This is a genomic window from Bartonella queenslandensis (assembly GCF_018155095.1).
GTDB classification, from domain to species: domain Bacteria; phylum Pseudomonadota; class Alphaproteobacteria; order Rhizobiales; family Rhizobiaceae; genus Bartonella; species Bartonella queenslandensis_B.
In genome coordinates this window covers 1-57,671 of record NZ_NAAI01000007.1, presented here as the reverse complement: position 1 = coordinate 57,671, position 57,671 = coordinate 1, and the positions used below count along the sequence as shown (strand labels likewise).

General features: G+C 35.9%; 53 protein-coding genes, 2 tRNA genes and 1 pseudogene. 30 read left to right on the top strand and 26 right to left on the bottom strand.

What is annotated here, in order from left to right; genetic code table 11:
- Window positions 1-76: 76 nt before the first annotated feature.
- Window positions 77-1,303 (bottom strand): UbiH/UbiF family hydroxylase, encoded by a 1,227-nt coding sequence (locus B5V81_RS06075; RefSeq protein WP_212112672.1) that lies wholly within the window; start codon window positions 1,301-1,303, stop codon window positions 77-79.
- A gap of 179 nt (window positions 1,304-1,482) precedes the next feature.
- On the opposite strand from B5V81_RS06075, the gene pcsA reads away from it, so the two are divergent.
- The 3 genes from pcsA to B5V81_RS06060 are packed head-to-tail and all read left to right on the top strand — an operon-like array spanning window position 1,483 to window position 3,777.
- On the top strand, window positions 1,483-2,298 hold the full coding sequence (gene pcsA / locus B5V81_RS06070) for a phosphatidylcholine synthase (RefSeq protein WP_212112671.1): 816 nt from the start codon (window positions 1,483-1,485) through the stop codon (window positions 2,296-2,298).
- A 22-nt stretch (window positions 2,299-2,320) separates the two neighbouring features.
- The gene (locus B5V81_RS06065) at window positions 2,321-3,367 is read left to right on the top strand and encodes an enoyl-CoA hydratase/isomerase family protein (protein WP_212112670.1); all 1,047 of its coding nucleotides are present in this window, start codon (window positions 2,321-2,323) and stop codon (window positions 3,365-3,367) included.
- Complete coding sequence (locus B5V81_RS06060; RefSeq protein ID WP_212112669.1) at window positions 3,364-3,777, top strand: DUF6163 family protein; 414 nt, start codon at window positions 3,364-3,366, stop codon at window positions 3,775-3,777. Before B5V81_RS06065 ends, B5V81_RS06060 begins: the two co-directional genes overlap by 4 nt.
- Window positions 3,778-4,129: 352 nt before the next feature.
- Here B5V81_RS06060 and B5V81_RS06055 read toward each other — a convergent pair whose 3' ends face one another.
- From B5V81_RS06055 to B5V81_RS06020, 8 genes are all read right to left on the bottom strand, one after another.
- Window positions 4,130-4,489: a hypothetical protein gene (locus B5V81_RS06055; protein ID WP_212112668.1), complete on the bottom strand. Its 360-nt coding sequence runs from the start codon at window positions 4,487-4,489 to the stop codon at window positions 4,130-4,132.
- Between the two features lie 114 nt (window positions 4,490-4,603).
- The gene (locus tag B5V81_RS06050) at window positions 4,604-5,413 is read right to left on the bottom strand and encodes an MBL fold metallo-hydrolase (protein WP_212112667.1); all 810 of its coding nucleotides are present in this window, start codon (window positions 5,411-5,413) and stop codon (window positions 4,604-4,606) included.
- A 10-nt stretch (window positions 5,414-5,423) separates the two neighbouring features.
- Window positions 5,424-6,197 (bottom strand): TatD family hydrolase, encoded by a 774-nt coding sequence (locus B5V81_RS06045; RefSeq protein WP_212112666.1) that lies wholly within the window; start codon window positions 6,195-6,197, stop codon window positions 5,424-5,426.
- Window positions 6,187-7,746 carry a methionine--tRNA ligase gene (gene metG, locus B5V81_RS06040; RefSeq protein WP_212112665.1) on the bottom strand — a complete coding sequence of 520 codons (1,560 nt, stop codon included), beginning with the start codon at window positions 7,744-7,746 and terminating at the stop codon, window positions 6,187-6,189. Before metG ends, B5V81_RS06045 begins: the two co-directional genes overlap by 11 nt.
- Before the next feature lie 76 nt (window positions 7,747-7,822).
- Window positions 7,823-8,866, bottom strand: coding sequence for a DNA polymerase III subunit delta' (locus B5V81_RS06035; protein WP_212112664.1), 1,044 nt, complete (start codon window positions 8,864-8,866; stop codon window positions 7,823-7,825).
- A complete protein-coding gene (gene tmk, locus B5V81_RS06030; protein ID WP_212112663.1) occupies window positions 8,863-9,507 on the bottom strand; it encodes a dTMP kinase in 645 nt (214 codons plus the stop codon). Before tmk ends, B5V81_RS06035 begins: the two co-directional genes overlap by 4 nt.
- Window positions 9,508-9,536: 29 nt before the next feature.
- Window positions 9,537-10,700 (bottom strand): D-alanyl-D-alanine carboxypeptidase family protein, encoded by a 1,164-nt coding sequence (locus B5V81_RS06025; protein ID WP_212112662.1) that lies wholly within the window; start codon window positions 10,698-10,700, stop codon window positions 9,537-9,539.
- A gap of 982 nt (window positions 10,701-11,682) precedes the next feature.
- Entirely contained in the window at window positions 11,683-12,579 is an 897-nt protein-coding gene (locus tag B5V81_RS06020; protein WP_212112661.1) for a septal ring lytic transglycosylase RlpA family protein, read from the bottom strand.
- Between the two features lie 289 nt (window positions 12,580-12,868).
- On the opposite strand from B5V81_RS06020, the pseudogene B5V81_RS08895 reads away from it, so the two are divergent.
- Window positions 12,869-13,065: pseudogene (locus tag B5V81_RS08895) on the top strand (tyrosine-type recombinase/integrase); the annotation flags it as partial.
- A gap of 75 nt (window positions 13,066-13,140) precedes the next feature.
- Here the strand turns inward: B5V81_RS08895 and B5V81_RS06015 are convergent.
- Window positions 13,141-13,216 (bottom strand) — tRNA-Lys (locus B5V81_RS06015).
- Between the two features lie 1,299 nt (window positions 13,217-14,515).
- Here B5V81_RS06015 and lexA point away from each other — a divergent pair.
- Both lexA and rimO read left to right on the top strand, forming a co-directional pair.
- On the top strand, window positions 14,516-15,229 hold the full coding sequence (gene lexA / locus B5V81_RS06010; RefSeq protein WP_212112660.1) for a transcriptional repressor LexA: 714 nt from the start codon (window positions 14,516-14,518) through the stop codon (window positions 15,227-15,229).
- A 435-nt stretch (window positions 15,230-15,664) separates the two neighbouring features.
- Window positions 15,665-16,978: a 30S ribosomal protein S12 methylthiotransferase RimO gene (rimO, locus tag B5V81_RS06005; protein ID WP_212112659.1), complete on the top strand. Its 1,314-nt coding sequence runs from the start codon at window positions 15,665-15,667 to the stop codon at window positions 16,976-16,978.
- Between the two features lie 424 nt (window positions 16,979-17,402).
- On the opposite strand, the gene ttcA is transcribed toward rimO, so the two are convergent.
- The 4 genes from ttcA to B5V81_RS05985 form a co-directional block, all read right to left on the bottom strand.
- Complete coding sequence (ttcA, locus tag B5V81_RS06000) at window positions 17,403-18,278, bottom strand: tRNA 2-thiocytidine(32) synthetase TtcA (protein ID WP_212112658.1); 876 nt, start codon at window positions 18,276-18,278, stop codon at window positions 17,403-17,405.
- Window positions 18,279-18,540: 262 nt separating this feature from the next.
- Window positions 18,541-19,158, bottom strand: coding sequence for a 30S ribosomal protein S4 (gene rpsD, locus B5V81_RS05995; protein WP_212112657.1), 618 nt, complete (start codon window positions 19,156-19,158; stop codon window positions 18,541-18,543).
- Between the two features lie 180 nt (window positions 19,159-19,338).
- Window positions 19,339-20,157, bottom strand: coding sequence for a glutamate racemase (gene murI / locus B5V81_RS05990; RefSeq protein ID WP_212112656.1), 819 nt, complete (start codon window positions 20,155-20,157; stop codon window positions 19,339-19,341).
- A complete protein-coding gene (locus B5V81_RS05985) occupies window positions 20,157-20,987 on the bottom strand; it encodes an RNA methyltransferase (protein WP_212112655.1) in 831 nt (276 codons plus the stop codon). Before B5V81_RS05985 ends, murI begins: the two co-directional genes overlap by 1 nt.
- Before the next feature lie 301 nt (window positions 20,988-21,288).
- Between B5V81_RS05985 and sfsA the strand changes: the two genes are divergently transcribed.
- From sfsA to radC, 3 genes are read left to right on the top strand one after another with little or no spacing between them, the layout of a single operon-like run.
- Window positions 21,289-22,005 carry a DNA/RNA nuclease SfsA gene (gene sfsA / locus B5V81_RS05980; RefSeq protein ID WP_212112654.1) on the top strand — a complete coding sequence of 239 codons (717 nt, stop codon included), beginning with the start codon at window positions 21,289-21,291 and terminating at the stop codon, window positions 22,003-22,005.
- Window positions 21,998-22,828, top strand: a complete 831-nt coding sequence (map, locus tag B5V81_RS05975; protein WP_212112653.1) for a type I methionyl aminopeptidase — start codon at window positions 21,998-22,000, stop codon at window positions 22,826-22,828. Before sfsA ends, map begins: the two co-directional genes overlap by 8 nt.
- Window positions 22,829-22,845: 17 nt before the next feature.
- Entirely contained in the window at window positions 22,846-23,640 is a 795-nt protein-coding gene (radC, locus tag B5V81_RS05970; protein ID WP_212112652.1) for a RadC family protein, read from the top strand.
- A gap of 43 nt (window positions 23,641-23,683) precedes the next feature.
- Here the strand turns inward: radC and B5V81_RS05965 are convergent, their stop codons facing one another.
- The 4 genes from B5V81_RS05965 to B5V81_RS05950 form a co-directional block, all read right to left on the bottom strand.
- Window positions 23,684-23,896 (bottom strand): DUF3126 family protein, encoded by a 213-nt coding sequence (locus tag B5V81_RS05965; RefSeq protein ID WP_212112651.1) that lies wholly within the window; start codon window positions 23,894-23,896, stop codon window positions 23,684-23,686.
- 609 nt (window positions 23,897-24,505) lie between these two features.
- Window positions 24,506-25,279 (bottom strand): alpha/beta fold hydrolase, encoded by a 774-nt coding sequence (locus tag B5V81_RS05960; protein WP_212112650.1) that lies wholly within the window; start codon window positions 25,277-25,279, stop codon window positions 24,506-24,508.
- The gene (locus tag B5V81_RS05955; protein WP_212112649.1) at window positions 25,276-25,785 is read right to left on the bottom strand and encodes a DUF192 domain-containing protein; all 510 of its coding nucleotides are present in this window, start codon (window positions 25,783-25,785) and stop codon (window positions 25,276-25,278) included. The genes B5V81_RS05960 and B5V81_RS05955 overlap by 4 nt, the downstream gene beginning before the upstream one ends.
- 272 nt (window positions 25,786-26,057) lie before the next feature.
- Complete coding sequence (locus B5V81_RS05950) at window positions 26,058-26,633, bottom strand: cold-shock protein (protein WP_012231724.1); 576 nt, start codon at window positions 26,631-26,633, stop codon at window positions 26,058-26,060.
- Between the two features lie 326 nt (window positions 26,634-26,959).
- Between B5V81_RS05950 and B5V81_RS05945 the strand changes: the two genes are divergently transcribed.
- From B5V81_RS05945 to B5V81_RS05925, 5 genes are all read left to right on the top strand, one after another.
- The gene (locus B5V81_RS05945) at window positions 26,960-28,093 is read left to right on the top strand and encodes an ABC transporter substrate-binding protein (protein WP_212112648.1); all 1,134 of its coding nucleotides are present in this window, start codon (window positions 26,960-26,962) and stop codon (window positions 28,091-28,093) included.
- Window positions 28,094-28,210: 117 nt separating this feature from the next.
- Complete coding sequence (locus tag B5V81_RS05940; RefSeq protein WP_212112647.1) at window positions 28,211-29,287, top strand: branched-chain amino acid ABC transporter permease; 1,077 nt, start codon at window positions 28,211-28,213, stop codon at window positions 29,285-29,287.
- Window positions 29,287-30,345, top strand: a complete 1,059-nt coding sequence (locus B5V81_RS05935) for a branched-chain amino acid ABC transporter permease (RefSeq protein WP_212112646.1) — start codon at window positions 29,287-29,289, stop codon at window positions 30,343-30,345. The genes B5V81_RS05940 and B5V81_RS05935 overlap by 1 nt, the downstream gene beginning before the upstream one ends.
- The gene (locus B5V81_RS05930) at window positions 30,342-31,124 is read left to right on the top strand and encodes an ABC transporter ATP-binding protein (protein WP_212112645.1); all 783 of its coding nucleotides are present in this window, start codon (window positions 30,342-30,344) and stop codon (window positions 31,122-31,124) included. Before B5V81_RS05935 ends, B5V81_RS05930 begins: the two co-directional genes overlap by 4 nt.
- Window positions 31,111-31,821 carry an ABC transporter ATP-binding protein gene (locus tag B5V81_RS05925; protein ID WP_212112644.1) on the top strand — a complete coding sequence of 237 codons (711 nt, stop codon included), beginning with the start codon at window positions 31,111-31,113 and terminating at the stop codon, window positions 31,819-31,821. Before B5V81_RS05930 ends, B5V81_RS05925 begins: the two co-directional genes overlap by 14 nt.
- 94 nt (window positions 31,822-31,915) lie before the next feature.
- Here the strand turns inward: B5V81_RS05925 and gatA are convergent, their stop codons facing one another.
- Entirely contained in the window at window positions 31,916-33,400 is a 1,485-nt protein-coding gene (gatA, locus tag B5V81_RS05920) for an Asp-tRNA(Asn)/Glu-tRNA(Gln) amidotransferase subunit GatA (RefSeq protein ID WP_212112643.1), read from the bottom strand.
- Between the two features lie 31 nt (window positions 33,401-33,431).
- Window positions 33,432-33,719, bottom strand: a complete 288-nt coding sequence (gene gatC, locus B5V81_RS05915; protein WP_212112642.1) for an Asp-tRNA(Asn)/Glu-tRNA(Gln) amidotransferase subunit GatC — start codon at window positions 33,717-33,719, stop codon at window positions 33,432-33,434.
- A 148-nt stretch (window positions 33,720-33,867) separates the two neighbouring features.
- Between gatC and ruvX the strand changes: the two genes are divergently transcribed.
- Window positions 33,868-34,347, top strand: a complete 480-nt coding sequence (gene ruvX, locus B5V81_RS05910) for a Holliday junction resolvase RuvX (protein WP_212112641.1) — start codon at window positions 33,868-33,870, stop codon at window positions 34,345-34,347.
- On the opposite strand, the gene B5V81_RS05905 is transcribed toward ruvX, so the two are convergent.
- A complete protein-coding gene (locus tag B5V81_RS05905) occupies window positions 34,332-35,951 on the bottom strand; it encodes an acyl-CoA dehydrogenase family protein (RefSeq protein WP_212112640.1) in 1,620 nt (539 codons plus the stop codon). The genes ruvX and B5V81_RS05905 overlap by 16 nt on opposite strands.
- 125 nt (window positions 35,952-36,076) lie before the next feature.
- On the opposite strand from B5V81_RS05905, the gene B5V81_RS05900 reads away from it, so the two are divergent.
- The 4 genes from B5V81_RS05900 to dprA are packed head-to-tail and all read left to right on the top strand — an operon-like array spanning window position 36,077 to window position 40,173.
- Complete coding sequence (locus B5V81_RS05900; protein WP_212112639.1) at window positions 36,077-37,042, top strand: aspartate carbamoyltransferase catalytic subunit; 966 nt, start codon at window positions 36,077-36,079, stop codon at window positions 37,040-37,042.
- Entirely contained in the window at window positions 37,039-38,340 is a 1,302-nt protein-coding gene (locus tag B5V81_RS05895; protein WP_212112638.1) for a dihydroorotase, read from the top strand. Before B5V81_RS05900 ends, B5V81_RS05895 begins: the two co-directional genes overlap by 4 nt.
- An 11-nt stretch (window positions 38,341-38,351) precedes the next feature.
- Window positions 38,352-38,984 carry a glycerol-3-phosphate 1-O-acyltransferase PlsY gene (gene plsY, locus B5V81_RS05890; RefSeq protein WP_212112637.1) on the top strand — a complete coding sequence of 211 codons (633 nt, stop codon included), beginning with the start codon at window positions 38,352-38,354 and terminating at the stop codon, window positions 38,982-38,984.
- Window positions 38,941-40,173: a DNA-processing protein DprA gene (gene dprA / locus B5V81_RS05885; protein ID WP_212112635.1), complete on the top strand. Its 1,233-nt coding sequence runs from the start codon at window positions 38,941-38,943 to the stop codon at window positions 40,171-40,173. The genes plsY and dprA overlap by 44 nt, the downstream gene beginning before the upstream one ends.
- Here the strand turns inward: dprA and B5V81_RS08890 are convergent.
- Complete coding sequence (locus B5V81_RS08890; protein WP_244979417.1) at window positions 40,103-40,309, bottom strand: hypothetical protein; 207 nt, start codon at window positions 40,307-40,309, stop codon at window positions 40,103-40,105. The two genes, dprA and B5V81_RS08890, sit on opposite strands and share 71 nt — an antisense overlap.
- 266 nt (window positions 40,310-40,575) lie before the next feature.
- On the opposite strand from B5V81_RS08890, the gene topA reads away from it, so the two are divergent.
- The 7 genes from topA (at window position 40,576) to B5V81_RS05850 (ending at window position 49,203) form a co-directional block, all read left to right on the top strand.
- On the top strand, window positions 40,576-43,149 hold the full coding sequence (gene topA / locus B5V81_RS05880) for a type I DNA topoisomerase (RefSeq protein ID WP_212112633.1): 2,574 nt from the start codon (window positions 40,576-40,578) through the stop codon (window positions 43,147-43,149).
- A 3-nt stretch (window positions 43,150-43,152) separates the two neighbouring features.
- Window positions 43,153-45,420 (top strand): ribonuclease R, encoded by a 2,268-nt coding sequence (gene rnr, locus B5V81_RS05875; RefSeq protein ID WP_212112631.1) that lies wholly within the window; start codon window positions 43,153-43,155, stop codon window positions 45,418-45,420.
- A 270-nt stretch (window positions 45,421-45,690) separates the two neighbouring features.
- Window positions 45,691-46,860, top strand: a complete 1,170-nt coding sequence (locus B5V81_RS05870; RefSeq protein ID WP_212112629.1) for an MFS transporter — start codon at window positions 45,691-45,693, stop codon at window positions 46,858-46,860.
- A gap of 103 nt (window positions 46,861-46,963) precedes the next feature.
- Window positions 46,964-47,131: a 50S ribosomal protein L33 gene (gene rpmG / locus B5V81_RS05865; protein WP_212112626.1), complete on the top strand. Its 168-nt coding sequence runs from the start codon at window positions 46,964-46,966 to the stop codon at window positions 47,129-47,131.
- A gap of 340 nt (window positions 47,132-47,471) precedes the next feature.
- Entirely contained in the window at window positions 47,472-48,032 is a 561-nt protein-coding gene (locus B5V81_RS05860; protein WP_212112624.1) for a thermonuclease family protein, read from the top strand.
- Between the two features lie 28 nt (window positions 48,033-48,060).
- A complete protein-coding gene (locus B5V81_RS05855) occupies window positions 48,061-48,690 on the top strand; it encodes a uracil-DNA glycosylase family protein (protein WP_212112621.1) in 630 nt (209 codons plus the stop codon).
- 21 nt (window positions 48,691-48,711) lie between these two features.
- A complete protein-coding gene (locus tag B5V81_RS05850) occupies window positions 48,712-49,203 on the top strand; it encodes an Lrp/AsnC family transcriptional regulator (RefSeq protein WP_039759218.1) in 492 nt (163 codons plus the stop codon).
- Between the two features lie 29 nt (window positions 49,204-49,232).
- Here B5V81_RS05850 and cobT read toward each other — a convergent pair whose 3' ends face one another.
- From cobT to glpD, 3 genes are all read right to left on the bottom strand, one after another.
- Window positions 49,233-50,240 (bottom strand): nicotinate-nucleotide--dimethylbenzimidazole phosphoribosyltransferase, encoded by a 1,008-nt coding sequence (cobT, locus tag B5V81_RS05845; protein ID WP_212112618.1) that lies wholly within the window; start codon window positions 50,238-50,240, stop codon window positions 49,233-49,235.
- Between the two features lie 359 nt (window positions 50,241-50,599).
- Window positions 50,600-51,583 (bottom strand): tRNA dihydrouridine(20/20a) synthase DusA, encoded by a 984-nt coding sequence (gene dusA, locus B5V81_RS05840; protein ID WP_212112616.1) that lies wholly within the window; start codon window positions 51,581-51,583, stop codon window positions 50,600-50,602.
- 714 nt (window positions 51,584-52,297) lie between these two features.
- Window positions 52,298-53,827 carry a glycerol-3-phosphate dehydrogenase gene (glpD, locus tag B5V81_RS05835; protein ID WP_212112614.1) on the bottom strand — a complete coding sequence of 510 codons (1,530 nt, stop codon included), beginning with the start codon at window positions 53,825-53,827 and terminating at the stop codon, window positions 52,298-52,300.
- Between the two features lie 339 nt (window positions 53,828-54,166).
- On the opposite strand from glpD, the gene B5V81_RS05830 reads away from it, so the two are divergent.
- From B5V81_RS05830 to B5V81_RS05815, 4 genes are all read left to right on the top strand, one after another.
- On the top strand, window positions 54,167-55,039 hold the full coding sequence (locus B5V81_RS05830) for a DsbA family protein (RefSeq protein ID WP_212112611.1): 873 nt from the start codon (window positions 54,167-54,169) through the stop codon (window positions 55,037-55,039).
- Between the two features lie 254 nt (window positions 55,040-55,293).
- Window positions 55,294-55,794, top strand: a complete 501-nt coding sequence (accB, locus tag B5V81_RS05825; protein WP_212112609.1) for an acetyl-CoA carboxylase biotin carboxyl carrier protein — start codon at window positions 55,294-55,296, stop codon at window positions 55,792-55,794.
- Between the two features lie 14 nt (window positions 55,795-55,808).
- On the top strand, window positions 55,809-57,167 hold the full coding sequence (accC, locus tag B5V81_RS05820) for an acetyl-CoA carboxylase biotin carboxylase subunit (protein WP_212112607.1): 1,359 nt from the start codon (window positions 55,809-55,811) through the stop codon (window positions 57,165-57,167).
- 195 nt (window positions 57,168-57,362) lie between these two features.
- A tRNA-Thr gene (locus B5V81_RS05815) sits at window positions 57,363-57,438 on the top strand.
- Between the two features lie 99 nt (window positions 57,439-57,537).
- Here B5V81_RS05815 and B5V81_RS05810 read toward each other — a convergent pair.
- A partial coding sequence (locus B5V81_RS05810; protein ID WP_244979421.1) for a helix-turn-helix transcriptional regulator occupies window positions 57,538-57,671 on the bottom strand: 134 nt, incomplete at its 5' end.

The following is a 57,671-nucleotide window of genomic DNA, read 5'->3' as shown; positions in this document are numbered from 1 at the left end:
ATTACTATTTTTTTATTTTTGATAAGTAAGTTAGATACAAAATTAGCATTTATTTTGTATTATTATCCATTATTTCTCAATAGAGTTTTTGAGGCGATTTTGTTGGAAATATTTGCATCATTTCTTTAAATCCGTAACCGGGATACATTCCTTCACGCATCAATAAATTACGTAATGGCGAGCAATTATGTAATAAACCAAGCCCAATACTGCGCATGATATGAACAGGCAACATATGAGAAAGCAAAGCAGAGTTGAGAGTATGAACAGCTAGACTTCGGGTTAATATATCTGGTTTGCGGTATTGGTTATATTGTCTAACAACCATTTTAGAGTTAGAATCAGATATTTGATTGGGTAAAATATCAATCAAAGTTTGAACATCACGGAATCCTAAATTTAACCCCTGTGCTCCAATAGGGGGAAAAACATGAGCAGCTTCCCCGACTAAAATCGTTCGATTGGCAGCAAAATGATGAGCAAGAAGTCCTGAAAGCGGCCATGCTTGAATTGATGTTTCTAGGGTTAGCGTTCCAAGCATTGATTGCATTTGGTTTTCGATTATTTTTGCAATCGCGTTTGTTTCTATACTCAATAATTCCTCAGCACGGGAAGGATGAACGACCCATACAAGACTGGATCTTCGTCCTAGTAGCGGAACCTGTGTAAATGGACCATGTTCTGTATGAAATTCAGTTGATGTATTTTGATGAGAAAACTCATGAGAAAAGTTGAGAACAAGTGCTTTTTGTGGATAGTTCCACTGTTTAATACTTATTCCTGCGGCTACACGTGTAAGAGAGTGACGTCCATCAGCAGCAATAACAAGTGGTGCTTGAATGGTCTTACCATCAGCAAGAGTAATACATACATGGCTTTTTGTATGATAGAAAGATTTGGCTTCAGAAACAAATCTTTTAATGTTGGGCATATGTGTAACGGCATCGACTAAAGCATTGTTTAATTCAATATTGGGTATATTATAGGCAAAAGCTTTTTCACCAATTTCAGCAGAAGAAAAATGCACCGTAGGAGCGCGCACAATCCTAGAAGTTATATCTATAATTCTCATGGAAGATAAAACAGCAGCATGTTTTTGAAGACTCTCCCAAATATTAAGTTTTTGAAGTGTGCGTATTGCAGGCATCATAAGAGCTGTTGTTCGTAACTCATCGGTATGAGCAGGGGGACCAACAAGAAAAATAGAAAATCCTTTATGTGCAAGCCTTAACGCTGCTAACATCCCGACAGGACCAGCACCAATAACAGTAATAGCTTTATATTCTTTCTTTTCAAGTATCACAACGCGTTGAGCCTTTCCTCATTGAGCAAATATTTTAACATTTCTAAATGATTGCTCTCTTTTTATTGTATGAAGCTCTTCTATTATATTATGTAATAAATAATGCGATATAAAAAAGTAACCTTTTTATGATTTTTTTTACGCTGAGTCATATCATAGGTAAAATGGCGTATTGGTAGATGGATGAAGACTTTAAAAACGAGGATAAGAAAACCTTGAAACGTAAACTAACAAAAAAAATCAAAACAAATGCTAAATTATTACGCCATAAAAAAGTAACAATGCCCCAAGCAAAAGCTTTTTCTGTTCATTTACTAACAGCTTCGGGATCATTTTTAGCATTTCTTTCTCTTATATCGGCTTCTCAAAAAGAATGGACAGCTATGTTCTGTTGGCTTGGTCTTGCACTGCTCGTTGATGGTATAGATGGACCAATTGCACGCAAACTTGATGTTAAATACGTACTTCCAACATGGTCTGGAGAGTTGTTAGATAATATCATTGATTATGTAACTTATGTTTTAATTCCTGCTTTTGCTCTCTATCAAAGTGGTTTTATGGGGGTAGGGCTATCGTTTGCATTGAGTGCAATCATTGTTATTTCATCGGCTATTTATTATGCCGACACTGGTATGAAAACCAAAGAAAACTTTTTTAAAGGATTTCCTGTTGTTTGGAATATGATGGTTTTTTCACTTTTTGTTGTACGACCAGAGGAGTGGATTACCTTTATCATCATTGTTGTATCAGCAATTATATCTTTTTTGCCAATTTATTTCATCCATCCTGTAAGAGTCCTTCGTTTACGGAGAATTAATTTTCCAATTTTTCTCTTATGGTGTTTCTTTGGTGTTGTAGCCTTCTTTTATCAATTAGAGGCTCCATATTGGGTTAAATTAGGGATTTCAATAACGGGAATTTATATATATTGTATTGGCGCGATCATGCAAATATTTCCTCAACTGGGGGCAAAAAATAAAAAAACAATAAATTAGTTGTTTTTAAAAAGGGTGTTAAATGCAAATTGATTTTGGAGCGGGGAATGATATTTCTTTTACGAAAGAAGGGCGTGCTGGTATTATAAAATTCTCACGCCCTTTAGCATTAAATGCTCTTAATCAACGAATGGTTTCTGCTTTAAAAAAAGCTCTCAAGATTTGGGAAATAGATTATGATATTTCTTGTGTCTTAATTGAAGGGGAGGGGCGTGCTTTTTGTGCTGGTGGAGATGTTGTAGAAATCTATCGTATGGGAAAAAGTGCCTCTGCTTATCAATATTTTAGGGATGAATATAGTTTAAATGCTTATATCAAGCGTTTTTCTAAGCCTTACATTTCTTTCTTAAACGGTATTTGGATGGGAGGAGGGGTAGGCATTTCTCTGTATGGTTCACATCGAATTGTTACAGAAAATACCATTTTTGCTATGCCAGAAGCTGCAATTGGTTTTTTTCCAGATGTTGGTGCAAGTTTTTTCTTACCATCTCTTCCCAATCATTTTGGCATTTATCTTGCATTGACTGGTGCACATATAAAATGGGGAGATTGTTTAAATTTAGGATTAGCAACACATGCCGTTCCTGAAATTGAATTTGATAAAATTAGAAAAGCTATTATTGAGAAAGGAAATCCTACTTTAGCTTTAGAGGAGTGCGCAATTACAAAAGACTATGAAACAAGTCATGAAATACGTTGTATCATTAACTCTTGTTTTAGTGCTCAGACATTAGAAGAATGTCTTGAATTGCTTAATAAAAAAAGTAATGAAGGTATTTTATTTGCTAAAGAATGTTATGATATTTTGCAGTCACGTTCTCCGATAAGTTTAAAAGTTATCTGGAAACAAATGAAACAAAATACACCTAAAACTTTAGAAGATTGTATAAAAATTGAAAACCGCATTGCACATCATATGATTAATGCACATGATTTTCATGAAGGGATACGTGCTATGTTAATCGATAAGGATAAAACTCCTCAATGGCAGCCCGATAAACTTTCAAATGTAACAGATGAAATGGTCAATTCTTACTTCAAACCTATTGAACAAGAGCTATTATTGTGAAAAATAATGCACACAAACGGATTTCAAAAATCGATTTAATTTATAACTGTTATTTACGGTTTTTGGCGTTTATTTGCTTAAGTTTGAGTATTTTTTATTGGATACGCCTTGTTGGTGTTTTTCCGGGTATTCTATGGCGTTTTGACCTTATGCCTTGGCAGTGGCAATTTGCATCAGCGATATTGGCCATTCTCTATCCTGTTGCCTTGATTGGACTTTGGATGTATTCCTTATGGGGCATTATTTTATGGTGTAGTGCAGCATTGATTGAAACAATCACAATCTATTATTCCAATTTTATTTCTCAGCCATTTGTACCATTATTTCATGGAATATTATTTTTAACTTTTGTGATCCTACAAATTATGATGATTTTTTTTAAAAGAGTAAAAAATAAAAAACGATTATGATTAAAGATTTTGAAGCAGAATAAAACAAGATCAGACTCCAATTGCCAAATAACTCAATAACTCATATGTTTTCATATGGTTTGTGGAAAATATTCATAGGAATGGTTATTCATTTTTTAAAGTTGCTATAAAATGTACTTTTCAAAAAAAGTTCCATAATATATATTATGCGATAATGTGATGTAAAGAATTAAATTGCTCTCCTAACTAGAGACAAAACGAACTCTACTTTGAAATATGCATCAAATTAATGATTAAAATTAGAGCACATGCTTCTTTTTGGTCTTTAAAGTACATTCTCCTTAAAGACCAAAATATTTATCATGAAATGATGTAGTATAAATAAGAAAAATTATTGTGCTATTTTACAACGCTTCATATGCGCAAGATCACTCAAAACAGCATTACGATTATTTAAAGCTGAGATTTCATTACTTTCGCTTGATTTTGCATCTATAAAAAACAAAGCAGGTACAAATACAACACTTGCTGCTGCTAAAGCCACGTTTTTATTTCTTGCTTTAGAACGCTCTACAATTGTATCGTTAATCTGACGTTTATTAGCAAAAAACTCCCGTTGAATATCGGCGCAACTCATTGCTCCATCATGTAATGTTGTCGTTGCAATATTTTTTTCTAAACGTCCCCCACATGCTGTCAAGGAAACTGCTAAAGCCACAATACATACACCCCGCTTAAAATTCTTATACATAAAATCCTCATTTTTGACATAAAAAAGTACTCATTACGACAAAAATAAAACATAATAAAGGATAATTTTAAAAAAGTGTTTTTATTGAATGTGAAATATGACGTTATAATAAGCTTATGCATCTGTTTCAAAAATGAGTCCTTGATATGCCGGCTGAACATTTGGTGGAACATAATTGACAACCTCATTGTAATCTAGCGATTTATCCATATGTGTGAGGATGGCTTGTTTTGGCTTCAAATATTCTATCCATTGTAATGCTTGATCAACAGAAAAATGGCTCGGGTGAGATTTAAATTGAAGGGCTTCAATGATAAGAATATCCAAATTCATTAATTTGGATAATGTTTTTTCAGGAAATTCACTAACATCTGTACAATAGGCAACATTCCCAATACGAAAACCTAAGGAATGAATGTTTCCGTGGTATTGTAAATGGGTATTAATGCTTATTGCTCCACCCTGCCCTTGAATCATAAATTGGCTGTCTTCATCGATAAGATGCTCTTTTAAGATAGGTGAATAAGATGAATCTTTTGGTGTTTGAAAACAATATCCGAAAGCATTTTTGAGATGTTTTAATGTAAACTTGTCTGCATAGATATCAATTAAACATTTTTGTGCAAGTGCATAGCTGCGTAAATCATCAATGCCGTGGATATGATCTGCATGAAAATGCGTATAAAGAGCAGCATCAAGATGGCCTACACGCGTATCGATCATTTGTGAGCGAAAATCTGGCCCCGTATCAATAACAACCGTTGTTTTTTTTCCTGATGGTTTAATGCGTTCAACCAATAAAGAACTTCTGTAGCGTTTGTTTTTAGGATTATTCGGATCACATGCTCCCCAATCACCATTCGGTCGTGGAACTCCTGGAGAGGAACCACAGCCTAATATTGTAAATCGGTACTGATCACACATCGCTTTTACCTTATTTCATTTTGCTAAATAAACGAAAAGCATTCCGTGTTGTTATTTGAGCTGTTTCTTCAATGCTTAAGCCAATTGTTTCAGCCAAAACAGCTGCTGTATAGCGTACAAACGATGGTTCATTGGTTTTTCCTCGATGAGGACTAGGAGCTAAAAATGGTGCATCTGTCTCCACCAGTAAATATTCACGAGGCACAATTTTTGCTATTTCACGAATTTCAGATGCATTTTTAAAAGTAAGAATACCTGAAAAAGAAATATAACCACCAAGTTCAATACCAGCCCGAGCAAGCTGCATTCCAGACGAATAACAATGAAGAATAAAAGGGAAAGAACCTTCTTTTATCTGTTCGCGTAAGATTTTTTCCATATCGATATCTGCATTGCGTGAATGTATAACAAGCGGAATCTGGGTTTCTCGAGAAGCAATGATATGTTCTTGAAAAACTTTCTTTTGCTCTTCTGGTGTAGAATAATCATAATGATAATCAAGCCCCCCTTCCCCAAATGCAACAATTTTAGGATGCTTCGAGAGCTGTATAAGCTCTTTGGCTGTAATATTTTGTTCTTCATGCGCATGATTGGGATGTGTTCCAACGGAACAAAAGACTTGATCATAGCTTTGCGCAATGGCTAACAACTTATCTAACTTATGAACATGGGTTGAAATTGTTATCATACGTTTAACATCAGCATCTAAAGCCCGTTGGATAACATTATCCAAATCTTGTGAGAAATCTTCAAAATCAAGATGACAATGTGTATCAATGAGCATGATGAGAATCTTCTTTCTTCAAAACATAACGAGGAAAAATCGGTTCTGGTGGTGGAAGATCAAGTCCTTCTTGAATTTTTACATGACTTATATGATACAGCAACCGATCATCTTCAGCAACCGCGAGACTATCAAGAAGTTTTGCAGCTGATTGAGGGATGAAAGGCAAAAGCATAATTCCTATTCGTCGCAAGATTTCTACAGTTATATAAAGAACTGTAGAAAATCGATCTCGATCATTTTTTCGTAAACTCCAAGGTTGTTCGTTGGCAAAATAGCGATTGGCATCTGCTACAATTGAAAAAATAGCTGAAAGGGCCAAGTGCATACTATGAGAAGACATCGCTTGGTTTACAGTTTCAAGTACTTGAAGAGATTGTTCTAAAAGCTGCTCATCTTGAATTAAAAATGCGGCGGGTTTAGGAACCTTTGCATCACAATTTTTGGCAATCATAGATAAAGAACGCTGTGCTAAATTACCAAGATCATTAGCAAGATCGGCATTAATACGGTTCACAAGGCTTTCATGGTTATAACTACCATCTTGTCCAAAGGGTACTTCACGGAGAAGAAAATAACGAACCTGATCAAGACCATAATGATCAATCATTTCAAAAGGATCAACGACATTTCCAACAGATTTTGACATTTTGGCACCACGATTAAGTAAAAAACCATGGGCAAAAATATTTTTAGGCAGTTCAATTCCTGCCGACATTAAAAATGCTGGCCAATAGACGGCATGAAAACGAATAATATCTTTACCAATAATATGTGTATTTGCGGGCCAAAAATCACGTTTTTTTGAATTTTCATTAAAAAAATCAATTGCTGATAGATAATTTGTAAGCGCATCAACCCAGACATACATCACGTGTTTGGGATTCTCAGGAACAGCAACTCCCCAATTAAAACTTGTGCGTGAAATAGAAATATCTTTCAAACCTGATTTGATAAAACTTATAATTTCATTACGTCGCTCAAGGGGAGCAATAAAATCAGGATGTTTTTCATAATATTCAAGAAGAGCCTTTTCATAACGAGAAAGTCTAAAAAAATAGCTTTCTTCTTCATTCCATTCAACGGGAGAACCTAATTCCTTCTCACGACGGATATTATCTGGTCCAACTTCCGTATCTTTTTCTTCATAATAGGCTTCTTGGCGAACCGAATACCACCCCTTATAACGACCGAGATAGATATCGCCATTTTCTTCCATCTTTTTCCAAATTTCTTGACAAGCTTGATAATGGCGCTCTTCTGTCGTACGAATGAAATCATCGTTAGAACAATTTAATACCGCAAGCATTTTTTGAAACACAGCACTATTACGATCAGCAAGTTCCTGAGGTGTCATGCCCAATGCTGCTGCGGTTTGTTGCATCTTTAGACCATGCTCATCTGTACCAGAAAGAAAAAATACATTTTTTCCGTTTAATCGTTGAAAGCGGGCTAAGACATCGCTTGCAATGGCGCTATAGGCATGTCCAATATGCGGATGACCATTAGGATAAAAAATAGGAGTTGTTATGTAATATGTATCACGCATGTCATACTCATTGTAAAACGCTATAAATAAAAGATACAATGACATAACGTCTGTTCATCACATTGTCACGAAAAAACTAATCCTCATGAATGATCTTATGAACTCTAAAAAGTAAGTTAATAACAAACTGCTTTTTATCGAGATTAAACAGTTGTACTTCCTCTATTTCTCGATGAATCTCCTGCCATTTTTGCGCATATTTTTTTGAGAGGAATAAATTTCCTTTTTCAATGAGCATAATAGCTTTTTGTTGAATTTTATCAAGAATTTCATCACAAAATTGTTGAAATTGAAATGCGGAAGAACCAGATGAAAATGTTTGTGCAAGCGTGTGTACAATCATTTGGTTACAAATAGGTTGCTCTAAGAGCGCATCAATCGTTTTAATAATTTCAAGACCACCATGACAAATAAGTAGAGCAGCTTTTCGAGGACTTCCTTTGGATTTTGCAATAATCATTTCAATTGTTTTCTCGTCAGGTACATCCTGATTGGCAAAAATATGTGTAATGACTTTTTTCATTTCATCATGATTTAACGGGCGAAAGGAAATTTTTTGACACCGTGAATGGATTGTTGGAAGCAATTTTCCTGAAGAATGCGCGATAATAATAAAGAGCACTTTTGCAGGGGGGGCTTCAAGTATTTTAAGAATTGCATTGGCAGCATTTCTATTCATATCATCTGCAGAGTCAATAATAACAATACGCCATCCATTATCTTGCGATGTTCGGCTTAAAAAATGCATAACATCACGGATGTCATCAATGAGTATTCCTGTTTTAAACTTTTGTGTTTTTACATCAAATCGACGTGAAATATACAAAAGGCCAGGGTGACTGCCTTGTGTAATTTGGCGCCATATGACGGAATGAGAATCTGGTTTCAGGAAAGTCCCTTTTTGAGAACTTAAAATATTCCAAGCAAGGTGAAACGCTAATGTAGCCTTTCCAATTCCATATTCTCCTTCAAATAATAATGCATGATGCAAACGCTCTTCTTTAAGCATTTGTGTCAAAAAATGACGAACATCTTCATGACCAAAGATAACATTATTCTGGGACGGAGATAAAATTGTATCAATATCATCATATTGTCGTAAGGTATTTACATTACTCATGAAAGATTATCCAATAATACCTGATGACAAATATTTTTTATTTGATATGCAACGGTCTCTACTGAGCCAGTCGCATCAATGATTCGAAATCTATGGGGTTCCTGTCTGGCCAATCGCAGAAAAGCTTGACGCCTTTGTTCTTGAATTTCCAACTGATCTTTTTCAAAATAATCAATTTCTTCGTTTTTTTTTCTTCGCAAATTTGCGCGCTTTATACTACACGCTGCTGGCATATCTAATAAAAATGTTAAATGAGGCATAATACCATTAAGCGCAATACACTCTAAAACAGAAAGAAGAGAAGAATGGATTGTTTCATTAAGTCCTTGATAAACGCGTGTAGAATCAATAAAGCGGTCGCATAAGACGATTTTACCTTTTTGCAAAGAAGGTGCAATGATCTCGGCAACATGATCGGTACGTGCCGCTGTAAACAACACAGCTTCGATCAACGGTCCATATTGTTGTACCTTCCCTGATAACAGAATATGCCGGATTGCTTCCGCCCCTGCCGTTCCTCCTGGTTCTCGTGTTGTAACAACATCATAACCTTGGTGAGAGAGATATTCAGCAAGTAAAGAAATCTGCACTGTCTTTCCTACCCCGTCCCCTCCTTCGAATGTAATAAAATAACCTGACACGTATGAACCTTAATCTTATTAGCGTGTAACTACAAATATTTCCGTAACCATCCAATCGTTATTTCATAAAATGCATCTTTTACTTTTGTAAAGAAACTTCCTTTCTGAACATTCATTCCGGCAAAAACTGGTTTTTCCACAAGAACCTTTTTATCTTCTAAAATTTGAATAACGCCAACGGGTTGCCCTGAAACAATAGGAGCTTTCAATGGACCATGATATTTAATTTTTGCTTTAACATTGACGTCTTTTTCATTTGAAAGCATAAAACTTATCGGTTTTTGGATAATAAGTGGGACAAAATTTTTCTTGCCTCCATAAACAGAAGCATGCCCAACCGTTTCTCCTTTTGTGAAGATCGTTTTGAGATCAAAAGCCGTCATTCCCCATTGAAGAATGCGTTCTATTTCCGTTGTATGTTTTTTACCATCTTGCAAACCACTGATTGCTAAAAAAAGACGTCGATGATTTTTATAAATGGTGGCAACCATTGAAAATCCTTCTTTTTCGCTGTAGCCAAAACCAAATCCTTCTACACCAATTTCCTTAGAAATAAGAGGGTTTTTATTCCGTTGAAAAATATTGTTCCACGTAAAATGAGGCTCACGATAAAGTGCATAATAATCTGGATATTCTTGAACAATATGACGTGCCAATATAATCATATCGCGCACTGTTACAAATTGTCCCTCTTCGGGAAGCCCTGTTGCATTAACAAAATGGCTCTGAGATAATCCAATTATTTTAGCGCGCTGATTCATCAGCTGTGCAAAATGAGTCTCATCTCCTGATATTCCTTCAGCCAGAATAATAGCAGCATCATTTCCATTGACAATAATTAAACCACGCAAAAGATCAGAAACACTGATTTCTGTCTTTATTTTTGCAAACATAGTGGTTGTACCGGAAGGTGCCCCACCCTTGCGCCAAGCATTTTCACTGACCTTGAATTTTTGGGTATTTTTTAACAATCCTTCTTTTAATTGATGAAATACGACTTCCGCCGTCATCATTTTTGCTAATGAAGCAGGAAAAAAAGGAGTATTCCCTTGTTTTTCATAAAGTATTGTCTCTGTATTATCATCGAGTAACAATACTTGTGAAGCAGAAATTTGAAAATCTTGCGCTCTTCCCCACGTGTTAAATGCCAATATCCCCCATAAGCTCAATAAAATTCTTAATACTGTCCCCATAGCCGCTCCTCCCATTCAAAGATCAGCATAAAGAATCATTATATAGGGAAAAACTTTCTTATTTCCGTAAATTGAGGAATTATTGACAACCCAAGAACAGGTTTTATTTTCATTCAGCATGAGCAAAAATAAAATGATACATTTTTTATCTTTTTTATTTTGAGTACATTGATTTATTTTATATAAATCATCACTTCTTTAACTTTAAGTTGACAAAAAAACTGCGAGACTCTCATCTTATCCCACCTCTTTGAAACAATTAAAATCGCTTTTTTAGCCTTCATAAGAAAAGTTAGTATAGAGGCTAAGATTATTAAAGAGAAAGTAAAAATACTTTTTATAAATCTCTTAAGGCTAAAGGATTATTGCAAAAACATAAGAGCTTTGCACAAATTTATGATGGTATCGGTTTATATCTTCATACCTGTAAAAAATGTAATGCCTAATGGCCTTAACAGTTATAATATTCACAAACCTGTTAATAAAATAAGTTTGAGAACCGACATGCCTCTTTAAAACGAAAAATAAGCATGTGCGAATTGGTAATACAAAAGTGTATTTTATTTGAGGTTTTTAATTTATGTGAAGGGTGTAACTCCATTAAGAAATTTATAAAAAAGCATGAGCCATGTGTAATCTCTTGATAAGATATTACTTTTTATGCTTTTGAAGGTTGCAAAGTCAAATCAAAAGGAAATGTTTTTTACTTTTTGGAAATTTATATTCTTTTCCAATGAGATTGTATAGATGTTTCAGAGATCACACAAACAGCCTCACACAACCCGCTTATCCTCAATTTGGCAAAAACTTTTATGGCAGAAAAAACGCGCTTTATAATTAGCAAGCATTGCCATAAAATCAGAAATGAAACCGGCAACGCACCGAAGAGGCGTGCTAAACTAATAATGGTAACACTGACCTCAAGCTTTTTCATCATTTTTTATTTGAAAATGATATCGATTAAAAATCAATATATCGTTCCTTAAAACAGCTGCAACCAATTTAACTTTGTTTTTTTGTTTAGCTTATTTATAGAAGCAACTTGATCGAGTGGCACCGGCTTGTCAACCATGATAGGACCAATTTCTGGTAATTTTACTGCAATAGTTTTATCGCTTTGCTCCTGTGAAACAGAAACTGCTTTAGCTAATTCCTCTTTGTTTCCTGTATCGCGCCCCTTGAACAAAACAGTTTCTCTTTTTTTCGAAACATTTCCTGACGCTAATGAATACGAGTCATTATTTCCAGGAGTATAAGAAGCCATTAAATATGCATCATCATAATAGCCAATGGGGGCTTCAGCAATATATTCCACTTTAACATCTGTGACCCCCTTATCTACATAACCAAGTATTGTTGCCGCTTTCTTTGATAAATCAATGATGCGGTCTTTCATAAAAGGTCCGCGATCATTCACTCTAACAATGAGTGAAGATCCATTTTTCAAATTAGTAACACGAGCATAGCTAGGTAAAGGCATTGTAGGATGAGCAGCCGTCAGAAGATTCATGTCATAAATTTCACCGTTTGCTGTTAAACGACCATGAAAATCTGAACCGTACCATGATGCTTCGCCAACACGTTTATACGTTGGATCATTTTCAGGATAATACCACTTTCCTTTTATTTGGTAAGGTTTACCAACAACCGCCCGCCCACGCTTTTTTTCTGCTAGTTGATTTTTCTTATTGGATATTTGTTTTGGTAAAGCAGAAATATTTACGTTAACCGGTTTATTATGATAAGAATCTTTTATTGAAAAATGCATAGTTTCACTTGCGCAACAAGATATCAATGACTGAGAAATGACGATCACAGAAAATAATTGAAATGTTGGTTTGATAATAGAAGTAAATTTCTTTTTACTATTTGAAGGCATCTATTCAGTCCACTTATTTTTGTTAAGTACTACTGTAAAAATCATGTCACGCTTTTTGTACGCGATAGGAGAATTTACATTAAATGATTTCCCTCGCGCATATATCATCCTTGAACTCACCTCTTCTATCAAAAAATTAACAAATTGTTAACCATTTTATAATTGTCATAGGAAATAAATGCACTATATAAAAATGTCATGAAATAAAAATATATATAAATCAATATGTTATGAAAAATTATCTTATAGTATAAGCTGTGAATAAGTATGATGATTCTATCAACTTGTTTCATGTAATGCAGCGGCTATTAAAAACAGCCCATGAATTGCGAAAGCGAACAGCCACACGTACCATCAATGCAGGTGTAATTGTATCGCAAGCTCAAAGTACTTTTAGGGTGGACAGAAGCACTCTATACAAAAACAGCCGATAAAAAACGACGCGCTATAGAATCAATAAAAAAAAATTTAAAAAAACTGGGGTAACCAAAAAAGCTAAAAAGAACGAAAGTAACAAAGATTCTCAAATTTTAGCATAGCTTAATTGACATTATTTAAAGATGGTGAGCGCGCAGGGATTCGAACCCTGGACCTACTGATTAAAAGTCAGTTGCTCTACCAGCTGAGCTACGCGCTCTCACACAAGTTATTTAGTTTGCAGACTATCTAATTTGTAGAAAGTGAAGGGAACATACGGTTGACTTTTCATTTGGTCAACACCTTTTAAAAAAAATATTATTATTTTTTCTAGTTATCAATAATTTTCCGTCTTTGCCTCTTTCCTCGTCATTGTGGAGTTACTTTTTGATCTTTTTTTTGAAATCTCGATAAAAAATAATCTAACTAAACATGTCTCATAGACTCGAAGTGGTAAAATTATAAGAAAAAACTTTCCTCTTCCTTCTCACATAGACTGTTGATCATCACGGGAAGATATGGTTTATTTTTTATATCTTTATGTTTTAGTTTTCAAATATGAATAGAGACTCATAATATAAAATATTGATTTATAATAATTTATCATTTTTACTCGAGTAAGAAAGCTGAATATTGCAATATTTTTCGTTTCAAATTCCTTATGCCCCTTTTATATTAAAATTATAAAAATCAATTTCTTGTTCAACGCAAAGAGAAAAATAAAACGACAAAAAAAATCAAAATACCTCTGGTATTTCCTTTCGATAGTCAAAAATTATCGTAACATAAGGGTTGAGTAAATTAAGTATGATTGTGTAAACTTTTGAAATATAAAGACAATATTGTCCTATAGATTTTAATTATCTACAAAATGATCTTGATGGAAGCAAGGGATATTTTTAAAAAACAAATATGCGAATGAGTAGCAATGGTATCTTGAGGATGTGAATTTTATTCACGCACGATGATTCTATAGAATAAAGCAAACAAGAAGCAAAAAAATTTAATCTCATTGAAAATATCAGACATGACTATAAATGGTGTTCATTATTGTCACTGTAGATAATTTGACTAAAAAATAGAAACAATATGCAAAATGATTCTAAATATAGATAAAGTGATTCGTTACGCTATTGAAAGAATGCATTTTATTTAACTTCTTATACGAGAAATTATAAAATACATAGATATATTGAAAAAACAGAAGGATAACGCTGACCATAAAATTTAGTGGTCGGATAATTCAGTCAGAATTATAAAATATTTTATATATATAATATTTAATATTAATGTAATTTTATAATATATAAAACAATATTATGATAAAATTATGAAAGTAAATTTTTATATCTATCATATATTAAATATATCTATAAATAAGGATATTGCCTCATTAACTTCCTTATAAGATCAAAAATAAAGCAAATAAGTTTTATTTAACGAAAAAAATTGTAGAAATATTATATATATACGTATTTTTTACAGTAATCTTTTTTTATTCTTTTGATTGGAACATTGAATGCTGACATGTAAACAATATGAGCTACTCTTGTTTATTCACAATCATATAAAAGAAACAGGTGTTTCTCCTTCTTTTGAGGAAATGAAAAATGCTTTAGAACTGTCTTCAAAGTCTGGCATTCATAAGCTCATTATAGCCTTAGAACAGCGAGGTTTTATACGTCGTTTGCTTAATCGCGCTCGTGCAGTTGAAGTGATTCGACTTCCTGAGAAAATAACATTTAACCTTTCTCTAGCACGTAAGATTTCTCCCAGTATGATAGAAAAAAATAAAAGGGAAATATCAAAAAACTTGACTAATTTTGGAAACTTTGAAGAAGAAGAAAAAAAAAATATCATTATTCCCATTATGGGACGTATTTCTGCGAGCGTTCCCGCCTCTGCTATACTGCAACAAACAAGCTCACTTTCTCTCCCAAACGATATGGTTAATACAGGTGAGCACTACGCATTAGAAGTTAAAGATAATTCTATGGTTGAGGCTGGTATTCTTGATAAAGATACGATTATTGTGAAACGTCAAAATACAGCAATATCAGGTGAAATTATTGTCGCATTTATTGATAAAAAAGAGGCAACGTTAAAACGTTATCGACGCAAAGGAACTTCTGTTGCATTAGAAGCCGCTAATCCTTACTATGAAGTACGTACATACAAATCTGAGCGTGTAGAAATACAAGGCAAACTTACTGGGCTTATTCGTAAATATTAAAAATAGTACGCTATACATACACCAATAAAATTCAGTTAAAAAACTGTTGTGTAACTTTTGATTGTACCACACGCAATTGACTTTCTTCCCACAGCCAAAGGATGGGTCTAATTTGGTCTATAAACAAAACCAAATCTTTATCGAGTGGATTTCCCTTCCTCTCTACCCTGTTATGTTTTTCACTGAAGCAAGGCTGAATAAGTAAGCTTAAAGATATTCATTAGGTACTTTAAAAAAGACTTGAATGCTTTGAAGGAGTTCGTCTTATAGCATCGCCCTCAATAACAGTATTTGACAGTATAATAAGATAAAATTGTAGCCATACACAAAATATTGTAGAAAAAAATCAAATAAACCTGTAGCAGATTGTTATGTATAAGAAATAAAGAACTTTAAAAGCGGAACTCAATCATTCATAGTAATTATAGGATTATCATGGTAGCACCTCGTATCAGTTTTGTCTCTCTCGGATGCCCAAAAGCACTCGTAGATTCTGAGCGAATTATTACAAGCCTCCGCTCTGAAGGGTATGAAATTTCACGTCAACATCAAGGAGCTGATGTCGTTATTGTGAATACCTGTGGTTTTCTTGACTCTGCCAGAAAAGAATCATTAGCCAATATTGATGAAGCTCTCAAAAAAAATGGAAAAGTTATTGTAACAGGATGTCTTGGTGCTGATCCTGATGTTATTCGCCAAGCATACCCGAATGTATTAGCCATTACAGGACCACAAGCTTATGAAAGTGTTATAGAAGCTGTTCATACAGTAATTCCTCCTGTTCATAATCCTTTTTTTGATTTAGTTCCTCCCCAAGGTATTCGTTTAACTCCTCGCCATTATGCTTACTTGAAGATTTCTGAAGGATGCTCTAACAGATGTAGTTTTTGTATCATCCCTACACTGCGTGGTGATCTCACGTCACGCCCCATCAGTGATGTTCTTCGCGAAGCTGAAAAACTCGTACAAGCGGGTGTAAAAGAACTTTTGGTTATTTCACAAGATACAAGTGCTTATGGTATTGATCTTAAATATCTCGAAAACTCTTGGAAAGATCGCACAATTAAAACGAAGTTTTTTGATCTTTGTCGGGAACTAGGGGATATGGGCATTTGGGTACGTATGCATTACGTTTACCCTTATCCCCATGTAGATGAAGTTATCGAACTTATGGCGGCAAAAAAAATTCTCCCTTATCTGGATATTCCTTTTCAGCATGCATCACCGACTGTTTTGCGTCATATGAAGCGTCCTGCTCTTATGGAAAAAACAAACCGTAGAATTGAAAAGTGGCGAAAAATATGTCCTGATCTCACTTTGCGATCAACATTTATTGTTGGTTTTCCTGGTGAATCGAATGAAGATTTTAATATGCTGCTAGAATGGCTAGAAGAAGCAAAAATTGAACGTGCTGGATGCTTTAAATATGAAGAAGTAAAAGGGGCCGTTGCAAATGATTTGGGATTAAAAAATATTCCTGAAGACGTGAAAGAAAACCGCTGGCATCGTTTTATGGCAAAACAACAACAAATTTCTACACATCTTTTAAAGAAAAAAATTGGAAAAAGACTTCAAGTCCTTATCGATGAAAGCCAAGGAAAAATTGCCAAAGGACGTAGTCAATACGATGCTCCAGAAATAGATGGTGTTGTTCATATATCATCACGACGCCCTTTGCGTGCCGGTGAATTTGTCACCGTTAAAATCGAACAATCGGATGCCTATGACCTTTACGGCATAGCAGTTTGAAAAAATTTAACTTCCGCCTATCCCCAATGAGGAAGTTTCCCATAGGAGATGGCTTTATAAAAGGGCTGTTCACAGTAGAGCGCGATTACTTATGTGACTCACTTTATGAGTGATTTACAGACAATTTCTTCCCTCTCAATGTCTTCTGTACACTCTAAAATATTTTTTTATCAAGCGCTTAATAACATTTTGATCCACAGAGCCCTAAATGATGAAATATTTTATGGCACAATAGGATAAGATAAAATCTACAAGGATCTTTCATTTTTACTTAAAAAAGAGAAAAGCGATAATTATATTATATTCCTATTGCAACGGTCATTGGTAATTTGAAGAAAACTTTTTAATTGTGTTTTATGGCATACAAGAGCTCCGCTTGTGATATGTAATATAAGAAAATTTGAAATAAAATATCTCATTTTTATTAACACGTTTTAAAATCAAAGAATTTTTTATCAAGCAAATGACTTGGGCGCACATTCGTTAAAGCGCGAATCATTGTATCTTTACGTCCTGGCATTTGTCTTTCAATATTTTTTAGCATTTCTTTCATTGCATTACGTTGTAAACCATCCTGACTGCCGCAAAGATTACAAGGAATAATAGGAAATTGCATTGCTTGAGAAAATTTTTCCATATCTTCTTCAGCAACATAGACAAGAGGACGTAATACAAAAAGATCCCCTTCATCATTTTTAAGTTTTCCAGGCATGGCAGCTAATCGTCCACCGTGAAACAAATTCATAAAAAATGTTTCCAACACATCATCACGATGATGCCCTAAAATTAATGCTGAACAGCCCTCCTCACGTGCAATGCGATAGAGATTACCACGTCGTAATCGAGAACAAAGTGAACAATATGTCTGCGTCTCTGCCAATTTATCTGTAACAATGGAATAAGTATCTTGATATTCAATACGATAGGGAATTTTATAAGAACTCAAAAAATCTGGAAGAATATGTTTAGGGAATCCTGGTTGCCCTTGATCAAGATTACAAGCAAGAATTTCAACAGGTAAAAGACCACGCCACTTTAAATCTAAAAGAAGTGCTAATAAACCGTAAGAGTCTTTTCCACCTGATACAGCGACAAGCCATTTTTTTCCAGTAGAGAGCATAGAAAAATCATCCAAAGCTTGCCGCATATGACGCAAAAGGCGTTTACGCAATTTATTAAATTCCACACTTGTAGGAGCACACCTAAATATTGGATGACAATCATCTGCTTCGCTTGCCAAAAGATCATCTTTCTCTTCGTTTTCTTCTATTGCCTGATATTCAACGAAAACATCATTCATAAGACCATATCCTGCACAAGTAATAGCTCATTTTGCAAAGATAAAAACAAATATAAAGCAAGCTTATATTTATATTTTTTGAATTTATAAAAACAGATACTAAAAAAATGAACAGAACTATATAAGCTTATTACACTATTCTAATGTTATAAGCTTAATATAGAACCATTCACAAAATATCTGTTAACTTCAAAGATTATAAAAACAACATAACAGTTTGAAATTATAATAATAGAAGAGAAACAACTTTTTTCATAAAAAATTATCGAGAATAAAATTCAACGACCAAATTAGGTTCCATTTGCACAGCATAAGGAACATCTGCAAAAGCAGGAATACGTGTAAAGGTCGCTTTCATCTGTTTATGATCTACTTCAATATAATCAGGGACATCACGTTCTGCTAATTGTACCGACTCTAAAACCAAAACAAGTTGTTTTGATTTTTCCCGAACCTCAATAACATCACCTGGTTTACAACGATACGATTGAATATTTGTGCGTCGCCCATTTACATTCACATGACCATGATTAATAAATTGGCGAGAAGCAAAAATCGTAGGAACGAATTTTGCACGATAGACAACAGCATCCAAACGAGATTCTAACAGACCGATAAGATTTTCACCAGTATCACCCCGCCGACGAGCAGCTTCCACATAAGTTTTATGAAATTGCTTTTCTGAAATATCACCATAAAACCCTTTCAACTTCTGTTTAGCGCGTAATTGCACCCCATAGTCAGAAAGTTTTCCTTTACGGCGCTGTCCATGCTGACCTGGACCATAATCACGACGATTGACAGGAGATTTTGGACGACCCCAAATATTTTCTCCCATACGACGGTCAATTTTATACTTTGTTGTTTCGCGTTTACTCATCGCATTTCCTTTAAAATAAAACACGAGATCTTAAGACCTCAAGGAAACGCGCCCTCCTCTGCCTTTAAATACAAAAAGACTGACAGAATAGCTTAACATACCAATATGCGAAGTTATCCACGGGACACGTCAATTAATGCCATTTTCCTGAAAGAAAAAGCTGGAGCACTTTTATTGATCTCATGTTCCAAAGTCAACTCTTTTCATAAGCTTTAAGTTAAATCCTTTTAATAAATTCTCCGTTGAAGAGGTGATATCCTTCGACGTCAGCAACGCAAAATCTTGATATTTCTTTATGGGTTTCTGATATGTTTTTTCTGACAAGGGCAATAATGATCTGATATGTTTGGCGATTGCTTTTGCAGGATCAATCCATTCAACGGACCATAAAGCTTGTTCACGAAATAAGTTAATCAAAAAAGGATAATGCGTGCAGGCTAAAACAATAACATCAGTATATTTACCATTTTTTTTCACAAAACATGGCAGGATTTCTTTTCTTAACTCTTCTGAATCGATAGATTTTCCCCGTAAATAATCTTCAGCAAATCCAGCAAGCTTTTCACTTCCTACAAGCTGAACATGACACTGTCCAGCAAAAGAGTTAATTAATTCATTTGTATAGGCACGCTTAACTGTTCCAGGAGTCGCTAATACGGAAATAAAACCAGATTTTGTTTGTTCAGCAGCTGATTTAATTGCAGGAACGGTTCCTACGAAAGGGACATGAGGAAAGTTTTTTCGTAAATCTGCTATCATCAGTGTAGAAACAGTGTTGCAAGCAATCACACATAAAGCAGGATTATAGCGTGTTAAAAGATTTGTAAAAATCTTTAAAATGTGCTCTTTTAGAGCGTTTTCTTCCCAATTTCCATAAGGAAATCCGGCATCATCAGCCACATAAATAAATTGTATTTCAGGGATAAGAACGCGCGCTTCCCTCAACACTGTCAAGCCACCAATACCACTATCAAAAAAAAGTACAGGTCTTTCATCCATCAGTTTTCACACTTATTTTTAATTTTTTGACGATCGCGCTCTTGAGGAGCTCTACTTCCCCGTGGATATTGTGGAGAAAAATGATCCAATGAAGATATAACACCTCGCAATAAACGAACCTCAGATTCACTAAAGTTGGCGCGCGTAAAAACAGAGCGTAAATTTGCAAGCATAACCTCTTTTCGTTCTTGGGGTCTAAAATACCCACGAATATCCAAAGCCTCTTCTAATTGAGATAAAAAACCATGAAACGCTGTTTTATTTACAGGCTCCATCTTTGGTGCACGAAATGCCGTATCGCTCACATTCTCTAAACCTGTTTTCATCCATTCATAAGACATCAAAAGAACTGCTTGTGCGATATTAAGTGATGCAAAAGCAGGATTAACTGGAAAAGTGATAATTTCATCAACAAGGCTGATTTCATCATTTTCTAGTCCCCATCTCTCTCTTCCAAAGACAATACCTGTTTTATGTCCGATATTTTCACGCTGACGGAGTACATTTGCTGCTTCGACAGCACTTTTTACAGTTTTAAATCCACATCTTTCACGTGCTGTTGTAGCAAAAACATAGTGTAAATCTGCAATTGAATCACGCAATGTATCAAAAATTACGGCGTTGTTAATGACGTGATCAGCTTTACTTGCAGCAGCTCTAGCTTTTTCATTCGGAAATGTTTCTCGAGGTTTGACTAATCGAAGCTTAGAAAGCCCAAAATTGGCCATTGCCCTTGCAACCATACCAATATTTTCAGGAAGCTGCGGTTCAACTAAAATAATAATGGGACCGTTTGTTAAATTTTCACGATTCTTATTCGTTCCAGCCATTAACCTTACCTAGTTTCACTTAAAATATCTCCCTCTCCACTATTTTTTTAACGAAACCTTCTTCACAGTACTCTAATGCTATTTAATAATAAATTATAGACAATATTATTTTCTCACTCAAAGAGTGTAGATTCCCTAATAATAAATTTTAAAAACCATTAAAGTGAACGATGGAGTTTATAACGATTTATATAAAATATCGTAGTGTTTTTTACATCAATTTTACCTTTTTTTATAGGGAATAGCCTCTACAAATCACAATCTCAGTTGAATTATGAAATCATAAACTCTAAAAAAGAATATGCACTTTACTCCCAAACTTTTTCCGGCAAAGCTTATCCGTCGTTATAAACGTTTCCTTGCAGATGTTAAACAAGATGATCAACATATCTTCACCGTGTCGGTACCCAATACAGGATCAATGCTTGGATTGACAGCTTCCAACGCCAATATTTGGCTTTCATATCACAAAAATACCAAGAGAAAATATGCTTATCAATTAGAAATTGTTGAATCCGATAATACTTTGGTTGGTATTAATACCACTTTACCCAATAAACTTGCATTAGAAGCAATTCAAAACGGATTACTACCAGAATTAAGTGGATATAAAACGATTTTAAAAGAACAACACTATGGAACACAATCACGAATTGATTTTCTTTTACGTGATAACAGTCTTCCCGATTGTTACCTAGAAGTCAAAAATGTCCATTTTATCCGTCAAAAAGGATTAGCAGAATTTCCCGATAGTCAGACAAAACGTGGTGCCCGTCACCTTGAAGAACTCATGCAAGTCGTACAACAAGGAAAACGAGCTGCTATGCTTTATATTATTCAACGAGAAGATTGTACAGCTTTTACGATTTGTCATGATCTTGATCCACTCTATGGACGTAAGTTTGATTTAGCATTAAAATCGGGAGTAGAATGTTATGCTGTAAAGTGTCACATAAGTGTAGAAGGCATTTTTCCGATTCAGAGAGTAAAAATAGAAAACAGAAGAAACAATGACTGAGTATATTGAATATAATAAAATCCCTTTAAAGTTTAATGGAAAAATCCGCATTTTTGATGACTATGCTTTCGCTAAAATGCGTGAAGTTGGTCGTATTGCTGCAGAATGCCTTGATGCGCTTACGGATATGATTAAACCTGGTATCACTACGCAAGAAATTGATGATTTTGTATTTACTTTTGGTGCACAAAAAGGAGCTCTTCCTGCTGATCTAAATTATCATGGATACAGCCATTCATGCTGTACATCTATCAATCACGTTGTCTGTCATGGTATTCCCAATGAAAGACCCTTACAAGAAGGCGATATTGTGAATGTTGATGTGACCTTTATTCTTGATGGTTGGCATGGTGATTCAAGCCGCATGTACCCTGTTGGAAAAATCAGACGTGCTGCAGAACGCCTTTTACAAATAACCCACGAAAGCCTTATGAGAGGGATCGCTGTCGTTAAACCTGGAGCAACAACAGGTGATATTGGTGCAGCCATTCAACAGTATGCCGAATCTGAACGGTGTTCAATTGTGAAAGATTTTTGCGGACATGGTATCGGTCAACTTTTTCATGATGCCCCCAATATTCTCCATTATGGAAATCCCGGAGAAGGCATCGAATTAAAAAAAGGGATGATGTTTACAATTGAGCCTATGATTAATCTTGGTAAGCCACAAGTTAAGATTTTATCTGACGGCTGGACTGCTGTTACCCGTGACCGCTCTTTGACAGCACAATATGAACATACAATTGGTGTCACAAATGAAGGGTGTGAAATATTTACAATATCGCCTAAAAATATTTTTTATATTCCAAATCCGCAGATTTAATGCATTGTAGAGATGTTATGGCTAAAAAATTAAATAAAAAGGAAGATATTCAAAGTAACCACTTTGTATTAACATCAAGTTCTCCACGCACCTCAGAATCAGAAAGAAAAAGTGCAGAGCCCAAGAAGAATATAAAGCTTGATAAACATTATCAAGGACATCGTGAGCGTCTTCGAAAACGCTATTTAAAGTCAAAAGGAAATGCAATTGAAGATTATGAATATCTTGAATTATTGCTTTTTCGCACAATACCACGCGCAAACACAAAACCTATAGCTAAAAATTTGATAGCACATTTTGGTTCATTAGCTGATGTGTTGGGCGCTGACATTCATCGACTTCAAGAGGTTCAAGGATGTGGTCCCGCTACTGCAATTGATTTAAAAATTATTTCAGATGTTGCTGGACGTATTGCTCGTGCACAATTGTTTAAACGCGATATTTTTTCATCATGGGATAAAGTATTAGCTTATTGTAAAGCAGTTATGGCTCACGAAACACGCGAACAATTTCGTATTTTATTTCTCGATAAAAAAAACGGCTTACTTGCCGATGAGGTACAACAAACTGGAACCATTGATCACACCCCTGTTTATCCTCGTGAAGTTATTTCTCGAGCTTTAGAGTTATCCGCATCAGGACTTATCTTAGTCCACAATCATCCTTCTGGTGATTCTACCCCCTCTGATGCAGATATAACAATGACATACAGACTAAAAGATGCCGCAAATGCATTAGGCATTACGATCCATGATCACCTTATTATCGCACGACATAACCATACAAGTTTCAAAGCATTAAAACTTATATAAACCTTATGGGATAAAAAAGACTTCATTCAAGAAGAATAATTAATCAATTTTTTAAATCAATATCCAATATAGCCATTGAGAAATTATAGGATAGCTCATCTTCATCTTCATCTCGATAAATAACGCCTAAAAATTCATCCCCCATATAAACCTCACAAGAATCATCCTTCTTAGGCCGTGCTCTAACTTGCAATGCTGAGTTTTGGAATGTATTTTTTAAATAATTATCAAGTTTTTTTATTTCATCAGCATTCACTATGCTCTCCTGTTTTTTGATACGATTAAAATAATTGCGTGTCGCGGGAATAAGACACTCCTTTGATTCTGTAAAGTCAGTAAAAAAGCTTAATCTGAATATTGACTTAATATTACATGTATTTACAGATCTTTCTTTATATATTCATAAAGAACTTTTATAAAAGGAGTCTATCATTATTAAATATACCCGTATAGATAAAAAAATGGCAGAAAACTGTATATTTTTAATAATTTTACTTTATCTCCAATTTTAGCATCTGCATTTATGATGCATGTTTAGAAAAAAATTAATCAACGATTTATAATTTTGTCATTGCTATAAAAAATTAAAATAAAACAATTTTTTAATTAAAATTACATTTTTAGCAAAAAATATTATTTCATTATTCAAAAATAATCCTTTTAAAAGCATTTTAAAATATAGTTATCTAACTTTAAAAGAATTACACATCTTCAAAAATATACAGAATAAGCGAATAAGAGCTTATTTTTCTGCCTATTTTTTATAAAGACTTATGTCAAAATAGAAAAGTTTTTAAATAAGCTTCTCAGTTTATAGGCAAAAATATTGGATATTTTTGTAAATGCTAAAACCTATAAAAATTTTTTATTTTATAGGATAGCGAGAGAGAAAATCGATAACACCTTTTTTATAAACTTTATCGCCTACAGCAAGCATATGGTCTCGACCAGGAATTGATAAAGCCTCACCATAAGGCAACAAAGCTGCTAATGGTTCTGCAGCACCGCCAATTTCATCTAATGAACCAACGGCAACAAGTGCAGGTTGTTCAATTTTATAAATTTCAGACGCCGTTAACTCCTGTTTTGATGTAATAATACAAGCGGCCAGAGCACGTCTATCACTTTTCGTTTGATCCGCAAATTTACGAAACATTAAACCACGCGTATTGGTAATGGTAGAGGGATCTTCCGCTAAAAGAGCCTCAGCAACAGGTTCCCAATTTCCTGCTCCCGTTACCATACCAATACCTAAACCACCAAAAATAACGCTGTTCACATATGTCGGATGCAAAAGAGCCATAAAAGCACTAATACGAGCTCCCATAGAATATCCCATCACATGAGCTTTAGATAACTCTAAATGCTGTAAGAGCCTTACTGCATCGCCAGCCATAGCTTGAGGTGTATAAAAAGCAGGATCATAACTTTTAACCGAATCTCCATGCCCCCGATTATCAAGAGCAATAACACGGTACCCTGCTTCAGTAAGAATACGAAACCAACCCGTTGCATACCAATTCACCCGTGCAGAAGACCCAAAACCATGAATCAACAAAATAGGTGCACCTTGCCCCTCTTCTCGATAAGCAAATCGCAAACCATCATATTCAAAAAAACGAATGTCTTCAGCTGTCATTTTTTATTGCACTTCCCACAAACAACAGGATGGATAACACGTTGCCCTTTTTGTATCTGTTTTTCAGCAACTTCACCAGCGTTAATCTCAAGTGCAAAAGCTGCAGGGACGCCTGATGAAATGGTCTTTGTTGAAAATGGAGAAGTGTTTTCAATAATCGATACAATAACCCCTTCAGAGTTTAAAAAAATCATATCTAACGGCAAAGGTGTATTAGCCATCCACATAAAAAACTCTTGTTCAGCTCTCGATTGATAACTTTTTTGCTGCTTAAAGAGCATCGCACGATCGTGTGGAAAATCAGTCCTATACATTAAACCAGCCGCTGCTTGAGAGGGGGTAAAAGCAATCTCTACTTTATAAGAAACAGTACCGTGCTTTGTGTGTATTTCTAAAGGAATCGGATGAACAGGGATCCTCATGGGCTCCTTCGCGACAACAAGGCGCATTTCTAATATAAAAAGTATCACCAATAAAACAACACACCCTTTTAAAGGCTTTAACATTTTTGTCTCCACAACAGAAAAATCTTAAATTTTGTTTCTAAAATAAAAATATCAGAGTTTAAAAACCAAAAAATAAGAGCGCTATTTCCCTACTTTCTTTATTTTTATTCAATAGAATACGCATATTTTTTCATTTAGTTTATAGATTCACGAGAGCCATAACAAAGACCCTCTATAGCTATTTATAAAAATAACCACCCTTTAAAAATACGGAAAAGCACTGATTTCACTCGTAAAACTTAATAAAAAGCGATTTTTTAATGAGCAGTGATTTAATGTGTTGCAAAAGGAAACCCTATATCTGGATAAATTTCTGCTGTCATCAAACCTTTTTCCCCTTTACCAAAACGGACAAGAACAACTTGTCCTGAACGAAGCTCTGCTAAACCAAAACGGCGCAACGTTTCCATATGAATAAAAATATCTTCTGTCCCCTGCCCACGGCTAAGAAAACCGAAACCTTTGTCACGATTGAACCATTTAACAATTGCACGTTCTAGGCCACTTTCTGGAGTAACAACAACATGAGTACGGGCAGGAACTTCTGATGGATGAACCGCTGAAGAACAATCGATAGATTTCACCTGAACGCATTTTAATCCCCGTTCCGTCTTTTCCACAGCGCAAATAACTTTAGCGCCCTCCATAGCTGTTTGGAAACCATCCCTTCGCATGACTGTAACATGCAATAATATATCGGGAAAATGAGGTAAATCAGGTACAATAAATCCATAGCCCTTACTACCATCAAACCACTTAATGACACCACTGATTTCGATAATCTCTCCACAAGCACCTATACTATCCTCAGATAGGGAATAATCCTTTAATGCATCCTTACTCGTCATAATAACGTGATCCTGTAGCTTATAAATTGCACGATATTGATTCTCTAGGTTTAAGTAAACATTGCTCTTGTATCAACACGCAAGCCCCAAGATAAGATTTCCCCATATTGTCGTATCTCTTACATGTTAATATCAACATGAAATTTATAAAAATATTGATAAAACTATTTGATTGTACGCTTTACATATCTTACAAGGGGCACCCTACAATAAAGATTATATATAAAGTTTTTTACATAATGATACTTTTATTAATGTGTAACTTGCATGATGAAGAAGTTCAATATAAGGTACAAAAATAACAATTCAATTAAGGAAAATGCGCGATGCAATTGAAGAAAGTCCTTATGACAATCACAGTTTTCATGGCACTTGCCGCAAATGTTTATGCAAGTGAATCTATTAAAATTGGTGTTTATCTTCCATTAAGTGGTCAAAATGCCTTTGGAGGCCAACTTGAGATTCGAGGTATCGAATTAGCTCACAAACAAGTTCCAGAAATTTTGGGACGTAAAGTGGAACTTGTTATTATTGATAACAAGTCTGATAAAGTGGAAGCAGCTAATGCTGTTATGCGTTTAACAGCCAGTGAAAAGGTCAGTGGAATCATAGGAAGTTATGGTTCTTCACTCTCACTAGCAGGTGGCGAAATATCTGAAAAAGCAAAGACTCCAACCATTGCAACTTCTTCAACAAGTCCTCTTGTTACACAGGGTAAAAAATATTACTTTCGCGCATGCTTTATTGATTCCTATCAAGGAATAGGAATCGCAACTTATGTAAGTCAAGTTTTAAAGGCAAAAAAAGCTGCTATCCTCAAAGATATTTCAAACGATTATGCCATTGGTCTTGCAAGTTATTTTGTGCGTTCTTTCAAAAAATTAGGTGGTGAAGTTATCTCAAATTTAAATTATAATTCTGGAGATCAGGACTTTTCAGCTGTTCTCACGCAAATTATTGCGCAAAAACCTGATATCTTATTCATTCCGTCTTACTTTTCTGAAGGGGCCATCATCATGAAACAAGCGCGTGAATTAGGAGCAAAGTTTCAAATTATGGGTGGAGATGCTATGGATAATCCAGAGACGATTACAATTGCAGGAAAAGCAGCAGAAGGTTTCTTACATACGACACTTCCTTACAGTGAGGATATGCCAAATATGTCAGCAGCTGCGCAAGAATTCACAAAAGAATGGAAAAAAGCTTATCCTGACAAAGAGCCAAATATCAATTCAGTTTTGGGATACACGAGTTATATGATGTTCATGAAGGCCATTGAAAATGCTGGTAGCGCTGATCGTGAAAAAATTACGATTGCACTGAGCCAATTAAAAGATTTTCCAACTCCCTTTGGTGATATGTCAATGGATGAAAATCATAACCCTAAGATTCCGATTGGTATCATTAAAATACAAGATGGAAAACGTATTTATTTAGAAGAAGTTAAACCTGCTTTTTAATGTAAAGGTTGTTCTTATTAAAATGCAAGAATTGGTTGAGAATATTTTTCTCAACCAAAAACTTAAAATTTTCTTATTATCCTATGTAATAAATTAACGAATGTGGAAGGATGAGAGATGAGCACTGAAATGTTCATCCAGTATTTTTTTAATGCACTGGCATTGGGGTCTCTTTATGGACTTATCGCTATTGGTTATACCATGGTCTACGGTATATTGAGACTGATTAATTTTGCTCACGGTGATATCTTTATGCTGGGAGCCTATTTTGTTTTCTTTTCCACGATTAGCTTTATGCCTGCTTGGGCAGCACTTCTTCTTTTGTTTCTTGCTGTTCTTATTTATTATTCAGTCTTTATAGGATTTAAGAGGCCCCCGCCCCTTTATTGGATCGCTGTTTTTTTAATTCTTGCGTTAGGATTTGTTTATTATTTAAAAATTTCCCCACGAGATTTTACGCCGATCTGGGTTTTAGCTCTTTGTTTTGCCATTTTTATTACAAGTGCAGTGGGGATTATTGTTGATCAACTTGCTTATAAACCTCTACGCCATGCACCGCGTATTTCGGCACTTATCGGTGCAATTGGTGTTTCTTTTTTTATTGAAAATCTTTCTACGGTACTCTTTAGTGGCGTTCCTAAAGGTGTAAAACAACCAGATTTTTTAGTAACGCCATTTTTATGGCATTTAGGATCAGAATCAGGGGGTATCATTAGAATTGCCCCCATGTCTTTGATTGTTCCCATTGTGTCATTGATTCTTATTGTCTTACTGTTATGGATTATCCATAAAACGAAACCTGGTCTTGCTATGCGTGCAATCTCTCATGATATTGAAACGACGCGTTTGATGGGGGTTTCTGTTAATAAAGTCATTGCATTTACATTTGGGATAGGTTCAGCACTTGCCGCTATAGCAGGCATTATGTGGTCTTTGCGTTATCCTCAAATTCAGCCTTATATGGGCGTTCTTCCTGGTCTCAAAGCTTTTATTGCTGCCGTTATCGGGGGTATTGGTTCGATACCAGGAGCAATGTTGGGAGGATTGTTATTAGGGTTTATTGAAATTATGATTATCGCATTTTTTCCCGCGCTATCCGGATATCGTGATGCCTTCGCTTTCATTTTGTTGATTCTGATTTTATTAATATTACCCACGGGATTAATGGGTAAAAAAAGTCAGGAGAAAATCTAATGGCAAAGTCAGCGACAACTTTTTTATCGTGTATCAGTATTTTCGTTCTGATAGGTTTTTTATTCTACGCGGATAACCATTTTAATGACTATACACTCCGTATCATAAATCTGATTGCTATTAATGCAATCTTGGCAATTTCCCTTAATTTGATTTACGGCTTTACAGGTATGTTTTCCCTTGGACATGCCGGCTTTATGGCTATTGGTGCTTACATCTGCGCAATTTTACTTCTTTCCCCTGAACAAAAAGAGATGATGTGGATTCTTGAGCCTATCGCTGAACCATTGTCCCATCTACAACTCCCTTTTTTTATTGCTGTTGTTGTAAGCGGTTTGTGTGCAGCAATTATCGGTTTATTGATTGCTTTGCCAATATTGCGTCTTGGTGGTGATTATCTTGGAATTGCGACATTAGGTTTCGCAGAAATTATCCGCATTGTCATTACGAATGCGACATCTCTCACAAATGGTTCTTTGGGAATCAAAGGAATACCTCAGAATGCAACGTTATGGTGGAACTACGGTTGGTTAGCATTTACAGTTCTCTTTATTGTTCTCTTACTGCGAAGCAATACTGGTAATGTACTCCGTGCTATTCGTGATGATGAAATCGCTGCAAAAACCATGGGAATTAACGCTTTTTTCTACCGTAGCTTTTCTTTTACTGTTGGAGCATTTTTTGCAGGTGTAGGTGGAGCGTTAATGGCTGCTCTTATTTCAACCATTGATCCAAAAATGTTTAATTTTCTTCTAACTTTTAATATTTTGATGATTGTTGTCGCTGGTGGTCTGGGTTCAATTACAGGAAGTATTATTGGGAGCATTATTATTACAGTCATGCTTGAATGGCTTCGTATTATTGAAAGTCCATTTGACTTAGGTTTTATGCATATTCCAGAAACACCAGGACTTCGCATGGTTGTTTTCTCTCTTTTATTACTGATAATTATTTTATTTTGGAGAAAAGGATTGATGGGACAACGTGAATTCTCATGGAGTGGAATTTATAGTTTTCTGACACGCAAAAAGTTTTCTAATACTGAGGGAAAGCTATGAACGGTACTCTTCTTTCACTCAATGATATTGTAATGCGTTTTGGCGGATTAGTTGCTGTCAATAATGTTAATATGGCCATTAAACGAGGAAGCATTACTGGATTAATTGGTCCCAATGGAGCTGGGAAAACAACAGTTTTCAATATGATTTCTGGATTTTATGCCCCTACAAGCGGTACTATTCTTTTTGATGAACAAAAAATCTCTGGAGAACCTCCTTATATTATCTGTAGACGTCATATTGCTCGAACATTTCAAAATATTCGTCTTTTCTCAGGATTAACGGTTTTACAGAACGTTATGGTAGGCGCTCATGTCCGTCAAAAATATCCTTGGTTTTCTTCAGCTCTCTTTTTTTCAAAAGCAATGAAAGAAAAAAGAGAAGTTTATAGAAATTCCATGGAGCTTCTTGAACGACTACAACTTGATCACCTTGCCAATCAATTAGCAACAGCTTTACCTTACGGTGTACAGAGACGTTTAGAAATTGCACGCGCGTTAGCCACAAAGCCCAAATTGCTTCTTCTTGATGAACCTGTCGCTGGCATGAATCCACAAGAAAGTGAAGATCTTAGAAAGTTCATAGCAAAAGTGCAGAAAGACTTTGATCTTACAATTCTTCTTATTGAACACGATATGAAAGTGGTTATGGGGCTTTGCCAACATATTTTGGTCATGGAACATGGCTGTTGCATTGCTAATGGTACACCAGATGAAGTTCGTAATAACCCAAAAGTTATTGAAGCTTATCTTGGCGGAGATGTTTATGGATATTCTTAAAATAAAAAATCTTCACGTTCATTATGGTGCCATTAAAGCTATCCAAAATCTTTCTATGTCCATAAAAAAGGGAAGTATTGTTACTTTAATTGGAGCCAATGGTGCAGGAAAAAGCAGCATTGTACGCTCTATTACAGGGCTTAATCGCTCTGTTTATGGAGAAATTACCTATAATGGAGAATCAATTATTAAAAAATCACCAGAAGAGATTTTGCGATTAGGGATTGCCCTCAGTCCTGAAGGGCGGCGTATTATGCCTCACCTCACTGTTTTAGAGAATCTCCATCTAGGTGCTTATATCCGTCATGATAAACAGGGAATTTCTCGCGATATTGAATGGATATTTGATCTTTTTCCGCGCCTACGTGAAAGATCAAAACAGTTGGGAGGAACAATGTCAGGTGGGGAACAACAAATGGTTGCTGTAGGCCGCGCACTCATGAGCAATCCTGATATGGTTATATTAGATGAACCCTCGTTGGGGTTAGCTCCCCTTCTCGTTCGGGAAATTTTTTCGATTATCCGAAAAATTAATGATATGGGAAAAACTGTTCTTCTTATTGAACAAAATGCATTCGCTGCACTGTCCATTGCTGATTATGCTTATATTTTAGAGGTAGGGCATATTTTATTTCATGGTGAAGGCAAAGCGATGCTTTCTGACCCGCGTGTTAAAGAAGCCTATCTTGGTGGATAAGAGAGATAAATTAAGGCAATAGAGCTTATCCTCTTTTCTTTTAAAAAGCATTTCTCATCAGTGGTGAGGAATGCTTTTTTGTAAAGTTTGATGATTATATCCACCATTTTTCCGCAGAAAATACACCTGCTTCTTGTTCAATAATATGCGCTATTTTGAAAATAATTTCTTCAGCAAAAGGCTTACCAATCAATTGCAGTCCCAAAGGTAAACCATTTGATGATAGACCAGCAGGAACAGAAATTCCCGGTAAACCAGCCATATTCACTGGTACGGTAAAAATATCATTAAGATACATCGCGACAGCATCATTTTTTATTTTTTCATCAGCAATACCAAAAGCAGGTGTTGGTGTTGCTGGTGTAAGAATAGCGTCAACGCCTGAATCAAAACATTGATCAAAATCACGTTTTACGAGTGTTCTTATTTTCTGAGCTCTTAGATAACAAGAATCATAAGAACCTGATGAAAGAACATAAGTCCCAACCAGAATACGTCGTTTGACTTCATCACCAAAACCAACAGAACGTGTATTTTCATACATCTCAATGATGTCTTTTCCAGGTACACGCAAACCAAAACGCACACCATCATAACGCGCTAAATTAGAAGAGGCTTCTGCAGGCGCTATAATATAATAAGAAGGTAGAGCGTATTTTGTATGGGGTAAAGAAATATCGTGTATTTCAGCGCCTGCTTCTTTTAACCAATTTATTCCCTTTTGCCAAAGATCAATAATTTCTTGAGACATTCCAGCTAGGTAGTATTCTTTTGGAATACCAATTTTCATTCCCTTGATTGATTTCCCAAGATAACTTTCATAATCAGGAACGGGTAAATTTACGGAAGTCGAATCTTTTTCATCAAAAGAAGCCATTGATCTGAGTAAGATAGCACAATCACGAACATCTCTAGCAATAGGTCCAGCTTGATCAAGAGATGAAGCAAACGCGACAACACCCCATCGTGAACAACGTCCATAGGTTGGCTTTATTCCTACAGTCCCAGTAAAAGCTGCTGGTTGACGGATTGAGCCACCTGTATCTGTTGCTGTTGCACCAGCACAAATTTGCGCGGCAACAGCGGCAGCCGAACCGCCTGAAGAACCACCGGGAACAAGTTTTTCATTTGAGTCTTTTTTTCTCCATGGACTAATAACGGGGCCATAATATGATGTCTCATTAGAAGAGCCCATAGCAAACTCATCCATATTAAGTTTTCCTAACATCACAGCACCATCTTGCCATAAATTAGCCGTAACTGTTGATTCATAGTTTGGTTTAAAACCATCAAGAATATTTGAACAGGCTTGAGTATGAACACCATGGGTTGCAAAAAGATCTTTAATCCCCAAGGGAATTCCTTCCAAAATCCCCCCCTCTCCTTTCGCCAAGCGTCGATCTGATTCAGAAGCCATGTTTCTTGCTTGTTCTGCTGTTATTGCTACATAAGCATTTAAAGTCGGATTAGCCAATTCTATTGCTTTTAAATAAGCTTCTGTTAATTCCGTTGCTTTGAGCTTTTTCTTTATTAGCGCATCACGAGCTTGTGCAATTGTAAGGGTTGTTAAATCCGTCATATTGGTTCTCAAATTTCAAAAATATAAAAAGTTACTCAACAATTTTTGAGACAAGAAAAAAATTTTCTTCTGTAACAGGTGCATTGGCGACAATATCTGCTGCTTTATTACCATCTGTAACATTATCTTCACGCATTCGTAGAGTCATCGGTATCACAGATGTTAATGGCTCAACTTCACTAACATCAACTTCATTCAATTGCTCCACAAAGCCTAAAATAGCATTGAATTTTTTTGTCATAGGTTCCACCTCATCATCGTGGATAGCAATCCGAGCTAAATGTGCAACCCGCTTGACGGTTTCTTGATCAACAGACATACTCTTTACGCCTTTCTGTTTTTTTTGTTTATTTATTGATCTTTATCTGGCTATACAAGGCTGCGCTTGCAAGCGCAAGGATATTAGATAAGATGAACAAAGAATATAATTATAGATCTGAAATATTAAAAAACGTATTATAATCCCTATGACTGTTATTAATATAAACGAAATTATGACACATCTTTTGCCTGGACAAACAATAGCAGGCTTAGATTTAGGGACAAAAACGATTGGAATTGCGATTTCTGATATGGGGTTGACTGTTTCAAATCCACGCCCTGTACTCCAACGAAAAAAATTTACAGAAGATGCCCACACACTTATTAAAATTTTTGATCATGAAAATGTGGGCGTTATTGTCATTGGCTTACCTCTTAATATGGATGGAAGTAGCGGCTCTCGTGTTCAAGCAACTAGAGCTTTTGTGAGCAATATGAAAGCCTATACAAAAATTCCATTTGTTTTTTGGGATGAGCGCCTATCAACAATTGCCGCAGAACGTTCTCTTTTAGAAATGAATGTATCACGCACTAAAAGAGCAAAAAGAATTGATTCGGCAGCTGCCGCTTTTATATTGCAAGGTGCTCTCAATAGGATTGAAAATTTCCATCATATGGAAGGATAAAGAACATTGAGCAAATGCCCTGCATTATAGCGTGCAATGAGCATCCCATAGGAAGATCTCCATTGCCCCCCAAGGCGGCTTTCCATATAGGCATTTGCGACATGTTCTATATCCGTAGAATGTAATGATGCGGCGGCGGCGGCATAGGCTACCTGCTCAACAAAAAACCTTCCTGCTCCCTCATTTGCTGATGCCATATCACCTGCAGATTTAATAATTTCAATTGCTCTTGGTCCTGCTGGACCAATATCAAGAGCAATTTTTTCTAATAATTTCTGAAACAATCCCGGAGCTTTTTCAGAAATAAGAATGGCATCCTTTACCAATTGATTAGCAGAACTATTTCTTACAGTTCGTGCAGGCCCATTATGTAACATTTGTGATAATGGATTATTCTCTATAAAACTTTCAATACCAAGCTGTGCAATAATTTCACCAATAATAGGTACAACCAATTGACTGACGTGATAAGCAATAATAGGTGTCATAATGCGCGCAAAAGCGGCTTCAGAACGGTCATTTGCTGCATTGTCAAATGCTCGCGCTAAACGCAAAACCAATGCTTGTGAAGCAGCAATATCTAATGCAATATCTGCAAAAATACGTTCTGTTAGTGGTGGCAAAGGCTGATTTGGCATTTTTTTCCGGAAAAAATCTATGCCAAATTGAAGGGCAGCTCGCAAAACACCTGCCGATATGACAGACTGATCAAAACGCATCATCGTCTCAATATCTTTAATAACTTTAAGACCTTCTCCAGCATTTCCCAGAAGCCAGCCATAACACCCTTGAAAATCAACAACCCCCTCTGGTGTTAAAAGTTCTCCAGAACGCTGAATTAAATGACGAATTGATATAAATCCATTTAATGCACCATTTTCCTGTATGCGTGGAACAAAAAAGCAACTTAAATGACCATTTAAATCTGCACTAACGAGATATCCATCAGCTGTAGGATTAATAACATTGGTTTTTACAACATTTAAACGATACAGATCACGTTCCATATTTTCATCGAAAGAAATTTTCTTAACACTTGGAAAATTGAAAGCGTATTGTTCAATGTCATCAAAAGCACACGTCAGAGAAGCAGATTTTTTATGATGAATAGGCCTTGATGAAGAATCATATTGGCGTGACAAAAGGGCATTTTGCCATTTTTTAAAGAGTTCACTATCACTAATTAAGACAGCAATCGCTGCACTCGTTATAATAACCTCATTCAAATGTCCTGTTTCTAAACCAGCAGATAAAGCCAAACGAATCGCACGCGCTTGATAACGTACCCCATTTTCTGAGCTCGTATTTTCCCAAAGCGAGGTAACCAACCCCGCACGTCTAGAATACTGTTGAAGGTCTTGATAGGAAGAATGTATTTCTAATTTTTCTGCCTGTTGCCCCCATTCATCGTTATAACGCAATAAAGGCTTATAGTGATTAGCTAAACAAGAAAGCTTCCGTGCTTCTTGACTCGCAGCAAAATCCCCTATTTCTTCAAAGCTTGCTAATAAAAACTTAGGCAAAGTAGAGGCCATACGAAACATAAGCGTATCGCTAAGAAATGTATTTTTTCGACGAGCATTTTGCGTAGAGACAGCACTCATAGGTATATTCCACTATTCAAATCATTCACATCATAGACTATTTGTCTTTTTAGAGTTAAAAAACATTTATCATATTCAAACAAATGCTTGTTTAACCTGTTTAGAGAGAGATAAAGAAGAATGCTATGATTCAAGATAATTTTTTTCCACTTTTCCCTCATAAACATCTGTTAGCTATTAAAGATCTGAGTGTACAAGACCTTAATACATTGCTTGATCGTGCAGAAGCAAACATTATTCTTTCTAACAAAATTGATAAAAAAAAATCTATTTTGCGTGGCCGGACTCAAATTAATCTCTTTTTTGAAGCTTCTACGCGAACGCAATCTTCCTTTGAATTAGCAGGCAAAAGGTTGGGAGCAGATGTGATGAATCTCGCGATCGGCAACTCATCTGTAAAAAAAGGAGAAACGCTACTTGATACAGCCGCAACACTTAATGCGATGAAGCCAGATATACTGGTTTTTCGCCATAGCAGTGCGGGAGCAGCAGCTTTATTAGCACAAAAAGTTGATTGTTGTGTCATTAATGCAGGTGATGGTGCTCATGAACATCCAACCCAAGCCTTATTAGATGCTCTCACCATTAAAAGAGCAAAAGGTCGTATTGAAGGATTAACCGTTGCCATTTGCGGAGATATTTTGCACTCACGTGTTGCACGTTCTAATATCCTTAGTCTTAATGCTTTGGGTGCTCGTGTTCGTGCGGTTGCTCCCTCAACACTTTTACCCACCGAGATTAATCATATGAGTGTTGAGGTTTTTAACACCATGAAAGAAGGTCTTAAAGATGCTGATGTTATCATGATGTTACGCTTACAGCATGAACGGATGACAGGCTCTTTTATTCCCTCCACGCGCGAATATTTTCATTATTTTGGCTTGCATAAAGAAAATTTAGCCTATGCCAAAAACAATAGCATTATTTTGCATCCTGGTCCTATAAACCGTGGTGTGGAGATTGCATCTGATATAGCCGATGGACCACAAAGTATGATTCATACCCAAGTAGAAATGGGAATTGCAGTGCGTATGGCAGTCATGGAGGCTTTATTAGATTCGCGCTTGAAGATCCATGGAGAAAAAAAATGATAAAACCAATTGTTTTTCAAAAGGCTCGTATTATTGATCCTTCACGCGCAATCGATGAAATTGGTGCAGTTATTGTTGAAAATGGACAGATTATAGCCGTTGGAAAAGAAGCTCTGAATCAGGGAGTTCCTGAAGGTGCAGAAATTATTAATGCACAAAACAAAGCAATTCTCCCTGGACTTGTTGATGCACGTGTTTTTGTTGGAGAACCAGGAAATGAAAATCGTGAAACAATTGCATCGGCAAGTCAAGCAGCTGCAGCAGGTGGTATTACTTCCTTTCTTATGATGCCAGACACGCATCCAGTTATTGATAACGTTGCTCTCGTTCAATTTATTAAACGTACAGCAGGAGAAATGTCATCGGTCAATATTTATCCCGTTGCGGCAATCACACAAGGTTTCAACGGAGACAAAATAACCGAATTTGGTTTGCTCAAGGATGCAGGAGCTGTTGCTTTTAGTGAAGGGAAAAAAACACTCCAAAATTCATCTGTTATGCGACGTGCAATGACTTATGCACGTGATTTTGATGTTCCATTGATACACGAAACGCAAGATAAAGATCTTACAGAACAAGGCGTAATGAATGAAGGACTACTCGCCAGTTGGCTTGGTCTTTCTGGCATTCCCCGTGAAGCAGAAGTTATCCCACTTGAAAGGGATTTGCGCCTAGCAGCATTAACGCAAACACGCTATCACGCCACCCAGATATCGACAGCACTCTCTGCTGATGCCCTCCGCTTAGGCAAGAAACACAATGAGAAAATTTCAGCTGGTGTATCGATTAATCATTTATCTCTCAACGAAAATGACATTGGCCAATATCAAACTTCTTTCCGCCTCATGCCTCCTTTGCGTACAGAAGAAGACCGTATAGCAATGATTGAAGCAGTAAAAGATGGAACGATAGACGTCATTGTCTCTTCCCATGATCCTCAGGGTATCGACACAAAACATTTACCATTCAATGATGCAGCAGCGGGCGCTATTGGTATGGAAACCTTATTAAGTGCGGCTTTACGTCTTTATCATGATGAGAGCCTATCTCTTCTACGGATAACTGAACTTTTGTCAACGACGCCTGCAAAGCTCTTTGGACTCAATGCAGGAACACTGAAGAAAGGTGCTTATGCAGACCTTATTGTCGTTGATCTTGAAGAACCATGGGTTGTTTCGAAAGAGAATCTCTATTCACGTTCAAAAAATACCCCTTTTGAGAAGGCACGTTTTCAAGGACGCGTACTCCAGACCTTTGTGAAAGGGAAATCCGTTTTTAAACTTGATCAACAAACTTAATGAGATTCTTAATGAATGAAGCAGAAATATTTTTTCAATCCACTCCATGGTTTATTTTCCTCATATCTTATCTCATTGGCTCAATCCCATTTGGTCTTCTATTTACGAGATTGGCCAAACTTGGCGATATAAGAACAATCGGTTCCGGCAATATTGGAGCAACCAATGTTTTACGAACAGGAAATAAAAAAGTTGCTGCTCTAACACTTCTTTGTGATATGTTGAAAGGAACTATTGTTGTCTTCATTATAAAGTTCTTTAGTGATCCGTTAGACAATAATATCCTTGTTTCTCTAGCAGGTTTTTTTACTTTCTTAGGACATCTTTTTCCCGTATGGCTTAAATTTAAAGGTGGCAAAGGTGTCGCTACCTATCTGGGGGTTTGCTTAGGAGTTTATTGGCCCGCAGCAATTATTTTTATTATTGTATGGAGCGCGATTTTTCTTCTCATGCGTTATTCTTCATTATCTGCACTTGTTGCAGTTTCGATCACGCCGATATTTGTTTTTTATTTTTCCGATTCTTATTTCTATTGTATGCTCATCGCGATGAGCCTATTTGTGTTCATAAAACATTCTGCAAATATCAGTAGATTACTCATTGGGAAAGAAAGTAAGATTGGTACGCAAAACAAAGATAAATAAGGGAATCTTGCTTACAGATCGTCAACGTCTAAGCTGGTTACGGTTATTGCGCAGTGAAAATATTGGGGCTGTTAGTTTTCGCAATCTCATTGATCATTATAAAACAGCAGAAAATGCTCTAGCAGCGCTGCCAGAGCTTAGTAGAAAAGGAGGTGGTTCTGCATCAGTTAAAATAGCAAGCTTAGAAGATGCGGAAAAAGAAATACAAGAAGCTGAAAGATTAGGTATTCGGTTTATCGGCATGGGAGAACCAGATTATCCAACTTTTCTTAAAGTTACAGAAGCACCTCCGCCGCTTATTGCTGTCAAAGGTAATGTTTCGATTTTTCGAAAAACTTCTATTGGAATTATAGGCTCTCGAAATGCTTCAGCTGCTGGAAAAAAGCTTACGACTCAATTTGCGCATTTTCTGGGAGAAGCAGACTTTGTAACAATCTCTGGGCTCGCTCGTGGTATTGATAGCATTGCCCATCAAGCAAGTTTAAAAACAGGAACAGTTGCGGTCATGGCAGGGGGAATAGATCATATCTATCCTCCTGAAAATAAAAAATTGCACGAAGATATTATTGCCAATGGTGGAGCCATCATCAGCGAAATGCCCATCTCTTGGAAGCCGCGTGCTATCGATTTTCCAAGAAGAAACCGTATCATTGCAGCTCTATCACTTGGTCTCTTGGTTGTGGAGGCAGCTCTACGCTCAGGATCCTTAATTACCGCACGTCAAGCAGCTGAAATGGGACGGTTGATTTTTGCTATTCCCGGTTCTCCACTTGATCCAAGATCTGTTGGTACAAACAACCTTATCAAGGACGGTGCTCTCCTCACCACACATCCTTCTGACATCATAGAAACACTTACGCCATTAATTTCACCGCTTCCAAATTCCCAACTCAATTTTTTTGAAGAACCATCCTCTTTACAACTTGAAAAGGAAAATTTTAATTCAGCACATGAAAAGGATACTTCTCCCTCTCTCGCAGATGACGATGCAGCACGTGCAGCAGTTCTCTCTGCTCTTTCAACAACACCAATCGACTTAGACACACTGAGTACCCACTCAGGTATTTCACTCCCAACTCTCTACCTCTTATTGGTAGAACTAGAGCTTGCTGGAAAGCTTATTCGACACTCTGGTGGTTGTGTGTCATTGTCGAATCTTGATCTTCCCCAAGAGTCTCTGCACTATTAATAATGCTTTGTCCTTCTTTGGCAACCATATCCAAAAGCAATGCTAAAAGCGGACTATGCGCTTGACGCGCCATCTGATTCATTTGCTTTGACATGTCTGTAATATATTGGATAACTTTCAAATGATTTATAAACATAATCCTCTATCCTTGAGCATTTCCCCTCCTCCCTCTCAATAGACGTTATCTTAGTATTGCGCCGTACGTTTTAGTAATAACAGTGGAAAATAAATCGTATAATTCTATATAGGGTGCGTTTTAATAATAACAATCACAAGTTGTACAATATTCATGTTTTTTATATGGCTAATATTTTTTTTATATGTTCTTAAACAATTGCCATTAGCTATTCGCGTGAAAGGCGTTTATAAAAAAGTTTTTTATTTCAATATTCGGGTAAAATTATGAATATCGTTATCGTTGAATCTCCAGCAAAAGCAAAAACAATTAATAAATATCTTGGATCTCAATACAAAGTTGTCGCATCATTTGGACATGTTCGTGATTTACCTGCAAAAGATGGTTCCGTTTTACCCGATCAAGATTTTTCGATGAAATGGGATATAGATTCTGCGGCTGCTAAACGTTTAAATGAAATAGCAAAAGCTGTTAAAGAAGCTGATAGCCTTATCTTGGCAACAGACCCTGATCGCGAAGGAGAAGCTATTTCATGGCATATTCTCGATGTTCTTCGTCAAAAAAAAGTTTTAAAAGATAAACCTATTAAAAGAGTTGTCTTCAATGCCATCACTAAAAAATCTGTACTCGATGCCATGAACAATCCACGTGATATTGATACATCACTTGTCGATGCTTATCTTGCACGTCGTGCTCTCGATTACCTTGTAGGTTTTACACTTTCACCTGTTTTATGGCGTAAACTCCCTGGTGCACGCTCAGCTGGGCGCGTTCAATCGGTTGCTTTACGTATTATTTGCGACCGTGAATCAGAAATAGAACATTTTATTAAAGAAGATTATTGGTCCATTACAACACAGTTAAAAACCATTCGAAATGATCATTTCCAAGCCAGACTGACAATGTTTAATCAAAGGAAGATTGGAAAACTTGATATTCAATCTCAAGAACGAGCAGATCAAATTCGCCTTATGCTGGAGAAGGCTCAATATCATACACTCAGTGTTGAAGCAAAACCTACAAAGAGAAATCCTTTTCCTCCGTTTACAACTTCTACACTACAACAAGCAGCTTCTTCAAAATTAGGCTTTTCAGCTTCTCGCACGATGCAAATTGCCCAAAAGCTTTATGAAGGGATTGAAATTAATGGTGAAATGGCAGGGCTTATTACTTATATGCGTACCGATGGTGTACAAATAGCGCCAGAAGCCATTGATGCTGCAAGAAAAGTCATTCATGAATCTTTTGGTAAAGACTATGTTCCTGAAAAACCACGTTTTTACTCAACGAAAGCAAAAAATGCACAGGAAGCGCATGAAGCAATCCGCCCAACAGATTTTCAACGCACTCCCAATCAAGTCCGTAATTTTCTCGACAATGATCAGGCAAAGCTCTATGAACTGATATGGAAGCGCGCTATTGCCAGCCAAATGTGTTCTGCTGAAATTGAACGTACAACCGTTGAAATTGAAGCCCAGCAAGGAGACAACCGTGCAAATCTTCGTGCAACAGGATCTGTTATTCGTTTTGACGGATTTATTTCCGTCTATACGGATCAACGAGACGAAGAAAATAATGAAGAAAATGAAACAACACGTTTACCGCAAATAAACACCGGTGAATCACTTACAAAAGAAAAAGTTGAATCTGTACAACATACCACAGAGCCCCCTTCCCGTTATTCTGAAGCTTCATTAATTAAAAAGCTTGAAGAATTAGGAATTGGTCGTCCTTCAACTTATGCCTCCACATTAGCGACATTGTGTGATCGTGGATATATTATCATTGATAAACGCAAACTTATTCCTGATGCTAAAGGACGTATCGTTACGGCCTTTCTTGAAAACTTCTTTAATCGCTATGTAGAATATGGTTTTACAGCAGATCTTGAAGAAAAGCTGGATCTTATATCGGATGGCAAACTTTCTTGGAAAGATGTATTACGAGATTTTTGGGATGGATTTAATGCCTCTATTAGCAATATCCAAGAACTCCGTATCGCCAATGTCCTTGATGTTTTAAATGTAACATTAGCACCTCTTGCCTTTCCTGAACGTGAAGATGGAAGTGATGTGCGTTCCTGTCCTCTCTGTAAAAATGGTCAATTATCATTAAAACTCGGTCGTTATGGTGCTTTTGTTGGCTGTTCCAATTATCCTGAATGCAAATACACACGCCAACTTGGTACAAATATAGAAGAAGATAATGAAGCAGTGCGCAATGATGAACCTGTTATGCTTGGAATTGATCCTGAAACAGGACAAGATATTTCTCTTCGCAATGGCCGTTTTGGTCCCTATATTCAACGAGGTGAAAGCAAAGAAGTTAAGCGTGCAGGACTACCAAAAGAATGGCAGGCAGAAAATATAACCCTTGAAAAGGCCTTGGCTTTACTATCCCTTCCCCGTGAAATTGGCATTCATCCTGAAACAGGAAAAATGATCACGGCGACAATTGGACGATATGGTCCCTACCTTAGTCATAATGGAAAATCTGCACGCCTTCTTCATGCAGATGAAGTTTTTGATATTGGTATCAATCGCGCTGTTACAGTATTGGCAGAACAACAAGAAAATAAAACCAAGCAAAGTAGAACAACATCTGCAGCATTGGCAACATTAGGGGAGCATCCAGAAGGAGGAACTGTCACTGTGCGTAATGGCCGTTTCGGTCCTTATGTCAATTGGGGTAAAATTAATGCAACATTGCCAAAAGAGAAAGATCCCATTAGTGTAACACTTTCAGAGGCATTAGAACTTATATCGGCTAAAGCATCGAGTAAAAAGACAACTTCAAAAAGAGCTTCTTCCAAAACAAAAGCGAAAACAAAAGAGACATAAATTTTGGCTAAAGGTGAAAAAAACGTAGAATATCTCTCCTCATTCAAGGAAGGAAAATTGCCTAATAGGGAAGAAATTCTTTCCTTTATCAACGAGAACCCTGATCGATCAAGTAAACGAGAAATCGCCAAAGTTTTTAACTTAAAAGGCGATTCTCGTATCTGGCTTAGAGAGATATTACGTGCATTAAAGGATCAAAATCTTATATCTAAAAAGCGCAAAAGGGCAATAAACAAAAGAAAATTACCTCCTGTTGCTTTAGTGAAAATTAGTGATCGTGATAAAGATGGCAGTTTTATTGCACAACCTCTTGAATGGGAAGAAACGCCAAAACCCAATATTGAAATATACTCTTTTCGTCACATAAAAGGAGAAAGCATTGGTGTTGGAGATCATGTTCTTGTAAAAGTTTTTCGAAATAAAAATTCTCAAAATCCCCCTTATACGGGGCGAATTATTCGTAAAATTGAACTATCCCCAAAGAGCACATTTGGTGTTGTACGAAAGTTGGAAAATAATCAATGGCGCCTTGATCCTATAGATCGTAAAACCAATGAGCTCGTGGTTGAAATATCTCCAGAAATAAAGATTGAAACGGGTGATCTTGTTGAAGTTGAAATAAAAAAAAATATTGGTTATGGACTGAAAAGTGCACGAATAAAAAATGTTTTAGGGCATATTAAGAGTGAAAAAACACTCTCAATGATTGCCATTCTCTCAAAAGGAATTCCTTATATTTTTCCTGAAAGCGTTCTTGAGCAAGTTAAACATATCAAAGCTGCCAATATGGATAATCGTGAAGATTGGCGACAATTACCATTTATTACGATTGATCCACCAGATGCCAAAGATCATGATGATGCAGTTTATGTAAGCAAGGATAAGGACCCTACAAATAATGGTGGTTGGATTATTATTGTGGCCATTGCAGATGTCTCTTACTATATTAAAACAGGAAGTGCTTTAGATAAAGAAGCATTGAAACGCGGAAATTCTGTTTATTTTCCTGATACTGTTGTACCAATGCTGCCTGAACGTCTTTCGCATGATTTATGCTCTCTACGTGAAGGAAAAGAAAGGCCAGCTTTAGCCGTTCGTATGATTTTTGATGCAAACGGTAATAAACTAAAACATAGTTTTCATCGTATTATGATGCGTGTAAGAGCTAAGCTCTCCTATCAAGAAGTGCAATTGGCAAGAAAAGGGCATATCCATAAAAAAAGCGCGCCCCTGCTTGAAATTTTGCACCCCTTATGGGAAGCCTATGCATGCCTTGAAGCAGCGCGGGATCGTCGACAGCCACTAGAATTAGAAATAGCAGAAAAAAAGATTATTCTTGATCAAAATGGATGCATCCAAGATGTTGTGAGTGAAGAACATTTAGAAGCCCATCGTTTGATTGAAGAATTTATGATACAAGCCAATATTGCAGCCTCTGAAACATTAAAAAAACATCATCAGCCCTTTATCTATCGTGTTCATGACAAACCCTCTCTTGCCAAACAAGAAGTATTGAAGAATTTCCTTCAAAGTTTAGGGATATCGCTCTCAAAAAGTGCAGAATTAACATCAGCGCGTCTTAATAGAATTTTAGAAAAGGTCGCTCATACCGAACAACAAGAACTGGTCAATCAAGTTATTTTGCGTTCACAATCACAAGCAGAATACAGCCCTAAAAATAGTGGCCATTTTGGTTTGAATTTACAGAACTATACGCATTTTACATCACCAATTCGCCGTTATGCTGATCTCATTATTCATCGAGCCCTCATTAAAGCTCTTAAACTGGGAAATGATCAATTAACGGACACACAAGAACAAAACCTTACAGAAATTGCTACGCAAATTTCTTTATACGAGCGTCGTGCAATGCTGGCTGAAAGAGAAACGGTTGACCGACTTGTTGCTCACTATTTAACAAATAAAATAGGCCGTATTTTTACAGGTCGCATCTCCGGAGTTACAAAAGCTGGTCTTTTTATCTCACTTGATAAACTCAATACAGATGGTTTTGTTCATATTTCTACACTTAAAAATGATTATTATCATTTTGATGAAGCACAACATATTCTTGTAGGACAGCGTAGCCATAAAGGCTATCAGCTCAGTGATGTTGTAGAAGTAAAACTTATAACGGTACAACCTTTTGCTGGTGCTTTAAGCCTTGAGCTCTTGACAGAGCCTCGTTCAATCAAATTTTCATCAATATCCTACCATAAAAACAAATTAAAAAAACAAAAGCGTAGTTCTTATGGAAGAAGAAAATATTAAACTTTTTATTCCCTCTTTAGTACTTAATAATAAATAAGATAATAACGATTTAAACTAAGAAATTGTCTATAATATTGAGACTCTATATTATTTTATGTATACAATATGCTTTCTTATATCATATAATAAACATGTATTTTATATTAAAAATCTTGCAGAGTTTTTTTATACTCACTGAAATGAAAAAAATCAAAAGTTGGTTTGATCTTTCTTTCATTTCAGCTCACCTTTTCGTTATTTGAATAAATAAAATTACCTTATACCATTCTCATGAAAAAAAAATTTGACTCTCAAAATAATTCTTTGCGTGCACTTATTGCCGCTATTGCAACCATTGGCACTGTTGGAACAGCATTAGCAATGGGAACACAACTTGTCACTCTTCTTATGGCAGAGAAAGGACTTTCCAACAGTACGATTGGCTATAGTGGAACAGTTGGTGGAATCGCCACAATTATTGCTGCTATTTTTACGTCTCGAATTGCCTTATGCTTAGGCATTACTCAAACAATATTACTCATGATGGCGATAGGATCTTTAAGTTTTTTAGGATTCTATTTTTTTGATCCCATATGGATTTTATTCATTTTAAAGTTTATATTACATTTTGCCGTGACAGTTATGTTTATCCTGTCAGAGTTTTGGATCAACAGTTATGCTCCCCCCAAAAAACGTGGTTTAGTTCTTTCTATTTATGCCATTGTCTTAGGATTAGGGTTTGTGATAGGTCTAGCGCTGCTAGCAAAAGTTGGAACACAAGGATTTATTCCTTTTGGCGTTGGCTATAGCCTTATTATACTTGCTGCTATACCAATTCTTTCTGCTTGGAAATTAAGTCCAGAATTTCAAAAAAATCAATATACACCATTTTTTCGTTATCTTTTTCGCGTTCCAAGTGCAATGATGGCGGTTCTTGTTTACGGAGCCATTCAAATGGGCGTATTAACTCTTATGATACCTTTTAGTTTATCCATTGGTTATAATGAGAATGAAGCAGCACACTTTATGGCAATCCTTGCACTTGGAAATATTTTCCTTTTAATTCCTATCAGCATGATAAGCGACTACGCCAAAGATCGGCGCTATCCACTGATAGGTTGCGCTATCTTAGGTTTTGTGGGAACTTTTATAGTACCATGGATTATTCAATATCCATGGATTTTGATGGTTGATCTGTTTCTTCTAGGGGGTGTATCAGCGAGCCTTTATACAATTAGTCTTGCACATCTAGGAGCCCGTCTTAAAGGCCAAGAACTTGCTGCTGCTAATTCTGCATTTATTTTTTGCTATGGAATTGGTATGCTCATCGGACCAACCTTTATCGGAAAATTCATGGATATTTTTAATCCCTTTGGTTTTTCAATCGCCATGGCTGTTTTTTTTGGTTTATATGTCATTTTAGTGTTTGTCCAACTTATGAGAAAATTAATCAGCTCTTGACTTTTTTGAGAACATCCGTACTGTTGCCGGAAAATTTGATGATGTCGGAAATAAGTTTTGACAGCGATAATATTTTTTTCAGTATAAATAAGGTTTTTACATTATGGCTAAAGCAGCAACCATTAAGATCAAGCTTTTATCAACTGCAGATACTGGTTTTTTCTATGTCACAAAGAAAAACAGCCGTACAATGACAGATAAAATGACCAAACGTAAATATGATCCAGTTGTAAAAAAGCACGTCGAATTTAAAGAAACAAAAATTAAATAAATGGACCAGTCATTCTTGATAGGTTTTATACTCTAAAAGATAATGTGGCGTTATTACTCTTCGAAGTTATTTTCTGGAGAGTGTTTTTTGGTATGTTAAAAAATTTACTTTGCAATCTGTACAACTTTAAATTTGGATGTTTTATACAAATTTAGCTGAGTTGATTTATTTTTTAAGTTGCTTACATATTATACTGCATGGGTATTTGATTGTTGTGATACTGATAAAAATTTTATCATTAAACGGGGTGTTATTTCATCGTGTGAATGAAATTTTTGAAAGAATTATAAGCGATACTCAATAGAATGCGTTATAATGATAGTAGCAGTTTCTTTGTTTCATGAAAAAATCTCTTTCTCATTTTAATCTGAGAAGCTTAAAAAAAAATATCGGTTTTAGTATTTTTATCGCTGCTAGCATTCTTATCATTGTGGCAACTTATTTTAAGCAGACTCAACCGTTGCCTCAAAAAGAAGAAATTTCTTCTCGAAATTCTGTTGAAGGAAAGGCATCAATTATTGATGGCGATTCCATCACGATTTCCTCCATTAAGATTCGACTGTTTGGAATTGATGCCCCTGAACTCCATCAATTTTGTGGAAAAAAAGATGCACGATACCCTTGTGGACTTGAGGCAAAAAAATATTTAGAACAACTACTCAAAAATCAAACTGTCACATGTCACTGGCATAAAACGGATAAATATCGCCGTATTCTTGCAACATGTCAAACAAAACAAGTTAGCAATATCAATGCAACACTTGTACAAAATGGTTGGGCTGTAAGCTATTATGAATACCCCAAAGAAGAGAAAGAAGCCAGAAGGAAAAAAAAGGGAATATGGTCATCAAGTTTTCAACGACCAAAAGAATGGCGCAAGGCAAATCCTCGTATAGAATAAGAAAAATATTTTTAAATTTTATTGATCAATGAAACAATGTAATCATATTATTAAACTTGAAAAAAAAATCTATTCCTGTCGGGTTTGTATCCAACAACCACATTATTTTCCTCCTCTTCCTCATGAACCAAATCCCGTTGTTTATTTATCTGATACGGCTTCGATTGCGATTGCAGGACAAGCACCAGGATTGCGTGTCCATGAAACATCCATTCCTTTTAATGATCGTTCAGGCGAAAGACTACGTGATTGGCTTAATGTCACGAAAGAAGAATTTTATAATAGATCTCTTTTTGCACTTGTTCCTATGGGATTTTGTTTTCCAGGATATGACAAAAATAAAGCTGATTTGCCACCAAGACGTGAATGTCGAGAAATCTGGCATGAAAAGGTATTTCAAGCGATGCCTCAAATAAAACTTGTTCTTGCTATTGGAAGTTATGCGCAAAAGTGGCATATTACAGAATTAAAACATAAAACTGTTTCAGCAACCGTTCGTGATTGGAGAAATATCCTTTCCATCCCCCAGCCTCGCGGCTATAATGTTATGCCTTTGCCTCATCCATCATGGCGAAATACTTCTTGGTTACAGAAAAATTCATGGTTTAGCGATGAGCTTATTGTATATCTGCGTTGTTTAGTACGTAAATTTTTATAAATTAAAATATTGAGAAAAAATATGGATCGTCTTGACCGAAAAATTTTACATCTTTTACAAGAAAATGCGACACTTTCTGTCGCTGATATTGCTAAAAAAGTTGGGCTTTCGACTACTCCTTGCTGGCGTAGAATTCAAAAACTTGAAGAAGATGGTGTTATTCAGCGTCGCGTTGCTGTTCTTTCTCCAGAAAAAGTAAATGCACGTGTCACAGTTTTTGTTTCTATTCGCACAAATACACATAGTCATGAATGGTTTAAGCGTTTTTCAAAAATTGTGCAAGAATTCCGTGAAGTCATTGAATTTTATCGAATGAGTGGAGATATTGACTATTTATTGCGTGTTGTTGTTCCCAATATTGAGGCTTATGATCTTTTTTATAAAAAATTAATTTCTAAAATTGACATCCGTGATGTCTCATCTTCTTTTGCAATGGAACAGATTAAATATACAACGGAACTTCCCCTTAATTATATTAAATTACATGAAAAGGTAAATGAGCAAAATTCTTAAGAGTTTTTTTATAGCTATCTCATTATCTTTTATGCATTCAAACTTTCTTGCTTCAAAACCGCCATTTGCGCATGTGTTAAAACAGCAGCTTTGACAATACCAGCAGCCATAGCGGCTCCGGCTCCTTCACCAAGGCACATTTCCAAATCTAGAAGTGGTTCTTTGCCAATTTTTTTTAAAAGTTTACGATGCGCTTTCTCAGAAGAAACATGTCCAACGATAACATGTTCAAGAGCTCTTGGATGCATTTTATAAAGGACCGCTGCAGCTGCTGTTGCCACAAAACCATCTAAAATAACGGGTATTTTTTCCATTCTTGCAGCTAAAATAGCCCCTATCATAGCAGCAATTTCACGTCCTCCTAAGCGACGCATTATCTCAAAAGGATCATTAAAATGCTCCTTATGCAAAGAAATTGCTGTCTTAACCGCTGCTATTTTACGCTGATAAAAATCATCTCCTTCCCCCATACCATTTTCTGTCCACTCTTCAACTTCTCCACCAAATAATGCTACACATAAAGCTGAAGCTATTGTTGTGTTCCCAATCCCCATTTCACCAATACATAAAAGGTCTGTTCCACCAGCAATAGATTCCATTCCAAATGCCATTGTAGCAGCGGCACTCCGCTCATCCATTGCGGCATCCTTTGTAATATTCATTGTTGGATATTCCAATGCTAAATCAAAAATTTTTAATCCAAGATCATAAGCTATACAAATTTGGTTGATAGCAGCACCACCAGATGCAAAATTTTCTACTATTTTTTGTGTCATAGATTGTGGAAATGATGTAACACTCTCCTCTACAATACCATGGTTTCCAGAAAAGATAGCAACCAAAGGTCGCGTTACAATAGGTTTTTCTGTACCCCTCCACCCCGCATACCAAACAGCAATATCTCCCAATTTTCCTAATGCTCCTCGCGCTTTTGTTAAATTTTCTTGCCGTTTTTTTGCCAAAATTATAGAAAATTCATCAGCAACAGGTAAATTTGTAAGCAAAGCACGAAAATCATCAAATGGACTAACGGTCATGAGGATACCTTTCAAAATCTACAATGTTTAATGAAAATAACGTCATATATATAGGGTATGAATAATTTATTGCTTTTTTAAACAGTGTTTTAAAAACGTTAAATATTATAAAAGTGATGATTTTGATATTCTATTTTCTACCCCAATAACAAACATGAAAAATTCAAAATGTTATTAATATCTTATGATTACTTTTACAGTGATACCCTTAACCTATTTTTATTTAATAGGCATAATCAGCATGCCGTTTAATATATAAACTCCAACATTCTTATTCATAATAAAAGCTATAAACGTCCAAAAACTATAAAATTGATAAATGCATCTAACTTTTAATATAATATTAAGTTGTCTCGTTGTTATTCAATGAGAGCGGAAAAAGCTTCTTTCAAAATATATATATCTGCGTTTGGTTTTGTCGCATCATTTGATAGTATTTGCCGCCATCGACGTGCCCCATCTCGCCCGTGAAATAAGCCAATCATGTGACGCGTCACATGAGAAAGCCGTCCTCCCGAAGCAATATGTTGAGCCGCATAATCACACATAACCTCAATAAGATCACTCTCATTCAAATGATTCTGCAACTCACCATAGAGTTCAAAATCAATATGCTTTAACAAAGTTGGATCATGATAAACTTGTCGACCAACCATAACAGCATCACAGAAAGCCAAATGCTCTTTGATTTCATCAATAGATTTAATTCCACCATTTATCCCAATGAATTTATGAGGATATTGACGTTTTAATTTATAAACTCTTTCATAATTAAGAGGTGGAATATTGCGATTTTCTTTTGGACTTAATCCTTGTAGCCAAGCCTTGCGGGCATGTATCCAGAGAGCATCGCAACCAGCATTCCAAACCTGATTAGCCAAAAGATCTAAGGCTAATTCTTCATCTTGTTCGTCCACTCCAATCCGACATTTGACAGTTACAGGTATAGTAACCACTTGTTTCATTGCCTCTACAGCATTTGCTACAATGTCTGGATGTAACATCAAACAAGCCCCAAATGCTCCTGCTTGAACACGATTTGACGGGCAACCGACATTGAGATTTATCTCGTTATAGCCAAAATCTTCAGCAATGCGTGCAGCTTCTGCCAGCTTGTTGGGATTTGTCCCTCCTAGTTGTAATGCAACTGGACATTCTTCACGGCTAAAAGCCAATAATTTTTCGCGGATACCGTTAATGACAGCATCTGCTACCATCATTTCCGTATAAAGAAGTGTTTTTTTCGTTAAAAGACGATAAAAAAACCTGCAATGTCGGTCTGTCCAGTCCAACATTGGTGCTACTGCAAATTTTACAGACGATGGAAGATTGTAAAATATCACGAGGGTACTACTCTCATATCCCCATAACTTTCCCTTATATACATAAAAAAATACTTACTTTTAGTTTTTAGAAAGCTTTTTATTCTTATACGGCCATAAATATAATAACAGCCCCATTATTCAATTGATATAAAAACCTACTACAATCAATCATGCTAAAATCCAATATCGCACTTCTCATAGAGAAAAACAACGCTCAGATATATGAATATGAAAAAAAGAAAATTTCTCATTGTAATAAAAAACTCATTTTAAAGTCCTTCTGACGCCCATTACACCTCTATCCATACATGATATAACCCTGTTTTTAAGAAAATAAATAATAAACTAAAACATTATACAATTTCTCGTAATAGGCTTAATTTTCTTTAGCTTTTTTCGATTTATTGTAAAACAAACGCGACAGAAAAAGCGCTTTTATTTCTTCTCGAATAAAAGACAAAGATTTTTTTGTTTCATACGAATCCAATTATAAATTATTTTCTCTCAATGAGTTTTTTCGCTGATATTTATTAGATTTTCCTTCATGGGATAGACAAGTTTTATTCTAAATATTCCATACAATTTTGCCATTTCTATTTTATGATTGTTACAGAGAAACTAAATGAGGGATATGGACAATTATTGTCTTTTCAACGTGGATGGCTTGTAGCAATATGTTTTCTGAAAAAAGCATTTTACAACATTGCTGATAAAATCTGTAGAGCTAAATGACTATAAATGTTTTTTAATTTCTTTTTGGCTTTGCATATAGGAAGAAAGAGTATCAACCTCTTGTTCATTAAAGAAAAGGCCAAGTTTTGAACGACGCCATAACACATCTTCACATGTTTTGGCCCACTCCTTTTCCATCAACCATTTTACTTCTACTTCATAAAGCCCATGCCCAAAATCTTTTCCTCTATCCGCCTTACCATCTGCAAATATCACCACTGCTTCCGTACCATAAGAGCGTGCAAGTCTGCGATGTGTAAAAGCATCTAAATCTGGCGTTAAAAGAGCAATCCTCTTTTCAATTGTATCTAATTGGTTATAAAGAAAATCCCCTCCTGGAAGTACTGCATTAGTCGTCCATGACGCTCCCTTTTGACCAAGCGCTTTTTCAACGAATTTCATCGCTTCTTCAGCCAATTTACGATAAGTTGTAATCTTTCCACCATAAAGATTAAGAATCTTTGGTGTACTCCCTTTTCCTATTTCTTTTAAAACATAATCCCGCGTAATTTCTTGAGCTTTCGAAGAACCATCATCATAGAGTGGACGAACTCCAGAATAAGACCAAACAATAGTTTTAGGCGACACTGGCTGTATGAAATATTCACTAGCCGCTGCGCAAATATAATTAATCTCTGTGTCAGTAATATGAACGTTGGCTGGATCTCCCTGATAGTCACAATCTGTCGTTCCAAGCAAAGTAAAATCTTCTTGATATGGAATTGCAAATATAATACGCCCGTCACCATTTTGAAAAATATAAGCACGATCATGCGTATAAAGTTTAGGAACCAAAATATGAGAACCTCTAACAAGTCGTACTGGTGGATGTTCTTTAGAATCTAATACGCTTGCCAAAACATGATCAATCCATGGCCCTGTCATATTCGCAACATAAGAGGCTGTAACACTATATTCTGTACCACTTAACTTGTTTTTTAGAGCAATACGCCATTTTTTGTCATCTTTTTTTAAAGAGAGAACTTCTGTCCGTACTTTTATATCAGCTCCCCACTTTTCTGCATCACGCGCATTAGCAATGACTAAACGGGCATCATCTACTCTTGCATCAGAATATTCAAAACCTCTCTGATATTCTTTCTTCAATGTAGAGCAAAACTCGTTTGAAAAATTAATCGTTTTACTGCGCCATAATTTTTGATTCCATTTCCCTAAATAATCATAAATAAAAAGTCCAAAACGTAACATCCAAGCAGGACGCAATCCTTTATGATAGGGAAGAAGAAAACGCAAAGGGCGTACAATATGCGGAGCCATACGTAAAATGATCTCACGTTCCTTCAGTGCTTCACGAACAAGTTTGAACTCATAGTGTTCAAGATAACGCAGACCACCATGAATAAGCTTTGTTGATGCACTTGATGTCCCCGATGCAAGATCATTCATTTCAGCTAATCCTACTTTAAAACCGCGCCCAGCTGCATCTCTTGCCAATCCACATCCGTTTATTCCTCCCCCAATAATAAACAGCTCATAATGTGTTGTGGTTTTCATAATTTCATTTTTCATTCATTTAATTTTGTTTCACAACACTCAATAAAGCAACAGTAAAAACATGATATCAAGTGCTCTTCATTGTATTATTATCAACGTGCTTTTTTCCAAAATAAATACGCGTAAAAAGTTTTTTGATCCCTTTATACATTAAAACAACATTTTACCAATAATTAGAGAGAATTTTTTTATCCTTTAGAAATTCAAATGTGCATCATATGAAATTCTTTTAGAGAAAAATTGATGTTTTTTTCATTCTTGAATACATGCTATAGTTAAACGCTTTATTGCACAGAGATAACGTTTTTCATATAGTTCACTCAATGACATAATAGAAAGCGTGAAGGTATACAGATGACTCATCAACCTCAGAACTCGAAAACAACACTTATTTCAAAAATTTTAATCCCAGTTATGTTGAGTATTTTAATCTTTTCACCTTCTTTATCAAAAGCAACATCACAGCAAAAAAATGCAAATCATTTAAACTTAGAAAAATTTAAAACACAACTTTTGGAAGATTCGAACTTTTTATCTAAGCTTAAAGAAAAAATGCCCCCCCATACTGATTCTCATCATATTCAACAAATTGTCAGAGAATATCTTCTTACTCACCCAGAAATTATGATTGAAATGCAGCTTATTCTTCAAGATAAGCTGCAAAAACAGAATGAATACGAAAGCCAAAGACAAACCTCAGTCATTCATTTATTAGAAAAGGAAATTTTTCACTCTCCTCATGACGCTGTTTTGGGAAATCCAAATGGCAAAAAAGTACTTGTTGATTTTTTTGATTACAATTGTCAACATTGTAAAAGTTCCTATTCAGATATAGAAAACCTGATAAAAGAATACCCAGATCTACAGGTTATTATCAAGGACTTGCCAATTTTAGGACCTGATTCTATGGCAGTTCATACCGTTGCGTACGCATTTCGAAAACAATTTCCAGAAAAATATCCTCAGTTTCATAAAACGCTTTTAATGTATCAAGGACGCGTAAATGAAGCTAAAGCTATAAAAATAGCTGTCGCATTAGGAGTAGATGAAAAAAAACTACGTAATGCGATAAAAGATCCTAATCTGAAAAATGCTTTTAAAGAAAACATTCAAATTGCTTCTAAACTCCGTATTACGGGAACACCTTCTTACATCATTGGTAATAAAGTATTTGTCGGTGCAGCCGGACAAGATATTCTAAAACAAGCGATAGATGATACACAGTGAATAGCTGTTCTATATCTGCTCCGTTTTAGGGAAGAATACTGTAAACGAAGTGATTTTATACTTTCTCTTTTTTGACAACAGGCTTATAAGTGCAATTTTGCGTAAAGCAGATACGAGTTTAAAATTGCAAAGTGTAATGACTTAAAGGAAATAAATATCTTCAAAGCCTCAAAAGATATCATCCCTAATCTGAGAGATGCTCAGTCATAAATGAGATAGTGACGATCTTCATTGATCAAGGAGTTAGAAATAAAATGGCAACAAAAAAAATAGATTCGGAAAAATATACCGCAATTGATACAAAAATTGTTCGCGATCTTGCTGAAATTTTGAATGATACAAATTTAACGAATATTGAAGTTGAACAAGGAGAACTTCGTATTTGTGTTTCACGCCAAAATATCTCAACTTCTTCCGCACAAACAATTTATTCACCTGTTGCTACTCCTAACTTTTCTGTAACATCTTCTTCAGTCCCAACACCCGAATCTCTCGTACAACCTTCCCAAGAAGATAAATCAAAAAATGCAATAACCTCTCCAATGGTTGGTACAGCTTATCTTGCCCCTTCACCAGGTGCTCAGCCATTTGTAGAAGTAGGGCAAAATGTTTCTGAAGGAGAGACATTACTGATCATTGAAGCCATGAAAACGATGAATCAAATTTCATCACCACGTTCCGGCAAAGTAACCACTGTTCTTGTCAAGGATGGCCAACCTGTTGAGTTTGGTGAACCACTTATTATTGTTGAATAAAGCGAGGGCCAACCATGATTCGAAAAATCCTCATTGCTAATCGGGGAGAAATTGCTCTTCGCGTTTTACGTGCATGTAAAGAACTTGGCATAAAAACTGTAGCTGTTCACTCTACTGCTGACGCAGATGCAATGCATGTTCGTCTTGCTGACGAAAGTGTCTGTATTGGCCCTCCTTCCGCTCGCGATTCCTATTTGAGTATTCAGCAAATTATTGCTGCTTGTGAAATTACAGGAGCTGATGCAGTTCATCCAGGTTATGGTTTTCTTTCTGAAAATGCAAAGTTTGCAGATGTTTTAGAAGCCCATGATATTACATTCATCGGTCCAACGGCTGCACATATTCGCATCATGGGCGATAAAATTGAGGCCAAAAAGACTGCCCAAAAACTGGGTATTCCTGTCGTTCCTGGTTCAGATGGAGCTGTCACAGAAGAATCAGATGCTTTACGCACTGCTTGTGAAATTGGCTATCCCGTTATTATCAAAGCTTCTGCTGGTGGTGGTGGGCGTGGTATGAAAGTCGTTCATTCTGAACAAGAGTTTTCTATAGCTCTTAAAACGACACGTTCAGAAGCAAAAGCTGCTTTCGGTGATGATGCTGTTTATATAGAAAAATATTTAGAAAGACCCCGTCATATTGAAATTCAAATCATAGGTGATGGTGCAGGAAATGCTATTCATTTAGGAGAGCGCGATTGTTCTCTTCAACGACGGCATCAAAAAGTATGGGAAGAAGCTACATCACCTGCACTTAATGAAAATGAACGAAAAAAAATTGGCAGTATTGTTGCAAATGCTTGTGCTCAACTCGGATACCGTGGAGCTGGTACTATTGAATTTCTTTATGAAAATGGTGAATTTTATTTCATTGAAATGAATACGCGTTTACAAGTCGAACATCCCGTAACTGAAGCCATTACAGGGATAGATTTAGTCCATGAACAAATTCATATTGCATCAGGCTGCAAGCTTTCAGTGACACAAGATGATGTTTGTTTCTCCGGTCATGCTATTGAGTGTCGTATTAATGCCGAGGATCCTGTTACCTTTACACCGTCACCGGGAACTATTACACATTTTCATACACCTGGAGGTCTAGGAATTCGTGTTGATTCAGGTGCTTATTCCGGTTATCGGATTCCTCCTTATTATGATAGCATGATTGGAAAACTGATTGTTCATGGGCGTACCCGTTTGGAGTGCATGATGCGTTTACGGCGCGCTTTAGATGAATTTGTCGTTGACGGGATCAAAACTACATTGCCTCTTTTTCGTGATCTTATTAATAATCAAGATGTTGCTGACGGTAACTATAATATTCACTGGCTAGAGAAGTATCTTTCTCAGCAGCAAGATTCTTCGGATTTTTAATTCAAAAACGAAAGTATCAGATTATCATCAGCTTTCATAAAATATCAACATAAGGACAGTTTCAACGTTTCTGTAAACGTTGTTAAAAAAGAGATGGGTTGAATATTATTTATATAATTTTCTTTTAATATGTACAAAAATTGATAATTTTCTGTTTTCCTTTTTGTGAGTTTGTGCTAATTCCTAAATTGTTATGCCCTTATAGCTCAGTTGGTAGAGCACCTGATTTGTAATCAGGGGGTCGGGAGTTCGAGTCTCTCTGGGGGCACCACTTTTTCTCTTTAACATATTGAAATATATAATTTTTTATTTGATTCGCTGTTTTTCAGACCACCTTTTAGACCACCTCTTGTGGTTTGTACAACTTTACTTAATTTGTTGTTATTTGCTCCGTATTTTTCTTTGGAGTAAAGGCTAAAATCTCTTTTTTTCTCCATCTTACTGCTCTACCTAGCTTATATGGCTCTGGAAATACACCTTGAAGCACCCAATTGCGAATCGTTG

What these genes read in the sequence shown, in the direction of transcription:
- B5V81_RS05985 (WP_212112655.1), bottom strand. Translation starts at nt 20,987, where the DNA reads ATGGCTGGAACGAATAAGAATCGTGAAAATTTAACAAACGGTCCCATT.
- rpsD (WP_212112657.1), bottom strand. Translation starts at nt 19,158, where the DNA reads ATGAGTAAACGCGAAACAACAAAGTATAAAATTGACCGTCGTATGGGA.
- B5V81_RS05900 (WP_212112639.1), top strand. Translation starts at nt 36,077, where the DNA reads ATGATTCAAGATAATTTTTTTCCACTTTTCCCTCATAAACATCTGTTA.
- B5V81_RS05940 (WP_212112647.1), top strand. Translation starts at nt 28,211, where the DNA reads ATGAGCACTGAAATGTTCATCCAGTATTTTTTTAATGCACTGGCATTG.
- sfsA (WP_212112654.1), top strand. Translation starts at nt 21,289, where the DNA reads ATGCACTTTACTCCCAAACTTTTTCCGGCAAAGCTTATCCGTCGTTAT.
- ttcA (WP_212112658.1), bottom strand. Translation starts at nt 18,278, where the DNA reads ATGAATGATGTTTTCGTTGAATATCAGGCAATAGAAGAAAACGAAGAG.
- B5V81_RS05925 (WP_212112644.1), top strand. Translation starts at nt 31,111, where the DNA reads ATGGATATTCTTAAAATAAAAAATCTTCACGTTCATTATGGTGCCATT.
- B5V81_RS06020 (WP_212112661.1), bottom strand. Translation starts at nt 12,579, where the DNA reads ATGCCTTCAAATAGTAAAAAGAAATTTACTTCTATTATCAAACCAACA.
- B5V81_RS05905 (WP_212112640.1), bottom strand. Translation starts at nt 35,951, where the DNA reads ATGAGTGCTGTCTCTACGCAAAATGCTCGTCGAAAAAATACATTTCTT.
- B5V81_RS05935 (WP_212112646.1), top strand. Translation starts at nt 29,287, where the DNA reads ATGGCAAAGTCAGCGACAACTTTTTTATCGTGTATCAGTATTTTCGTT.
- accC (WP_212112607.1), top strand. Translation starts at nt 55,809, where the DNA reads ATGATTCGAAAAATCCTCATTGCTAATCGGGGAGAAATTGCTCTTCGC.
- plsY (WP_212112637.1), top strand. Translation starts at nt 38,352, where the DNA reads ATGAATGAAGCAGAAATATTTTTTCAATCCACTCCATGGTTTATTTTC.
- B5V81_RS05930 (WP_212112645.1), top strand. Translation starts at nt 30,342, where the DNA reads ATGAACGGTACTCTTCTTTCACTCAATGATATTGTAATGCGTTTTGGC.
- glpD (WP_212112614.1), bottom strand. Translation starts at nt 53,827, where the DNA reads ATGAAAAATGAAATTATGAAAACCACAACACATTATGAGCTGTTTATT.
- cobT (WP_212112618.1), bottom strand. Translation starts at nt 50,240, where the DNA reads ATGACCGTTAGTCCATTTGATGATTTTCGTGCTTTGCTTACAAATTTA.
- B5V81_RS05850 (WP_039759218.1), top strand. Translation starts at nt 48,712, where the DNA reads ATGGATCGTCTTGACCGAAAAATTTTACATCTTTTACAAGAAAATGCG.
- B5V81_RS06045 (WP_212112666.1), bottom strand. Translation starts at nt 6,197, where the DNA reads ATGCTCATTGATACACATTGTCATCTTGATTTTGAAGATTTCTCACAA.
- rimO (WP_212112659.1), top strand. Translation starts at nt 15,665, where the DNA reads ATGGTAGCACCTCGTATCAGTTTTGTCTCTCTCGGATGCCCAAAAGCA.
- murI (WP_212112656.1), bottom strand. Translation starts at nt 20,157, where the DNA reads ATGGATGAAAGACCTGTACTTTTTTTTGATAGTGGTATTGGTGGCTTG.
- gatA (WP_212112643.1), bottom strand. Translation starts at nt 33,400, where the DNA reads ATGACGGATTTAACAACCCTTACAATTGCACAAGCTCGTGATGCGCTA.
- B5V81_RS06065 (WP_212112670.1), top strand. Translation starts at nt 2,321, where the DNA reads ATGCAAATTGATTTTGGAGCGGGGAATGATATTTCTTTTACGAAAGAA.
- B5V81_RS06035 (WP_212112664.1), bottom strand. Translation starts at nt 8,866, where the DNA reads ATGAGTAATGTAAATACCTTACGACAATATGATGATATTGATACAATT.
- B5V81_RS05955 (WP_212112649.1), bottom strand. Translation starts at nt 25,785, where the DNA reads ATGTTAAAGCCTTTAAAAGGGTGTGTTGTTTTATTGGTGATACTTTTT.
- radC (WP_212112652.1), top strand. Translation starts at nt 22,846, where the DNA reads ATGGCTAAAAAATTAAATAAAAAGGAAGATATTCAAAGTAACCACTTT.
- B5V81_RS05895 (WP_212112638.1), top strand. Translation starts at nt 37,039, where the DNA reads ATGATAAAACCAATTGTTTTTCAAAAGGCTCGTATTATTGATCCTTCA.
- B5V81_RS05870 (WP_212112629.1), top strand. Translation starts at nt 45,691, where the DNA reads ATGAAAAAAAAATTTGACTCTCAAAATAATTCTTTGCGTGCACTTATT.
- B5V81_RS05855 (WP_212112621.1), top strand. Translation starts at nt 48,061, where the DNA reads ATGAAACAATGTAATCATATTATTAAACTTGAAAAAAAAATCTATTCC.
- pcsA (WP_212112671.1), top strand. Translation starts at nt 1,483, where the DNA reads ATGGATGAAGACTTTAAAAACGAGGATAAGAAAACCTTGAAACGTAAA.
- B5V81_RS05830 (WP_212112611.1), top strand. Translation starts at nt 54,167, where the DNA reads ATGACTCATCAACCTCAGAACTCGAAAACAACACTTATTTCAAAAATT.
- B5V81_RS08890 (WP_244979417.1), bottom strand. Translation starts at nt 40,309, where the DNA reads ATGTTTATAAATCATTTGAAAGTTATCCAATATATTACAGACATGTCA.
- metG (WP_212112665.1), bottom strand. Translation starts at nt 7,746, where the DNA reads ATGCGTGATACATATTACATAACAACTCCTATTTTTTATCCTAATGGT.
- rpmG (WP_212112626.1), top strand. Translation starts at nt 46,964, where the DNA reads ATGGCTAAAGCAGCAACCATTAAGATCAAGCTTTTATCAACTGCAGAT.
- map (WP_212112653.1), top strand. Translation starts at nt 21,998, where the DNA reads ATGACTGAGTATATTGAATATAATAAAATCCCTTTAAAGTTTAATGGA.
- accB (WP_212112609.1), top strand. Translation starts at nt 55,294, where the DNA reads ATGGCAACAAAAAAAATAGATTCGGAAAAATATACCGCAATTGATACA.
- B5V81_RS05860 (WP_212112624.1), top strand. Translation starts at nt 47,472, where the DNA reads ATGAAAAAATCTCTTTCTCATTTTAATCTGAGAAGCTTAAAAAAAAAT.
- B5V81_RS05960 (WP_212112650.1), bottom strand. Translation starts at nt 25,279, where the DNA reads ATGACAGCTGAAGACATTCGTTTTTTTGAATATGATGGTTTGCGATTT.
- B5V81_RS05945 (WP_212112648.1), top strand. Translation starts at nt 26,960, where the DNA reads ATGCAATTGAAGAAAGTCCTTATGACAATCACAGTTTTCATGGCACTT.
- gatC (WP_212112642.1), bottom strand. Translation starts at nt 33,719, where the DNA reads ATGTCTGTTGATCAAGAAACCGTCAAGCGGGTTGCACATTTAGCTCGG.
- B5V81_RS06055 (WP_212112668.1), bottom strand. Translation starts at nt 4,489, where the DNA reads ATGTATAAGAATTTTAAGCGGGGTGTATGTATTGTGGCTTTAGCAGTT.
- ruvX (WP_212112641.1), top strand. Translation starts at nt 33,868, where the DNA reads ATGACTGTTATTAATATAAACGAAATTATGACACATCTTTTGCCTGGA.
- B5V81_RS06025 (WP_212112662.1), bottom strand. Translation starts at nt 10,700, where the DNA reads ATGGGGACAGTATTAAGAATTTTATTGAGCTTATGGGGGATATTGGCA.
- B5V81_RS06050 (WP_212112667.1), bottom strand. Translation starts at nt 5,413, where the DNA reads ATGTGTGATCAGTACCGATTTACAATATTAGGCTGTGGTTCCTCTCCA.
- topA (WP_212112633.1), top strand. Translation starts at nt 40,576, where the DNA reads ATGAATATCGTTATCGTTGAATCTCCAGCAAAAGCAAAAACAATTAAT.
- B5V81_RS05950 (WP_012231724.1), bottom strand. Translation starts at nt 26,633, where the DNA reads ATGACGAGTAAGGATGCATTAAAGGATTATTCCCTATCTGAGGATAGT.
- lexA (WP_212112660.1), top strand. Translation starts at nt 14,516, where the DNA reads ATGCTGACATGTAAACAATATGAGCTACTCTTGTTTATTCACAATCAT.